Source organism: Kitasatospora sp. NPDC093679, from assembly GCF_040683455.1.
GTDB classification, from domain to species: domain Bacteria; phylum Actinomycetota; class Actinomycetes; order Streptomycetales; family Streptomycetaceae; genus Kitasatospora; species Kitasatospora arboriphila.
In genome coordinates this window covers 1-54592 of record NZ_JBFBDW010000021.1, presented here as the reverse complement: position 1 = coordinate 54592, position 54592 = coordinate 1, and the positions used below count along the sequence as shown (strand labels likewise).

Below are 54592 nucleotides of genomic sequence, written 5' to 3'. Positions count from 1 at the left end.
GACGCCGTTCCGAGTGGTCGGCACCCACACCGACTCGCCCAACCTCCGGGTCAAGCCGATCCCGGACACCGGCTCCTCCGGCTGGCGCCAGGTCGCCGTGGAGATCTACGGCGGCGTCCCGCTGAACACCTGGCTCGACCGGGACCTCGGCATCTCCGGCCGCCTCGCGCTGCGCGACGGCACCGCCCGGCTGGTGCAGATCGACGAGCCGCTGCTGCGCGTCCCGCAGCTCGCGATCCACCTGGACCGCGCCGTCAACGAGGGCCTGAAGCTCGACAAGCAGCGCCACCTCACCCCGATCTGGGGGATCGGCGAGGTGACCGAGGGCGCGCTCCTCGAGTACGTCGCGGGCAGGGCCGGCGTGGCCGCCGCCGACGTGGCCGGCTGGGACCTCATGACCCACGACGTGCAGCCCGCCTCCTACCTCGGCCGCGACCGCGAACTGCTGGCCGGCCCCCGGCTGGACAACCTGCTCTCGGTGCACGCCGGCACCGCCGCGCTGGCCGCCGCCGCCACCGGCGAAGCCCCGCTCGCGTACATCCCGGTGCTCGCCGCCTTCGACCACGAGGAGACCGGCAGCGAGTCCGACACCGGCGCGCAGAGCCCGCTGCTCGGCAACGTGCTGGAGCGCACCGTGTACGCCCGCGGCGGCACCACCGAGGACCGCGCCCGGGCGCTGGCCGGCACCGTCTGCCTCTCCTCCGACATGGGGCACGCCGTGCACCCCAACTACAGCGAGCGGCACGAGCCGGGCCACCACCCGATGCCCAACGGCGGCCCGATCCTGAAGGTCAACGTCAACAACCGGTACGCCACCGACGGCGTCGGCCGGGCCGTGTTCGCCGCCGCCTGCGAGAAGGCCGGCGTGCCGTGGCAGACCTTCGTCTCCAACAACGCCATGCCCTGCGGCACCACCATCGGCCCGATCACCGCGGCGCGGCTCGGTATCACCACCGTGGACTGCGGCATCGCCGCGCTCTCCATGCACTCCGCCCGCGAGCTCTGCGGCGCCGAGGACCCGTACCTGCTGGCGAGCGCCCTCAAGGCGTTCCTGGAGGGCTGAGCCGGGGCCCGGGGGCCGGTCCGCGGGCGGTGGGGGCCGCCGCGCGGACGGCCCCCGTTCACTCCGGGCCGGTCACTCCATGCCGGCGAGGACCAGCGGAAGTCGGCTCACGCCGTCGGCCACCAGCTTCACCGGCACGCCCCAGTCCTGCTGGTGCACGTGGCAGGCCGGGTACTCGATCTCCGGGCCGTCGTCGCAGGACGCCGCCATCGCCGACACGTGCAGCACGCCCTCGGCGAGCGCCCCGTTCAGCACCAGCTCGCGGGAGAGGTCGGTGTCCGCACCCTCGCCCGAGAGCAGCAGCTCCGGCGGGGTGGAGCTGACCAGCAGCCGGGTCGACGGGCCGTAGCGCTCGTCCAGCTTCTGCCCGGCCGGGGCCTGGAAGACCACGTCCAGCCGCAGGGCCCCGGGGGCGACCTCGGTGGCGGCGCGCTGCGTGCGGTGCGCCACCGACTCGACCCGGACGGCCTCCTCGGGCAGGCGCAGCCGGGTCAGCCGGTGCCGGGCCGACTCCACCACGACGATGTCGCCGTCCACGACCACGGCGCCGGAGGGCTCGCGGACGTCCGTGGCGAGGGTGGTCACCTCGCCGGTCTCCGGGTCGAAGCGGCGAAGCGCGTGGTTGTAGGTGTCGCTGATCGCGACCGAGCCGTCCGGCAGCACGGTGACGCCCAGGGGGTGCTGCAGCAGCGCCTGGTCGGCGGCGCCGTCACGGTGGCCGAAGTCGAACAGGCCGGTGCCGACCGCGGTGTGCACCGAGCCGGTTTCACGTGAAACCCAGCGCACCGCCGAGGTCTCCGAGTCGGCCACCCAGAGCCGCTCGCCGTCCGCGGACACCGCCAGGCCCGACGGCTGGGCGAACCAGGCCTCGGCCACCGGGCCGTCGACCAGGCCCTCGTTGGTGGTGCCGGCCGCGACGGCGACCGTGCCGGCCGCCGGGTCGAAGGCCCACAACTGGTGCACGCCCGCCATGGCGATCCACACCCGGCCGTCGAACCAGGCGACGTCCCAGGGCGAGGAGAGGTCGACCTCGCGGGCCGGGCCGGCGGTCGCCGACCCCTGCCACCACTGCCGGCCGGTGCCGGCCAGCGTGGTGACGCTGCCGTCGGCGAGCCGCAGGCCGCGCAGCGCGTGGTTCACGGTGTCCGCCACCACCACGTCGTAGCCGAGGCCGAGGCCCTCCGGGACGAGGGCGAGGCCCTGCGGCTCGCTGAACCGCGGCGCGGCACCGTCCACCAGGCCGCGCTCGCCGTCGCCGATCCGGCGCAGCACCGTCTCGCCGTCCTCGGCCAGCTCCACCAGCGAGTGGTGCCCGGAGTCGGCCACCAGGTAGTGGCCGTCCGGCAGCCGCACCGCCTTGCCCGGGAACTTCAGGTCGCCGGCCTGCGGCTCGGGCGCCACGTACGGGCCGTCGCCGCGGCGCAGCGTGCCCTTGGCGGCGTGCTCGGCCTCCAGCTCCTCGACCAGGGCGGCGATCGCGTGCGCGTGGCCCTCGCCCGCGTGCTGCGCGACGACGTACCCCTCGGGGTCGATCACCACCAGCGTCGGCCAGGCCCGCACCGCGTACTGCTTCCAGGTGGCGAGCTCCGGGTCGTCCAGCACCGGGTGGTGCACCTCGTACCGGGCCACCGCGTCGACCACCGCCCGGTGGTCGGCCTCGTGGACGAACTTCGGCGAGTGGACGCCGACGATCACCACCGTGTCGCGGTGCTTCTCCTCCAGCTCCCGGAGTTCGTCCAGGACGTGGAGGCAGTTGATGCAGCAGAAGGTCCAGAAGTCGGCGATGACGATCTTGCCGCGGAGGTCGGCCAGCGACAGGTCCTTGCCGCCGGTGTTGAGCCATCCGCCCTTGCCCACCAGTTCGGGGGCGCGTACGCGTGCACGAGAAGCCATGCCCCAATCAAACCCGATGCGCGTGAGAACCATTCCGGTCCCGGGCGGCGGGGGCGAGAATGATCCGGTGATCATCGCCAGTGCGCCCCCGGGGCCGGTCGAGGTGCCGTCGTCCGTCGCCGGGTTCGCGCGGGGCCGGCCGGTGCGGGCCGTGTGGCGCAACACGCTCGGCGGGCTGACCTTCCAGGTCGGCGCGGACGGCGGGCGGCAGTTCGTGAAGTGGCTGCCGGCCGGCCGCGGCACCTTCACGGCGGAGGCGGTGCGGCTGCGCTGGGCGGCCCGCCACGCCGCGGTGCCGCAGGTGCTCGACGAGGGCGCCGACGACGAGGGCTCCTGGCTGGTCACGGCCGGCCTGCCCGGCCGCTCGGCGGTGGACGGGCGCTGGCTGCGCGAGCCCGCCGCCGCGGTGCGGGCCGTCGGCGAGGGGCTGCGCGCCCTGCACGAGGCGCTGCCCGCCGCCGACTGCCCGTTCGACTGGTCCGCCGGGCCGCGGCTGGAGGCCGCCCGCGCCCGTGCCGCGGCCGGCCGGACCTCCCTGGCGGACTGGCCGGAGGAACTGCCGCGCTTCCGCACCGTCGACCGGGCGCTGGCCGCCCTCGCCGACGTCCCGCCGCCCGACGGGCCGGTGGTCTGCCACGGCGACGCCTGCGCGCCCAACACCCTGGTCGGCGAGGACGGCCGCCCGAGCGGCCACGTCGACCTGGGCGCGCTCGGCGTCGCCGACCGCTGGGCCGACCTCGCCGTCGCCACCTGGAGCACCGTGTGGAACTACGGCCCGAGCTGGGAGCGGCCGCTGCTGGACGCCTACGGCATCGCTCCGGACGCGGAGCGGACGGCCTACTACCGGCTGCTCTGGCACCTGACCGGCTGAGCCGGACCGCCCCGGCCGGTGACCGGATCGTTCCGGTGCGGGGCGTGATCATGTCTGGGGCGCGGGCCCGCCGGCGGCCACCATGGAGGACATGAAGAGCGCACTCGTCGTGATCGACGTCCAGGAGTCCTTCCGCCGCCTGCCCAACTGGGAGGCCGTCTCCGACCCGGGGATCGCCGACAAGGTCGGCCGGCTGGTCGCCGCCGCCCGGGAGAAGGGCGACCTCGTGGTGTGGATCCTGCACACCGAACCGGGCAGCGGCACCCCCTTCGACCCGGAGTCCGGCCACGTCCGGCTGATGGACGGCCTCAAGCCCGAGGACGGCGAGCCCGTCCTCACCAAGACCTCGCACAACGCCTTCACCACCACCAACCTGCAGCAGCAGCTCACCCGGCACGGCATCGGCGAGGTCGTGGTCGGCGGGATCCGCACCGAGCAGTGCTGCGAGACCACCGCCCGGGTCGCCTCCGACCTCGGCTACCAGGTCGTGTTCGTCACCGACGCCACCGCCACCCACCCGATCGAGCACCGGGACGCCCCGGCCGGCCGCAGCCTGGCGGAGGTCCTCGCCGACCCGCGTACCCTGTCCACCGACGAGATCATCGCGCGGACCGAGTACGCCCTCGCACGGCGCTTCGCCCGGATCGCCACCGTGGAGGAGCTGACCGGATCGTGACCAGGGCGGTCTTCCTGCTGGCGCCGCGGCTGCACCTGCTGGACCTCGCCGGTCCGGCCCAGGTGTTCTCCGCGGCGGCCGACCTCGGCCACCCCTGGGAGATCGGGTACGTGGCCGAGCAGGAGGACGTCACCACCGCGCAGGGCATCGGGCTGAAGGCCGCCACCCGGTGGCCCGAGCTGGCCGCCGGCGACCTGGTGGTCGTCCCCGGCTGGCGCTCGCCGAGCCTGCCGACCGGACCGGTGTTCACCCGGGAGACCCTGGAACGGGTGGTCGCCCACCACACCGCCGGCGGCACGGTGGCGAGCATCTGCTCCGGCGCGGACGCGCTCGGCCGGGCCGGCCTGCTGGACGGCCGCCGCTGCACCACCCACCACGACCTCCAGGACGAGCTCGCCCGCCGCTACCCGCGGGCCTCCGTCGTCCCCGACGTGCTGTTCGTCCAGGACGGCAGCGTCCTCACCTCCGCCGGGATCGCCAGCGGGATCGACCTGGCACTGCACCTGCTGGCCGTCCGCCACGGCCCGTACGTCGCCGCCCAGGTGGCCCGCACGATGGTCGTCCACACCCGCCGCAACGGGGACGAGCAGCAGGACAGCGCGATGCTGCGGCACCGCGCCCACCTCAGCGACGCCGTGCACCGGGTGCAGGACGTCATCGACGCCCGGTTCACCGACCCGCTGCTGCTCACGGGGCTCGCCGCCGGCGCCGGCGTCAGCGAACGGACCCTCACCCGGCGCTTCACCGAGGCGACCGGCCTCACCCCGCTGCGCTACCAGCAGCAGCTGCGGCTGGAGCACGCCGAGCACCTGATCGGCCAGGGTGCCACCGTCGAGTCGGCCGCCCGCGCGGTCGGCTTCCAGGACGCCCGGATGCTGCGCCGGCTGCGCGCCCGGCCCGCCGCGGACTGACGGCACCCGGACGGCCGGTCTCCGCGCCCCGCCGCGCGGCCGAGGGCTGACCTGCGCCCCGGCATCCGGCACGATGTGCTCGGCAGTCTCCGTCGAGGGAAGCAGGCAGGCATGAAGTACGTGGTCAAGGAGCGGCTGTTCGCGGTCGGCGACGACTACTGGATCGAGGACGGCGACGGCGAGAAGGCCTTCCTGGTGGACGGCAAGGTGCTGCGGCTGCGCGACACCTTCGAGCTGCAGGACCCGTCCGGCACCGTGGTCGCCGTGATCAAGGAGAAGGTGCTCACCGTCCGCGACGCGATGCGGATCGAGAACGCCGAGGGCGACACCGTCGCGACCGTCCGCAAGAAGCTCTTCACGCCGTTCCGCGACAAGTACCTGGTGGAGCTGGAGGCCGGCGGCGAGCTGGAGGTGCACGGCGACCTCATCGACAAGGAGTACAAGGTCGAGTCGGACGGCGGGACGGTCGCCGAGATTTCCCGCAAGTGGTTCCGGATCCGCGACACCTACGGCGTGGAGATCGCGGAGGGTGCGGACGTGCCGCTGCTGCTCGCCGTCGCCGTCTGCCTGGACCGGATGGTCGAGCACAACGCCTGACGCTCCGTCGGCCCGCGGCGATGCCCCCGCCGCGGGCCGGCCGGTGCTCAGACGATGACGTGCGGCAGGAAGCGCGCGCCGACGTGGGTGATCGGCGAGTCGTGCGTCTCGCGGATGCCGAGCCCGGCGGCCTCGCCGTCCACCACCCAGGCGCCCAGCACCGGCTGGTTGCCGTCGAACACCGGCAGCGGGCAGAGCTGCTGGTAGCAGAAGCCCTCGTCGCCGTAGCGGTCCGGGTCGCCGGCCCAGGCCGGCAGCAGGGTCTCGTCCCCGCCCGGCTCCACGATCCGAACGCCCGAACCCTCCCGGCCGAGCAGCGGCTTGGCCGCGTACCCGGTGGCGGCGAGCTCGCGCGGCCCGTCCAGGTAGGCCGGCAGCAGGTTGGGGTGACCGGGGTAGAGCTCCCACAGCACCGCCAGCAGTGCCTTGTTGGAGAGCAGCATCTTCCACGGCGGCTCGATCCACAGCGTGGAGCCGGTTGAGCCGCCGAGGTCGACGGTGGCCAGCAGCTGGGCGCCGAACTCGTCCTCCGCCAGCCACTCCCACGGGTACAGCTTGAACGCGGAGCGGATGTAGCGGTGCTGCAGGTCGACGAACCGGCCGGTCAGCCCGTCCAGGCCGATGTCCTCCACGGCGATCGACACCGTCTCCAGGCCGGCCTGCTCGGCGGTCTCCTGGAGGTAGAGGGTGGTCATCCAGTCCTCGCCCTCGAAGTCGCCGCGGGAGTGCGCGAAGTGCACCGGGCCGGGCGGCAGCAGTTCCCTCTGCCGGCTCCAGGCGGCGACCAGCCGCTCGTGCAGCGAGTTCCACTGGTCCGCCTCGGGGAAGCGCTCCTCCATCCAGAACCACTGCGGGCTGGCGGCCTCGATCAGCGAGGTCGGGGTGTCCGCGTTGTACTCGAACATCTTGGCCGGGCCGGTGCCGTTGTACGCCAGGTCGAACCGCCCGTACAGGGACGGCTGTTCCTCGCGCCGCCGCCAGGAGGTGGCGATCACCTCGGCGAGCCGCGGGTCGGTGATGCCGTAGTCGGCGAACCGGCCCGTCCGCACCACGTGGTCGGCGGCCTCCAGGCACATCCCGTGGAGTTCCTCGACCACCTCCTCCAGCGCCTCGACCTCCGGCAGCGAGAACTCGTAGTAGGCGCTCTCGTCCCAGTACGCGTACTCGGTGCCGGGGTTGCGCGGGTCCTCGCAGACGGCGTAGATCAGGCCCTGGGCCTCGACCGCGGCCTGCCAGCCCGGCCGCGGTTCGACGGTGCGACGGCGCATCGCGGTCAGCCCCCGCTCGAGCCGGAGCTGCCGCTCGGGCAGCCGAAGCCGCCGCGCTTGGTGGCGGCCTTGTCGAAGGTGCCGCCGGCGGCGGTCAGCGAGCCGGAGCCGCAGTAGTACCAGCGGCCGGCGGCCGCGGTGGTGCCCGCGGAGCAGGAGTGGTCGTCGAGCACCTTGAGGGTGCCGGGGTCGACGCAGCGCCGGGGTGCGCTGCCGCCGGACGACGAACAGCCGGTGAGGGCCAGTGCCAGCGTCCCCACCATGCCGAGGGCGACGACGCCCGAGCGGCGGCGGGCGGAGGAGGGGTCGGTCTGCGTCATGACGGGTGATGGTACTTAAGGCTCCCCAGCGCCGGAACCATGGGATATCTTTTGCCGGTCCTTGACACTTCGGGTGGCACCTGGCGTGGCACTCCGCCCTGGGGGAGCAGCATGAACGACATCGTCCACGGCCTCGGCGTGGCCGCCGCCTACGGCGCCGTGGGCCTGGTGCTGCTGCTGCTCGGCGTGGGCCTGGTCGACGCCCTGACGCCGGGCAAGCTCGGCCGGCAGATCTGGCTGGAGCGCAACCGCAACGCCGCCGTGGTGCTCAGCTCCGCGCTGATCGGCATCGGCGGCATCGTCTTCACCGCGATCATGTACACCTACGACGAGTTCGGGAAGGGCCTGGCCGCGACCGCGCTCTTCGGCCTGCTCGGCCTGGTGCTGATGGCCGCCGCGTTCTGGCTGGTGGACCTGCTGACCCCGGGCAAGCTCGGCGAGGTGCTGGTCGACCCCGAGCCGCACCCGGCGGTCTGGGTGACCGCCGCCTGCAACCTCTCGGTCGCCGCCATCGTCGCCGCGTCGATCGCCTGAGCCGGCCCGAGCGGCCCGCACGCGGCCGGCACCCCGACCACCGGGGTGCCGGCCGCTGCCGTTGCCGCGGGCGGCGGATCAGCCCTCGGCGAGGCGCTCCGTCAGCCGGGCCTTCGCCGCGGGCCACTCGTAGTGGAGCATCGAGAAGTAGACGCTGTCGCGCCAGCTGCCGTCCGGCCGGCGGCGGTGGCGGCGCAGGGTGCCCTCGTACCGGGCGCCGAGGCGGCGGATCGCGTTCTGCGAGCGCTCGTTGAGGTGGTCGGTCTTCCAGGTGACGCGGCCCATGCCGAGCTCCTCGAAGGCGTGGGTGAGCAGCAGCAGCTTGGACTCGGTGTTCACCGCGGTGCGCCAGACCCGCCGGGCGTACCAGGTGCCGCCGATCTCCACCAGCTCGTCGCGCGCACTGAAGTCGAGGTAGCAGGTGACGCCGACCGCCCGGCCGTCCGCGGTGGAGACCACGGCGAACGGGACGCAGCCGCCCGAGGCCGCGTCGGCGAGCCGGCCGGCGACGTTCGCGGCCATCGCCTCCTCGGTGGCCGGCGCCTCGTACGGCAGCCAGCGCCACACCTCCTCGTCGCCGCCGCTCGCGGCGAAGAGGTCCGGCACGTGTTCCGGGGTCAGCGGTTCCAGCCGGACGTGGCGGCCGGTCAGGACGGTCGGAGCGGGCAGCTTCGCGGTCATGCCGCCGACCATAGACCCGTTGTGCACTAGGAGCAATCCACTTCTGCACTAGTGCAACGACCCCCGGACATGCGGAAGGGCCCCGCACCGAGCTCGGTGCGGGGCCCTCCGGCGGTGTCCCCGAGGCGTCCCGGACGGGTCCGGGCGCGAGTCCTACAGGAAGGAGTTGATCTGGATGGTCTCGGTGCGGCCGGGGCCGACGCCGATCGCCGAGATCGGCGCCCCGGACATCTCCTCCAGGGCCTTCACGTAAGCCTGCGCGTTCTTCGGCAGGTCGGCGAAGGTCTGGGCCTTCGAGATGTCCTCGCTCCAGCCCGGGAGGGTCTCGTAGACCGGCTTCGCGTGGTGGAAGTCCGACTGGTTGTAGGGGAGCTCCTCGACCCGGCGGCCGTCGATCTCGTACGCCACGCAGACCGGGATCTGCTCCCAGCCGGTGAGCACGTCCAGCTTGGTCAGGAAGAAGTCGGTGAGGCCGTTGACGCGGGTGGCGTAGCGGGCGATCACCGCGTCGAACCAGCCGCAGCGGCGGTCGCGGCCGGTGGTGACGCCGCGCTCGCCGCCGATCCGGCGCAGCGCCTCGCCGTCCTCGTCGAGCAGCTCGGTCGGGAAGGGGCCGGAGCCGACGCGGGTGGTGTACGCCTTGAGGATGCCGATGACCCGGTCGATCTTGGTCGGGCCGATGCCGGAACCGGTGCAGGCGCCGCCGGAGGTCGGGTTCGACGAGGTCACGAAGGGGTACGTGCCGTGGTCGACGTCCAGCAGGGTGCCCTGGCCGCCCTCCAGCAGGACGACCTTGCCGGCCTTCAGCGCCTCGTCCAGGACGAGGGTGGTGTCGGCCAGGAACGGGCGGATCTTCTCGGCGTAGCCGAGGTACTCCTCCAGCACCAGCTCGGCCGGGACGGCGCGGCGGTTGTAGAGCTTGACCAGGATCTGGTTCTTGTCGTGCAGCGCCGCCTCGATCTTCTGCTGGAGGATCGACTCGTCGAAGAGGTCCTGCACCCGGATGCCGACGCGGTTGATCTTGTCCGCGTAGGTCGGGCCGATGCCGCGGCCGGTGGTGCCGATCCGGCGCTTGCCGAGGAAGCGCTCGGTGACCTTGTCCAGGGTGCGGTGGTACGGCGTGATCAGGTGGGCGTTGCCCGAGATCAGCAGCTTGGAGGTGTCGATGCCGCGCTCGTTCAGGCCCTGCAGCTCGGAGAGCAGCACGCCCGGGTCGATCACGACGCCGTTGCCGATGACCGGGGTCACGTTCGGGCTGAGGATGCCGGAAGGCAGCAGGTGGAGGGCATACTTCTGGTCGCCGATGACCACCGTGTGACCGGCGTTGTTGCCGCCCTGGTAGCGGACGACGTAGTCGACGGAGCCACCGAGGAGGTCAGTAGCCTTCCCCTTGCCCTCGTCTCCCCACTGGGCGCCAACGAGCACGAGTGCCGGCACAGGCGTACACCCCTTCCGGTTGGGGCATCCTGCCGAAGACCGCAGTCTGCCCCGAGATAGACGAAGCCCCTGGCGCAATAGCGCAAGGGGCTCTTGCACCGAGAGATTACCTGAGGAAGGACCGGTCGTGTCGTCCCTGTCCACGCCCGCATCCCGCCCCGACGGACGCGGTGCGGGGGAGCCGCTGCTGGTACTGGTCGACCCGGCGGCCGGACGGGCCGACGGCGAGTCGGTGCGGATCGCCCGGGACGTGCTGTGCGGAGGCGCCGACGCGAAGGTCGTGCTGCCCGAGAGCCGGTCCGAACTCGACCGCGTGCTCTCCCACCGGGGCCGTCGCAGACCGGTCGTGATCGGCTCCGACCAGGCCGTGCACAAGGTGCTGCAGGCCCTCCACCGGCAGCGTGACCTGGGCACGGATCCGGTGGGGGTGGTTCCGGTCGGCCCGGCCGGCACCGTCCTCGCCTGCCGCGCGCTCGGGGTGCCGGAGCAGCCGGTGGCCGCCGCCCGGGCGGTGCTCGGGGGCGCCCCGCGCAAGCTCGACCTGGTGGTGGACGACGGCGGCGGGGTGGTGATCACCGAGTTGCGGATCGGCGCGGAGCCCCGCCGGGCCCTGCCGTCACTGCGTTCGCTATGGGCGAAACAGGCTGCGCCCGACCAGGCGACCGTCCCCGACCCGGAGTCCACCCCGATGCGGGTCGAGGCGGACGGACGGCTGCTCGCCGACGTCCACGAGCGGATCCGGCTGCTGGAGGCCAGGCCGGCCGGCGGCGAGCTGGAGCTGGTCATCCGCACCGCGGGGGCGGAGCGCCGGCTGCGCGTCGCCGCGCTCAGCGTGGCCGGCCGGAGCTTCGGCTACAGCGCCGACGGCTGCCCCGTCGGGCCGGTCCGGCATCGGACGTGGACGGTGCATCCGGGGGCCTGGGCACTGCTGCTGCCCGCCGGGTGAGCAGGATCACGCCGGACCCCGCCGGCCGACGCCCCGTCAGGCGGGTCCGCGCCCCGAAGAGCGCGCGTGACAAGGGAGTGCGCCGATCGCCGGAAAACGCGCCGGAGAAATGGCGCGCGGTGTAAGGGGTTTTGTCTACGCGCGTTGCCGTCGGTTCGGCCAATAATCCGCGGCTCCCCTGTTCGGGAAGGCGTACGGAACTGTCCTAGACTCGAAGGCGTGCCACGTGGTGACGGACGACTCAACCACGATCTTCTTCCCGGCGAGAAAGGCCCCCAGGACGCTTGCGGCGTCTTCGGTGTCTGGGCTCCCGGCGAGGAGGTCGCCAAGCTCACGTACTTCGGCCTCTATGCCCTGCAGCACCGCGGTCAGGAATCCGCGGGCATCGCAGTGAGCAACGGCTCCCAGATTCTCGTCTTCAAGGACATGGGACTCGTCTCCCAGGTCTTCGACGAGACCTCCCTGGGGTCGTTGCACGGGCACATCGCCGTCGGACATGCCCGCTACTCGACAACAGGTTCGTCGGTCTGGGAGAACGCCCAGCCGACCTTCCGGGCGACCGTTCACGGGTCGCTGGCCCTCGGCCACAACGGAAACCTGGTGAACACCGCCGAACTGGCGGCGATGGTCGCCGAGCTGCCCGGCGAGGAGCACGTCTCCCGCTCCGGGCGGACGGCCGCGACCAACGACACCGACCTGGTGACCGCGCTGCTCGCCGGCCACCCGGACCTCTCCATCGAGGAGACCGCCCGGAAGGTCCTGCCCCAGGTCAAGGGCGCCTTCTCGCTCGTCTTCATGGACGAGCACACGCTCTACGCCGCCCGCGACCCGCAGGGCATCCGCCCGCTGGTGCTCGGCCGGCTGGAGCGCGGATGGGTGGTCGCCTCCGAGACGGCGGCCCTCGACATCGTCGGCGCCTCGTTCATCCGCGAGGTCGAGCCCGGCGAGCTCATCGCCGTCGACGAGCAGGGGATGCGCACCTCGCGCTTCGCCGAGGCCAAGCCCAAGGGCTGCGTCTTCGAGTACGTCTACCTGGCCCGCCCCGACACCACCATCGCCGGTCGCAACGTGCACCTCTCCCGCGTGGAGATGGGGCGCAAGCTGGCCGCCGAGGCGCCCGTCGAGGCCGACCTGGTGATAGCGACCCCGGAGTCAGGCACGCCGGCCGCCATCGGCTACGCCGAGGCCAGCGGCATCCCCTACGGCTCCGGCCTGGTGAAGAACGCCTACGTGGGCCGCACCTTCATCCAGCCCAGCCAGACCATCCGCCAGCTCGGCATCCGGCTCAAGCTCAACCCGCTCAAGGAGGTCATCCGGGGCAAGCGCCTGGTGGTCGTGGACGACTCCATCGTCCGCGGCAACACCCAGCGCGCCCTGGTCAAGATGCTCCGCGAGGCGGGCGCCGCCGAGGTCCACATCCGGATCTCCTCGCCGCCGGTCAAGTGGCCGTGCTTCTTCGGCATCGACTTCGCCACCCGCGCGGAGCTGATCGCCAACGGCATGACCATCGAGGAGATCGGCCGCACGCTCGGCGCCGACTCGCTGGCGTACATCTCGATCGACGGCATGATCGAGGCCACCAAGCAGCCCAAGGACAGGCTCTGCCGGGCCTGCTTCGACGGCGAGTACCCGATGGAGCTGCCGGACCCGGCCCTGCTCGGCAAGCTGCTCCTGGAGGCCGAGATCGCCGGCAGCCAGCAGCCGCCGGCCGTCCGCGGCAAGCCGACCAGTGACCTGGACGGCGTCCAGTCCCTGATCGGCGGGCACGGCGCGGCGGACGCGCTCCGCCGGCCGTAGCACGATGTACCACCCGGGGCGCGGGGCACTGCGCGGCCGGGCGCTCCACGGAGCCGCCCGGCCGACCGCGCAGACCCCGCGCCCCCACGGGTTTAACCGTTTCTGAAAGGGCCACACCAAGGTGACCAGCAACGAGGGCGGCGCGACCTACGCCGCCGCAGGTGTCGACATCGAGGCCGGCGACCGCGCCGTCGAGCTCATGAAGCAGTGGGTGAAGAAGGCCAACCGCCCCGAGGTGGTCGGTGGCCTCGGCGGCTTCGCCGGGCTCTTCGACGCCTCCGCCTTCAAGCGCTACGAGCGCCCGCTGCTGGCCACCGCCACCGACGGCGTCGGCACCAAGGTCGCCCTCGCCTCGGCCATGGACAAGCACGACACCATCGGCCACGACCTGGTCGGCATGGTCGTCGACGACCTGGTGGTCTGCGGCGCCGAGCCGCTGTTCATGACCGACTACATCTGCGTCGGCAAGGTCGTCCCGGAGCGGGTCGCCCAGATCGTCAAGGGCATCGCCGAGGGCTGCGCCCTGGCAGGCTGCGCGCTCATCGGCGGCGAGACCGCCGAGCACCCGGGCCTGCTCGGCCCGGACGAGTACGACGTCGCGGGCGCCGGCACCGGTGTCGTCGAGGCGGACGCCCTGCTCGGCGCCGAGCGCGTCCGGGCCGGCGACGTGGTCATCGCGATGGCCGCCTCGGGCCTGCACTCCAACGGCTACTCGCTGGTCCGCCACGTGCTGCTCAACCAGGCCGGCTGGAAGCTCGACCGCCAGGTCGAGGAGTTCGGCCGCACCCTCGGCGAGGAGCTGCTGGAGCCCACCCGGATCTACTCGCTGGACTGCCTGGCGCTGGCCCGCGCCACCGAGATCCACGCCTTCTCGCACGTCACCGGCGGCGGCCTGGCGGCCAACCTGGCCCGGGTGATCCCGGACGGCCTGCACGCCCGCCTGGACCGCGGCACCTGGACGCCGATGCCGGTCTTCCAGACCGTGGCCAAGGTCGGCGGCATGAAGGCGCTGGAGATCGAGAAGACCCTCAACATGGGCGTCGGCATGGTCGCCGTCGTCCCGCCGTCCTCGGTGGACGTCGTCCTCGCGCTGCTGGAGGACCGCGGCGTCGAGGCCTGGCTGCTGGGCGACGTCGTCGAGCGCACCGACGAGCACGACGGCGGCGCCGCGCTCTACAACTCCTACGAGGGCTTCACCCTCGCCTGAGCCCGTCCGGTGGGCCCGCCCGGCACGGGCGGGCCCACCGGGGCCCGGGAGGGCCCTGCAGCCCCCGTACGGCCGCGGACATGCCGAAGACCGGCCCGGCGCTCGATGAGCGCCGGGCCGGTCTCGTGCGTGCTGTCAGGCTCGGCGGCGGGAGTGTCCGTTGTCGGCGGAGTCCTCGTCGTCCTCGTCCTCGTCGGCGTAGAGATCCGCGTACGCCGCGTAGGGGTCGTCCTCGTCGTCCTCGATCGGCTCAGGCTCGATCGCGGTGGACGGAGATACGCCCAGCTCATGAGACAGACGGTTCGCGTCGAACCCGCCGCTGTTGTACTTCAGCTCGCGGGCGACCTTCGTCTGCTTGGCCTTGGCCCGGCCGCGCCCCATGGGTCGACCCCCTCAACGATGGGGCTCACGGCCCCGAGTCTGACACGTGTTCATGATCAGGAGCGGCCTGCCCGGAGTGGGAGAGCCGTCCCTTGGAGCATTAACGGTACCTGTTTCCGCCGCCGGACGGTACGTCGCGCGTGTGACGTGGCGCGCACGGCCAACCTCCGAAACCGGGTCTTTCCAGGTCACAGGAGGTTTCTCGGGCTTCTGCAGGCTGCCCGGAGCGTACCCGGGCCCGTCCTTACGGTTCCGATTATCCCTCGCCAGAGGGTTCGGTATCGCCCGATCGGGCTACGAAGTGAGAATCCGGTTCCACATTGTGATCCGGAGGGGGGCGAAGCCGCTCCGCCCCCCTCCGGACCACCGTACGCGGACGATCAGGACCGGCGGGCACCCGGGAGCAGGATCGAGCGCAGGGCACTCACCTCGCGCATCCGCTTCTCCGCGAGCCGGTCGGCGGCGACCGCCGGCGGCACGCCGTCCGCGGCGGCGCGGGTGAAGATCTCCAGGGTGGTGTCGAAGATCTTGGTCGCCTTGTTCTTGGCGCGCTCGAAGTTGAAGCCCTCGATCTCGTCGGCGACCTGGATGACGCCGCCCGAGTTCACCAGGTAGTCCGGCGCGTAGAGGATGCCGCGGTCGGCCAGGTCCTTCTCCACGCCGGCGTGCGCCAGCTGGTTGTTGGCCGCGCCGCAGACGACCGCGGTGCCGGCCGCACCGAGCACCGCGACGGTCGCGTCGTCCAGCGCGCCGCCCAGGGCGCAGGGCGCGTAGACGTCCAGGCCGGACTGCAGCAGCGCGGCGGTGTCGGCGGCGACCTCGACCTCCGGGTGGGCCGCGCGCACCCGGTTCACGGCCGCCTCGGAGACGTCCGTGACCACCACCGTGGCGCCGTCCGCGACCAGGTGGCCGACGAGGTAGTGGCCGACCTTGCCGACGCCGGCGACGCCGACTCGCTTGCCGCGCAGGGTCGGCTGGCCCCAGCGGGCCTTGGCCGAGGCGCGCATGCCCTGGAAGACGCCGAAGGCGGTCAGCACGGAGGAGTCGCCCGCGCCGCCGTACTCGGGGGAGCGGCCGGTGACGAAGCGGGTCTCGCGGGCCACCACGTCCATGTCCTGGACGTAGGTGCCCACGTCGCACGCGGTGACGTAGCGGCCCTGCAGGGACTCGACGAAGCGGCCGTACGCGCGGAGCATCGCCTCGTTCTTGTCACCGCCCTCCGCGCTGGGGGCCGGGTTGCCGATGATCACGGCCTTGCCGCCGCCGAGGTCCAGGCCGGCCAGCGCGTTCTTGTAGCTCATGCCGCGGGACAGCCGCAGCGCGTCCTCCAGCGCCTCCTCCTCGGAGTCGTACTGGTGGAAGCGGGTGCCGCCGAGCGCCGGGCCCAGGGCGGTGGAGTGGATGGCGATGACGGCCTTGAGACCGGTCGACCGGTCGTGGCAGAGGACGACCTGCTCGTGGCCGTCCCCGGGGGCAGCGTCCTGCCCGGTCGCGAAGATCCTGCTGAGCACTCCTGATGCGGGGTGCGCGGCGGACGCGGTGTGTACGTCGGTCACTGTGGTGACTCCAGTATTCGTGGGCCCGCGGCGGTGGTGCGGGCGTCTGGTCGAAGCCTAGCCCCGGGGCCGTCGCACGATCTGCCCCCTGACGGTCCCATGGACATAACGACCGGGGGAGCCGGACGGCACCCTCCCCGGCGGCCCCCGGGCCGTGCGACGATGCCGGGTGTGACCGCCGTGCGCACTTCGGTGCTCCCGCCCTACGCCGCCCAGCTGCGGGTGTACGAGCCGCTGGCCGCCTATCCGGAGCCGGAGAGGTCCCGCTGGCAGGCGTACGCGGCGGAGCACGGCCCGGACGCCGACGGGGCCGCCGAACCGGTCGCCGCGGCCGCCCTGGCCGAGCAGCGGCAGGCCCTGGCGGAGCTGGCCGGACGGACCCCGGGCGCGCTGCCCGACCGGGAGAGCGGGCGTGCGCTGGTGCGGGTCGTCGACCGGGTCACCTACATCTGCCCGTGGACGACCCGGCTGCGCAGCTGGCAGGCGATGGACGAGCTCCGCGCGGCGCTGCCGGCCTTCCTGCTGGACACCGTGCTGCCGCCCGCCGTCCGGGCCGAGGCGGAGGCCGACCAGGCGCGCTGGCGGACGGCGCACCCGGACGCCCGGCCGTGGATCCTCACCTCCCGCTGGGAGGTGCCGGTGCGCTGGTGCCTGCCGTTCGGCGAGGAGGACCGGCACTTCGTCCCGGCCGGGCCGGGAGGGGCGGCCGGGGACCGGCCGGTGCCGGCCTCCCTCTTCTACCTGACGCCGATGGCGCAGGCGCGCCGGCGGGTGGCCCGCGGCTACCGGGCGCTGCGGACGGCGGTGCCGGGCTCGCGGAGCGGGCCCGGTGGCGAGCTGGTGCTGGGCGTGGAGCAGGTCGGCCGGTGGCTGGAGGAGTTCCACCCGCGCTCGCTGGTGGAACTCGACTACGGGGGCCTGGTGCACCTGCTCGGTGCCGAGGGGCTGGCGGCGGAGCGCTCGGTGGCCGAGGTCGAGGCCGGGATCGGCGCGCTCCGGGCCGGGGACACCGAGGCGGCGGCGCGGGCGTACGAGGCGGTGACGGCCCGTTGGCGCCGGGTGCTGGCCCTGCGGTACGCCAGCTGACACCGGGTCACCGGGGCCGGGTAGCCGGAGGTCGGACGGGGGTAGGGGAAGGGGGGACCTTCGGCCCTTGCGCCGTGGGGCCGAGGTCCCGAGCCGGTCAATCCCCCAGGAACGTGACACTACTCACCGTTGACGCGAACTTACCCCTATATGCAAAAATGGGACAACCAGCCCAAGTTCAACCTGGTGTGTCCACTTCTGGGTCGATCTGACGGTGGTGCGTACTTTGTGGGGAAGCGGAGGGTCTGGTCGTCTCGTCACCGGATGTCACAGAATCGTGACTGTCCGTTATGAGATGGTCCATGGCCATCCGTCTCGCTTGAACCCCTGAGGGGCCAATTTAGGCGGTTTGGCCGATGGGGCTGGACGGATGGTGTAGTTGTAGACATCAGGACAAGCCGTTCGTCCTATAACCGACTCGGTCCGTGTGTGCCATTTCGGGCATCGCGGGTCAAGGTGCAGAATTTGAAGGATAGAACCGCCCTGGTTCGGTTCTCCCGAGGAGGCCGCTCATGACCGCTCGTACCCCTGACGCTGAACCTCTGCTCACGCCGGCGGAGGTTGCCACCATGTTCCGCGTTGACCCCAAGACGGTCACTCGCTGGGCCAAGGCAGGCAAGCTCACGTCCATTCGCACGCTGGGCGGCCACCGCCGCTACCGCGAGGCCGAGGTGCGCGCCCTGCTGGCCGGGATTCCGGCTCAGCGAACCGAGGCCTGACAGGTCTCAGGGGTTTTCCCGAAGGGCCGTGTCCCCGACTCCGCCGGGTCGGGGGGACGGCCCTTCGGCATGCCGGAATCGGCCATTCCCGATGGGGCCGATGGGGGTGGGGGGAATTACCGGGAATGCATGTGCAATTTTACATATTAAATCCCCTCCTGTCGGGAGGGGGTGCCGGGTGTCCGATCTCAAGAACGGATAAGTGACGACTGTCACGCCGCCGTTATCTTGAGGTCTAGACCTGGACCGGTGTAGGGAGCTGACCCGCCGTCAGCGATCCGTCCGCGCGAACGCCAGAGGCCCGGAACCTTACGGCTCCGGGCCTCTGCCTGTACTGCGATCCCGACGGGACTTGAACCCGCGACCTCCACCTTGACAGGGTGGCGAGCTAACCAACTGCTCCACGGGACCAGAGATTTCTGATCCGTTCGTCTGCTCTCGCTCGCGAACAAGACAGATCGTACTGCATGGCAGGGCCCCAGGTCGAACCGGCCGCGGCGGGCCCCGTCCGGGAGGTGCCGGACGGGGCCCGCCGCGGTCAGAGGGTGGCCGCCGCGGCCTCCATCGCCTTGAGGATGCGCTTCTCCGAGACGGGCGCCGGCGTGCCCAGCCCCTGGGCGAAGAAGCTCACCCGCAGCTCCTCGATCATCCAGCGGATCGCCCGGACCTCCGGCGAGGGCCGGCGGCCCTCCGGCACCCGGGCCAGCAGCTCCCCGTACGCCTGCTGGACGGCCTGCACCTTCAGCAGGTTCTGGGCGTCCCGCTGCGGGTGGTCCGGCAGCGCCTCCAGCCGGCGGTCCACCGCCAGCAGATAGCGCTTCAGGTCCGGCAGCCGCTGCCAGCCCGTGTCGGTCACGAAGCCCGGGTACACCAGCGAGGCCAGGTGCAGCCGGACGTCGTTCACCGCGTTCAGCAGCACCGGGCTGGAGACCGACTTCAGCCGGGTCGACGCCCGGTGGAAGGCGATCAGCGCCGTCGCCGTCTTCAGCGTGGTGTCCGCCGACAGGTCGTACAGGTCCGCCCGGACCTTGTCGAACAGCGCGGTGAACGCCGCCTCGTCCCAGGCCGGGCCGCCGTTCAGCTCCATCAGCCGGTCGACCGCCGCCCCGACCACGTCCTCGAACAGCGCCGGGATCGACCCGTGCGGGTTGTACGAGAGGGCGAGCTTCGCCTGGTTGCCCAGCCGGCCCTGGATCGACTTCGCCGGGGAGTTCACCCGGAGCGCCAGCAGCCGGCGGGTGCCCGCCCACATCGCCTGCTCCTGGGCCTCCGGGGTGTCGAACAGCCGCACCGCCACCGAGGTGCCCTCGTCCACCAGCGCCGGGTAGGCCCGCACCGAGTGGCCGCGGGTGCGCTGCTCGAAGGTCCGCTGCAGCACCGGCAGGCCGTCCGGCCAGGCGGTCAGCCCGCTCTGCTCGATGCCCCGGCCGGAGGCGGCGCTGGACAGCGTCGCCGACAGCTTCGGCTGCAGCGTCCGGCGCAGCTCCTCCAGGTCCTTGGACTCGGCGAGCTTCTTGCGGCCGTCCACCACCCGGAAGGTGACCTTGAGGTGGTCCGGCACCCGCTCGTCGTCCCAGGCCTCCGGCGGGACCACCACCCCGCCCATCCGGTGCAGGATCCGCTCCAGGGTCGGCAGCAGCGGCTCCTGCCGGTCCTTCACCTGCCGCAGCGCGGCCGCCGCGAAGTCCGGCGCCGGCACGAAGTTGCGCCGGATCGCCTTCGGCAGCGAGCGGATGTACGCGGTGACCAGCTCGGCCCGCAGACCCGGGATCTGCCAGTCGAAGCCCTCGTCGGTGACCTGGTTGAGCACCGGCAGCGGGATGTGCACCGTGACGCCGTCCGCGTCGCTGCCCGGCTCGAACTGGTAGGTCAGCCGGAAGCGCAGCGCGCCCTGGTGCCAGTGGTCCGGGTAGTCGGCCTCGGTGACGCCGTCGGCCGACTCGTTGATGAGCATCGACTTCTCGAAGTTCAGCAGGTCCGGCTGCTCGTGCCGGGCCTTCTTCCACCAGGAGTCGAAGTGCCGGGTGGAGACGACCTCCTCCGGCAGCCGGGCGTCGTAGAAGTCGAACAGGGTCTGGTCGTCCACCAGGATGTCCCGGCGGCGGGCCCGGTTCTCCAGCTCCTCGACCTCGCCGAGCAGCTTGCGGTTCTCCGCGAAGAACCGGTGGTGGGTCTCCCAGTCGCCCTCGACCAGGGCGTTGCGGATGAACAGCTCGCGGCACAGCCCCGGGTCGATCCGGCCGTAGTTCACCTTGCGCTGGGCGACGACCGGCATCCCGTACAGGGTCACCTTCTCGTACGCCAGCACCGCACCGGCCTTCTTCTCCCAGTGCGGCTCGCTGTACGACCGCTTGATCAGGTGGCCGGCCAGCGGCTCCACCCACTCGGGCTCGATCTTCGCGTTGATCCGCGCCCACAGCCGCGAGGTCTCCACCAGCTCGGCGGACATCACCCAGCGCGGCGGCTTCTTGAACAGCCCCGACCCGGGGAAGACCGCGAACCGGGCGCCGCGGGCGCCGCCGTACTCGCGCTTCTCCACGTCGAACAGGCCGATGTGCGAGAGCAGGCCGGACAGCAGGGCCTGGTGGATCCGGTCCGCGTCCGGCTCGGCATCCTCGTGGGGCTCGTCGATCGTCACGCCGAGCTGCTTGGCGACCGTCCGCAGCTGGACGTAGACGTCCTGCCACTCGCGTATCCGCAGGTAGTTCAGGAACTCCGTCTTGCACATCCGGCGGAAGGCCGAGGAGGAGAGCTCCCTCTGCTGCTCCCTGACGTAGCGCCACATCGCCAGGTAGGAGAGGAAGTCCGAGGTCTCCGAGTTGAACCGGCGGTGCCGGTCGTCGGCGGCCTGGCGCTTCTCGGCGGGCCGCTCGCGCGGGTCCTGGATGGACAGCGCGGCGGCGATCACCATGACGTCCCGGACGCAGCCGAGCCGGTCCGCCTCCAGCACCATCCGGGCCATCCTCGGGTCCACCGGCAGCTGGGCCAGCTTGCGGCCGAGCGGGGTGAGCCGCTTGCGGTGGTCCTTCTCCGCCGGGTCGAGCGCGCCCAGCTCGTACAGCAGGTTGACGCCGTCCTTGATGTTCCGCGAGTCCGGCGGGTCCAGGAACGGGAAGGCCGCGATGTCGCCCAGGCCCGCCGCCGTCATCTGCAGGATGACCGAGGCCAGGTTGGTGCGGAGGATCTCCGCGTCGGTGAACTCCGGCCGGGAGAGGAAGTCCTCCTCCGAGTACAGCCGGATGCAGATGCCGTCCGAGGTGCGGCCGCAGCGGCCCTTGCGCTGGTTGGCGCTGGCCTGGCTGACCGCCTCGATCGGCAGCCGCTGCACCTTGGTGCGGTGGCTGTAGCGGGAGATCCGGGCGGTGCCCGGGTCGACCACGTACTTGATGCCCGGCACGGTCAGCGAGGTCTCGGCGACGTTGGTGGCGAGCACCACGCGCCGGCTGTTCGACCGCTGGAAGACCCTGTGCTGCTCGGCCGAGGAGAGCCGGGCGTAGAGCGGCAGCACCTCGGTGGACTTCAGTTTCATCCGGTTCAGCGCGTCCGCGGTGTCGCGGATCTCGCGCTCGCCGGAGAGGAAGACCAGGACGTCGCCCGGGCCCTCCGCCTGGAGCTCCTCCACCGCGTCGCAGATCGCCTGCACCTGGTCGCGGTCCCGGTCGACCTCGTCCTCCTCGGCGCCCTCCTCCAGCATCGGGCGGTAGCGCACCTCGACCGGGTAGGTGCGGCCGGACACCTCGACGATCGGGGCGTCGCCGAAGTGGGCGGCGAAGCGCTCCGGGTCGATCGTCGCCGAGGTGATCACGACCTTGAGGTCGGGGCGGCGCGGCAGCAGCTGCTTGAGGTAGCCGAGCAGGAAGTCGATGTTGAGGCTGCGCTCGTGCGCCTCGTCGATGATCAGCGTGTCGTACTGGCGCAGCTCGCGGTCGGTCTGGATCTCCGCGAGCAGGATGCCGTCGGTCATCAGCTTGACCAGGGTGTCCTGGCCGACCTGGTCGGTGAAGCGCACCTTCCAGCCGACCGCCTCGCCCAGCGGCGTCGCCAGCTCCTCGGCGACCCGCTCGGCGACCGTGCGGGCCGCGATCCGGCGCGGCTGGGTATGGCCGACCAGGCCCTTCACCCCGCGGCCCAGCTCCAGGCAGATCTTCGGGATCTGGGTGGTCTTGCCGGAGCCGGTCTCGCCCGCGACGATCACCACCTGGTGGTCCCGGATCGCCGCCAGGATCTCGTCCTTCTTCTGGCTGACCGGCAGCTCCTGCGGGTAGCTGATCTCCGGGACGGCGCTGCGGCGCTGTTCGACCCGGAGCTCGGCCTTCGCGATCTCGGCGGCCAGCTCGTCGGCGATCTTCTGCCGGGCCTCCGGACTGCGCACCCGCCGGGTGCCGTCCAGCCGCCGGCCGATCCGCTGCTGGTCGCGGAGCATCAGCTCGGGCAGCCGGGCGGCCAGCTCCGCGATGGTGGAGGCATCGGCGGACCGGGCTACGGGAGAACTCACTGCGGGCATCCCTCTAGATTCGCAAGGAGGCACGGGGCGGCGCACCTCGGTTTTCGAGCCCCTCCAGTGTCACAGCCCCGGCCCGTGATCTGCGAACGGCCCGGCGGCCCGGCGCCCGGCGGCCTCACCCCGGTGGCGCACACCGCGGCGCGCGGGCCGAGTCGGGCAACCGTTCGGGCCCGTTCGAGCGGCCAGTAGGGTGCTCGGGCCAGTCGTGACGATCGAGGGGGAGACGATGGCCGGTGAGTTCGACGCGCACGAGCGACGGATGTGGGCGGGCAAGGCCGTCCCGTACGGACGGACCTTCGCGGCGCTCTGCGGGGCCACGGTGCCGGAGCTGGTGGCCGCGGCCGGTGTCGGTGCGGGCACGGCGGTGCTGGACGTCGGCACCGGGCCGGGGACGGCCGCCGCGGCCGCGGTGCGGCTCGGCGCCCGGGTGACGGCCGTGGACGCCGAACCCGGCATGGTGGAGCTGGCCGCGGAGAACGTGCCCGGGGCGGACGTCCGGCACGCCGTGCTGCCCGAACTGCCCTTCCCGGACGCCTCCTTCGACGCGGTGGTGGCCAACTTCGTGATCAACCACGTGGAGGACCCCTCGGCCGCGCTGGCCGAGCTGCGGCGGGTCACCCGGCCCGGCGGACGGGTCGCCGTCACGGTGTGGGCGGCGACCGGCAACACCGCGATGGGCCTGTTCACCGAGGCGCTGGACGCCGCGGAGGTCGGGCGCCCGGTCTTCCCGACCCTGCCGGTCGACTTCGAGCGGACCCCGCAGGGCCTGGCAGGGCTGCTGGCCGGTGCCGGGTGGCAGGACCCGGAGGGCCGGCAGCTGGCCTGGACCCACCGGGTCTCCCCCGAGGAGTTCTGGCAGGGGCCGGCCTCGGGCATCGCCAACCTCGGGCTGGTGATCACCGGACTGCCGGCCGCGACGGCCGCACTGGTCAAGGAGCACTACGACCGGATCGCCGGCGGCCACACCGGTGCGGACGGACTGCTGGCCCTGCCGGCGGCGGCCGTTCTGGCCGTCGCCCGCCGCTGACCGGGTCCGTCCGGTCGGCTAGCCTTTTGACCGACTATCAGCCTGTAGTGCAAGAGAAGCATGGGGGAACGGCTGTGGGACTGTGGGACGACGTCAAGGACCTCGGAAGCGCGGCGGTCAACGTCGTCGAGGACGTGTTCTGGGCACCGACCAAGATTGCCAAGTGGGTGCTCGGCGAGATGTTCGGCGATCCTGACGCCGAACTGGAGAAGTACGCCGCCGAGTTGCAGCAGATGGGCAAGGACGTCGAGGCGTTCGGCAAGGAGATCAGCACCGCGCTGAGCCACCTCACCTGGCACGGACCGGCCTCCGACGCCTTCGTCGCGCACGCGCAGAGCAGGGTGAAGGAGCTCAACACCGTCGCCGACGAGCTCGACGAGCTCGGCAAGGCGATCAAGGGTCTCGCCGACGCCTTCTGACCGGCCGTCGCACCACCCATCCTGTCCCAAGCACGTATCAGCAGGCACGAGGAGACACCGCGCCATGGCCGATCAGTTCGGCGTCCAGCTGCAGGAGCTGGCGAAGATCCAGAGCGACTTCCAGAAGATCAACGCCAAGATGACGGAGATGAGCCAGCGCGTCGGGGCCATCAAGAACGCCGTCGCCAAGGCCGCCGCGACCGACCTGAGCGCCGGCGGGCTGCTCGGCGTCGCCAACTTCTTCGCCGTCGCCGCCCAGGTGGCCTCCAAGGTCAAGGACATCTCCGACCGGGCCGACGCCCTGGAGAAGACCAAGAAGAAGCTCACCGAGGAGCTCGGCCAGGACGCCGAGAAGATCAAGCAGGTCCTGACCGAGTACAAGGAGATCGAGCGCAAGATCCAGGAGGCGCTCAAGAAGCCCCACGTGGGCCAGGAGCAGCCCAAGGGCCCGCACACCGGCATCGACGGCACGGGTGGCGGCAACGGCGGCGGGAACCACGGGGGCGGCGGCCAGACGGGCGGCGGGGGCCACACCGGCGGCGGCGGGCACACCGGCGGTGGCGGCCACACCGGGGGCGGCGGCAACCACGGCGGCACCGACGACTCGGGCAGCGACGGCAGCGGCATCAGCACCCGCCCCGGCGGCCGCCACGACGGCCCGAAGATCAAGGACCGCAGCCGCGGCGACTGGCAGACCCACATCATCAACGGCTCCGGCTGGGACTCCTGGAGCGACCACTGGCACCGCCACAACGGCCAGGGCGTCGGCCCCAAGGACCAGCCGATCCTCGACGGTGCCTCCGACGAGCGGAAGGCCATGGTCGAACGCGCGATGGAGCGGGTGAACCGCAAGCTCGGCTACAGCCAGGGCGCCGAGACCAACGGCTACCGCGTCGACTGCTCCGGCTTCGTCTCCGCGGCGTGGGGCCTGCCCGGCCCCGGCACCACCACCGGCCCGCTGATCAGCGAGAGCGGCGGCATCGCCCACCACATCTCCAAGAGCTCGATGCTGCCCGGCGACGCCATGGTCGTCCACCAGGCCCACGGCGAGCAGCACGTCGTCCTGTTCGGCGGGTGGGCGGACAAGGCGCACACCCGGATGGTCATCCTCGAGGACAACGGCAGTCTCGGCTGCGTCTCCCGCGAGGTCCCGCTCTCCAAGTACTCGGAGTACACCGCCGTCCGCAAGAACGGCATGTGACCCGTCCCGGCGGGCTCCCGGCGGTGCACCACCGCCGGGAGCCCGCCGGCTCCGGTCAGGAGCTCCAGGTCTCCTTCAGCGAGGTGATGGCGCCCTTCGCGTCCACGGTGTACTCGTACGTGTCCTGGTAGCAGAACCAGCCCTTGGGCAGGCTGTCCGGGTCGGTCACGTGGTTGCTCTCGGCGCAGGTCTTCACGTGCGCCAGGCCGTCGCCCGCGGTGCCCGACCGCACGGTGACCGTCTTCGTCCGCAGGCTCTCGTCCGTGTAGACGGTGATCTTCGCGTCGGGCGCGACGGTGTAGGGCTTCGGCTTCTCGTCCGGGTTGAAGAAGAGGCCGTTGGGGCTGCAGTTCGCCTCGACGGACTCCGCCGTCAGCTTGCCGAGGCCCTTGTCGACCGTGCGGACCCGGACGACCTTGTGGGTCTTGAAGTACTCCTTGCAGTTCGGCCCGCGCCCGCCGTTGTCGGCGTCCGCGGCGCCGGTGGCGGCTCCGGTGGCCTTGCCGGCCGGGGCGGAGGAGGCCGGGTCGGCCGCGCCCGCCGACGGCCCGTCCGCCGCGGCGGAGGGCGCGGCGGACGCCTTGCCCGGTGCGGCGACCGCGCCGCCGCCGGTGGAATCCTCCGGGCCGCAGGCGGCGGCGCCGAACGCGGTCGCGACGAGCAGAGCGGCAACGGCCGCGGGACGGATGCGCATGACGGACTTCCCCCTGGATGACTCGCGTGCGGCCCGCCGGTCACGCCGGCCGACCGCCCCCCGGGCCGCGGCGGTCTGCACGCGGCCGTTCCTGCGGAGCCTACTGGCTGCCACCGACCCCACCGCGCCCGGCCGGTGGGGCTCCTGTCACACCGTCGGCTGACGCCGGGTCACTCCGGGACGTCGGTCCGCAGGCGGTCGCGCAGCTCGCGCAGCCGGTCCGCGGGGGCACCCAGGCCGTTGATCCGCTCCCGGGCGGCCTCGCTGCGCGGGCGGTGGTGGCCCGCGAACGCCAGGTTGGCCGACTGGTGCAGCATCCACTGGTGGTACGCCACCAGCCGGATCGCCAGGTCGCGGACGCCCGCCAGGTCGCCGTCCGCCGGCAGCGCCCGCAGCCAGCCCGCCAGCCTCCCGTACCGGACCGCCTGCCGCGACAGCAGCTCCGCCAGCCCCGGCGCCACCGGTCCCGGCTCCCCGCACGTGGCGAGGGCGCGGTCCGCCGCGGCCTGCTCGGCCACCGCCGCGTCCAGCACCGCCAGCAGGGCGGCGGCCTGCGCCTCGCGGTCCGGCGGGCGGTCACCGGGCTCGGCGGGCGGTCGGCCGGGGCCCCGGCCGAGCCCGACCGCCCACCTGCGCAGCACGGCCGACGGACCGCGCCGGGGGGCTGCCGGGGCTGAGGACACGGGCACCTCCGGGCCGGGGGCGGGCGGCGGACCGCCGACCGCGGTGCTGCGGCCGGTCCCCTCCACCGCGCCGGAGCGCCCGGCGTGCACCTCCAGTGTGCGCCCGGCCCGGCCGCCGCGGGCGGCCGTCCGGTGCCGGCCGGTTCTCGCCCCGTTCTCGCGGTCGGGCGGTGCCGTCCCGGGTCAGGCCGCCCGGCGGGCCCGTCCGGCGCGCAGACGCAGGGCGGCGTCGACCGCGGTGCGGACGAGGGCGGGCGGTCGGGGTGCGCCGAGCGCGGTCCGCAGGGGCTCGTCCAACAGGGCGGCGGCCAGGACGGGGGCGAGCGGGGCCAGCGGCCCGGGTAGCCGGGAGGCGAGCAGGCCGCGGGCGGAGGCCCACAGCTCCCGGGCCTGCGGGGAGGGCGCGAAGCGGCGGCGCTCGACCTCGCGCATCCAGGCCTCGGTGCCCGCGAGGCCGTCGCCGGGCGGCACGGGCAGGCCGAGCGCCCCGGCGAGCTCCAGGTGGAAGGCGTAGGCGGCGTCCCGTTCCGGCGGAGCCGGCCGCCGCGGGCCGTGCTCGTCCATGAACCGCAGCGGGCAGACGGTGAAGCAGGCCAGCACGTAGTGCATCAGCTCGGGCGTGATGCCGGGCCGGTCGTGGACCCGGCGCAGCCCCTCCACCACCCGGCGGCCCTCGGCGCTGCCCGGGCCGTGCCCGATCAGGGTGAACATCGCCGCCCCGGTCGCCTTGGCCCGGGTCTTCGGCTGCCCGGTCACCTGCCCGGTGGCGTGCAGCACGGCGGCGATCTCCGGAATCCCGAAGGTCCGGACGAAGCCCAGGGTCAGCCCGACCCGGGACTCCTCCGGCATCACCTCCAGCACCAGCCGCGCGTACGGGTCGCGGGCATCGTCGGGCGGCCGTGCGCCGCTCATGCCGGGCCCGCGGCGGCGAGCGCCTCGGCGATCAGCGGGCCGTCGAGGCCGCGGGACACCCGGACGAGGTGGGCCCGTTCCTCCGCCGGGTCCGCGTCGAGTCCGGGCAGTACGGCCTGCTCCTCGCGGGGCCGCGGCGGCCGTCCGGCGTCCAGTGCGGCGACGGCGGAGCGCAGTGCGGCGGCGACCACGAGGGCGGCCCGCTCGGGGCCGTCCAGCCCGGCCCGCTCGGCGATCCGGGCGCTGCCGGCGACCACGGCCGGGTCCACCCATGGCCGCAGGGTGAGCTGGCCGTCCCGGATCTCCAGGCCGCGCCGGGTGGTGCGCCACTCCAGGTCGCGCAGGGCCAGGCGCTCCGTCCAGCGGGCGGGCGGCGCCTCCAGGGCGAGCCGCCGGTCGGCGCGGTAGACGAGGTCCCAGAGCGGGCGCAGCGCCCGGTAGTCGCGTCGGCGCCGGGCCCAGTTGGCGCCCGCCGGGCCGGCGAAGCCCGCGGTGATCAGCAGGGCGCCGACGGCGGCGAAGGCCGGCCCGGCGGCGGTGCTCAGCCACTCGGCGCCGCCGATCCCGGCGGCGGCCGCCCCGATCGCGACGATCTTGCAGAGCACGTAGAGGCAGGCGGTGGCCGAGCCGAGGGCGATCAACCGGATGCCGCCGCGCAGCCAGCCGGCCGGCAGCCGGGCGGCGTGGCCCCGGCAGACCCGGGCGATGTCGATCAGCGCGAAGGCGAAGGCGCCCTGGTACAGCACCAGGAAGCAGGCGATCGCGGGCACCGTCGCGAAGGTGGTGTCGAAGGTGAGCGGCGTCTCCGGCGCGCCCGCCCGGCCGGCGGCGAACAGCACCGCCATCAGCGCGGCCAGCACGGCGAACAGCGTCAGCCGGGCCCGGATCCGCCGCCGGGTGCCGGACGAGGAGACGTCCCAGATCCGGTCGCCGTCCCGGTCCCCCGGCGGGGTCCAGATCAGCGCCAGCACCACGGCGGCCGCGGAGAAGCCGGTGATGCCCAGGTACACCAGCAAGGTGGCCAGGTTGCCGGTGTGCGCGAGCCGGTCGATCGCCCGGTAGAGGACGGGCGAGGCCATCAGGAAGGAGCTCGCCGGCGAGGCGATCGCCAGCGCCACCACCAGCAGGCCGGGCGAGGGGTCGCGCCGCCAGGCCCTGAACTTGAGGGCGGCGACCACCCAGGCCGCCGCGCCGATCGCCAGGTAGACGGCGTTGAACGGCGCCTCGGACACCGCCGGGGCCGCGAGCTGCTCAGACATGCTGGCCCTTGCGGTGCTCCAGGGCGGGCGCCAGCTGCGAGGTCGTCCCGGCGCCCGGCGCGAGCACCAGGATCCGCAGCAGCTCCGCGCCGAGCACCTCCGCCTCCTCCTCCGCCGCGTCGTCGTAGTGCGAGCGGCCGAGGACCAGGCGCAGGACGTCCGGGTCGATGGTGGGCAGCTCCACCGCGGCGGTCTCCGCGTCCGGCGGGGCGGCCTCCGGCAGGTGCCCGCAGAGCAGGTGGGCGAGCTCGTGGCAGACGATGTGGGCCTGGTGCAGGCCCGAGGTCTCCTGCTCGAAGTGGACGACGTCCTCGCCGGGCAGCCGCTCGACGAAGCCGGAGGGCTCCCCCACCCGCATCCGGCGCGGTGCCAGCCGGACGGGGCGGCCCGTCCGTTCGGCGACCGCCGTGCACAGCTCCTCCACCGTGCTCAGCGGAGGCAGCCCCAGCTGCCTGGCCACGGCCCGCATCCGGCGGCGGGTACGTCCCACACCTCGCACGTGCTCCCCTTCGGGAAGCCGCCAGTGGCCCAGCGGCGTCTCCTGCTGCCCGGTCACGTCACTCCGCCGGGCCACCGTCGTCGGGCAGTCCGACCGCCCTGCGCAACTGTTCCACGACCGTGAGGGCGGCGTCCTGCATCTCCGGCGGAAGGCCGGCCGCCCGCATCGCGATCCGCTCCACCCGGGCGTCGCGGAGCGCCTCGATCCGCTGCAGGTCGCGCTCGACGGCCTGTGCGGTCGCGGAGTCGCTGAAGTAGTCCAGGGGCACGCCGAAGAACTTGGCGATCTTCACCGCGTTCTCCAGGCTCGGCTTCTGGGTGCCCTTGCGCAGGTTCCCGATGTACGTCCCGCTGAGGCCGGTGCCGAGGGCGATCTCGGTGTCCCGCCAGGGGCGGCCGAGGTCCTTCGGGTAGATCACCTTGATCAGGCGCCGGAAGCGGGCCGCGAAGTCGGGGGAGCCCGTGTCGGGCCCGGCCCCCTCACCGGACGGCCCGGCGGAGCCCTCCGGTCGCGCAGATTCGGTGGACATGCGCGGATCATAGAACGATCTGACGCTACGCCAGAATCCCCCGACCGGCCCATCTTGCACGATCGTTGAGGAAGAAGTGCCGTTCCGGTGCGCGAGCCGTGCCGGAATCCGGGAGTCCCTCAGAGTGCGATCCACGATAGTTGACAGTCAGTCACGCATTGAGCAGGATCGATCGCACCGGCCCCGCCCAGCGCGGCCGCCCGGCCGCATCCCCGGCCCACACGCTCCGGCGCGCCGCTGCCCCACGGGGGTGGGCAACGGCGCCCGGTCCCGCCCCCGGCAGGCCCCGCCGCCGCCGCGCGTCCGCGCCCCCTGCGCAGTTCCCCCGGAACGCCCCGGTCGTTTGCACACCTGTACTACTGTGCGTCGGACGCCCGTGAACGGTGTGTGCGGGGTGGCCGAGCGGAGAAGGTGCGTGCGATGAGTCTGCTGTCCCCTCCCGGACCACTGGTGCCGGCCGACTGGCTGGCGGAGCACCTGGGCCGGCCCGGGCTGGTCGTGCTCGACGCCAGCGTCGGGGCGTACCGGGGGATCCGGCGGCCGATCCCCGGTTCGCGGACCTTCGACATCGACGGCGCGCTCTCCGACCCGGCGGACCCGCTGCCGCACACCATGCCCGGCCCCGAGCAGTTCGAGCGCGAGCTGCGCGCCCTCGGGGTGGACGACGACAGCGTCGTGGTGGCCTACGACAACGCCGGCATCTACTCCAGCGCCCGGGCCTGGTGGATGCTGCGGGCGATGGGCTTCGACCGGGCGGCCGTGCTGGACGGCGGACTGCCGGTCTGGGAGGCCGCCGGGCTGCCGCTGGCCGGGGCCGGCGTCGAGCAGGGGCCCGTCGAGCCCGGTACCTTCACCGCCAGGCCCCGCGCCGGGCTCCTGGTGGACCGCCGCGCGGTGGACGCCGCGCTCGCCGACCCCGCCGCCACCGTGCTCGACGCCCGCAGCCGGGACCGCTACGCCGGCCGGGTCGAGGAACCCCGCCCGGGCCTGCGCCGCGGCCACATCCCCGGCGCGGTGAACCTGCCCTACCTCGACCTCCAGGTGGACGGCCGGATGCGGCCCGCCGACGAACTGAGGACCCGGTTCGCGGCCGTCGCCGACGGGCGGGAGCGGCTGGTGGTCAGCTGCGGCTCCGGGGTGACCGCCTGCGTACTGGCCCTCGGCGCCGAGCTGGCCGGCTACCGCGACCTCGCCGTGTACGACGGCTCCTGGAGCGAGTGGGGCCGCCCCGGCGACCTCCCCGTCGCCCAGGGGCCCGACCCGGAGTGACGGCCCAGGCGGGGGCGCGCCCGCCCCCGCCGCCCGTACCCGGGGAACACGAAGGAGCCCCCGCAGCGATCAACGCTGCGGGGGCTCCGATTGTGGCCAGGGCCGGGGTCGAACCGGCGACCTTCCGCTTTTCAGGCGGACGCTCGTACCAACTGAGCTACCTGGCCGTACTGCAACGTCTCTTGCGAGACGAGCGATCCCGACGGGACTTGAACCCGCGACCTCCACCTTGACAGGGTGGCGAGCTAACCAACTGCTCCACGGGACCTGGTGCGGAAGATCCGCTCAGGCCTTGCGGCACTGCACTGTACTACGGTAACGCGTGCCCCCAACGGGATTCGAACCCGTGCTACCGCCTTGAAAGGGCGGCGTCCTGGGCCACTAGACGATGAGGGCTTGCGGCCCCCCTCTGCTGTTATCCAGCGTTCGGGGACGTCGAGAAGCATATGGGATGCCGGGCGGGAACACCAAAACGGTTTCCGGCCGTGATGTCGGGTGTCGCGCGCAGGGGGTCAGGACCAGCCCAGCTCGTGGAGCTCGTGGTCGTCGAAGCCGAAGTGGTGCGCGACCTCGTGGATCACCGTCGTCCGGACCTCGTCGGTGATCTGCTCGTACGTCTCGCAGTACCGCAGGGTCGGGCCCATGTAGATGATGATCCGGTCCGGCAGCACCCCGGCGTACCACTCGCCGCGCTCGGTCAGCGGGGTCCCCTCGTACAGGCCGAGGAGGTCGGGGGAGGCGGGATCCGGTTCGTCCTCGACGAAGATCGCGACGTTGTCCATCATCGCCGCGAGCTTCGGGGGGATCTGGTCGAGGGCATCGGCGACCAGCGTCTCGAACTCGTCCCGGGTCATCTCCACCGCCTCATTGTCGGGTGTGCGGTGACGGTGTGCCAGGTGATCCACGCGGGTGATTCACTGGAGTGTGCGCTCGGACCGGACAAGCGGGGTCGCGGCGCCGCCGCGGGAGGCCGCCGGCGGCGGGCCGCCGGTGCTGCGCGGCCAGGGGCCGACCGTCGCCGTGGTGGCGCTCGGCGGCGCGCTGGGGGCGTGTGCCCGGTACGGCGCGGCCCTCGCCTGGCCGACCGGCCCCGACGCCTTCCCGTGGACGACGCTGCTGGTCAACACCCTCGGCTGCGCGGTGATCGGGGTCTTCCTGGTGCTGGTCACCGAGGTCTGGGCGCCCCACCCGCTGCTCCGGCCGTTCTTCGGGACGGGAGTGCTGGGCGGGTTCACGACCTTCTCCACGGCCACCGTGGAGGTCCAGCGCCTGATCGACCACGGGGCGCCCGCCCGCGGCCTGGCCTACCTGGCCGCCACCGTGCTGGCCGCCCTGGCCTCGGTCTGGATCGCGGCCGGCCTGACCCGGCGGCTGCTCGGCCGGCGGGTCGGATGACCGCGGAGCGCGGCGGCCGGCCGCACCGCAAGGACGACCGCAAGGACGACCGCGACGACGGACGTGACGGCAGGAGGACGGGATGAGCCGACTCAGGGGCACGGCCCTGCGCCTGACCGTGCTGGTCGGCGAGAGCCGGATGTACCGCTCCCGCCCGCTGTACACCGAGGTGGTGCACCGCGCGCACGCCGCCGGCCTGGCCGGGGCGAGCGTCTTCCGCGGCATCGAGGGCTTCGGCGCCTCCTCGGTGATCCACACCGCCCGGCTGCTCTCGCTCGGCGAGGACCTGCCGGTGGCGGTCGTGGTGGTGGACACCGCGGAGCGGATCCGGGCCTTCCTGCCCCGCCTGGAGGAGCTCTCCGGGCTCGGGCCGGTGCTGCTGGAGGAGTGCGAGGCCATCCGGTTCGGTGCCGCGGAGGCGGACGGCGGCCCGGCGGGGGGCGCCGGGCGGGAGGAGGGCCGGTGACCTGGCTGCTGGTGATCGCCGGTGCGGCGGTCGGCGCTCCGCTGCGCTACCTGACCGACCGGGCCGTCCAGGCGCGGCACGACTCGGTGTTCCCCTGGGGCACCTTCACCGTGAACGTCTCCGGCTGCCTGGTGCTCGGCCTGCTGACCGGTGCGGCGGCGCGCGGCGCGGCCTCCTCCGACCTCCAACTGCTCATCGGCACCGGCCTGTGCGGGGCGCTGACGACCTACTCCACGTTCTCGTACGAGACGCTGCGGCTGGCGCAGAGCGGCGCGCGGTTCATGGCGTTCGCGAACGTCGCGGGCAGCCTGCTGGCGGGCCTCGGCGCGGCGTACGCGGGAACGGCGCTGGCGCACGCGTTCTGGGGATGACGCCCCGTCCGGACTCCCGGCGCGAGCCCTCCGGGCACGGCCGCGCGCAGGCCCGCGCGGAGGGCCGTCCGGGGGCGCGGGGAGGGCCGCCCGCCCGGACGGGGGCGCCGGCCGTGTCCGACGGGGCCCGCCGCGCGTTGGGCACCGGAGGGCGGTGGGCCCGGGTGGGCGGTGCGAGAGGTGGCTCGGGAGATGGCTGGGGTGATGGCCGGGGTGACGGCCGCGGTGCGGCCGGGCGGGTCGAGGCGGCGGCGCGCGGTCGCGGGCGCGGCACTGGCGGCGCTGGCGGGGCTGGGGCTGAGCGGGTGCATGGCGGTGGGGGCGGGGTCGGCCGAACTGCAGGGCAGCGACCGGAACACCGGCCAGGGCGACCTGCCCGGGGACTCCGGGGCGCCGGGGGCGCGGGGGGCGGGCGGCAAGCACGCCGGGCACGGAGCGGTGGTGCCCGCGGCGGCCGTGCGGCCGGGGGCGAAGCCGTCCGGTTCGACGACCGCGAGCGCCCCGCCGCAGACCCCGCCCCCGGCCGGGCCGTCGCCCGCCCCGTCGGCCTCGCTGCCGGCCAACCGGAGCGTGGAGACGCCCGAGCCGCATCCGACCGCCGGGCCCACCGGCTCCACCCCCTCGGCCACCCCGGCGCCGGAACCGAGCGCCAGCGCGCAGCCCACGCCCTCCGACTCCGGCTCGCTGCCGAGCCTCCCCGGTTCCTCGGGTTCCGGCGGCGGTTCGGGCTGATCATCAACGGGTTGGCCAGCAGGTTTGCCTCTGATCCCCAGGTTCCTCTATGGTGGTAGATCGTTCGTTTGATCCATTTGACTGGCGCCCTGATTCCCTTGAAACGGCGCCCTTGGCGCGTTCCGGCGATCCGTGGCTGACCGCATAGAGGCGGTTGTGAAACAGAACCCCGGACTTTGGCGCGTGCCACTTCCGGAAGGTTTTGCATGTCTCTCGTTGACGACGCCCGCTTCGCCATGCCCGCGAACGGTCTCGACGCCGCCGACACCATCGACACCACCGACTCCGCCGAGCTGCTCGACACCGTCGAGGACGCCGGGACGGAGGTCGACACCGCGGACGCCGCGGACACCGAGCCCACCGTGACCTTCGGCGACCTGGGCCTGCCGGACGAGGTCGTCCGCGCCCTCGCCAAGCGGGACGTCACCACCCCGTTCCCGATCCAGGCCGCGACCATCCCGGACGCCCTGGCCGGCAAGGACGTGCTGGGCCGCGGCCGCACCGGCTCCGGCAAGACCCTGAGCTTCGGCCTGCCGCTGCTCACCCGCCTCGCCGACGGCGAGCGCACCCGCCCCAAGCACCCGCGCGGCCTGATCCTGGTGCCGACCCGTGAGCTGGCCATGCAGGTCGCCGACGCCCTGGAGCCCTTCGGCTCGGTGCTCGGCCTGCGCCTCAAGGTCGTCTGCGGCGGCACCTCGATGTCCAACCAGATCTACGCCCTGGAGCGCGGCGTCGACGTCCTCGTCGCCACCCCGGGCCGCCTGCGCGACCTGATCAACCGCGGCTCCGCCAAGATGGACGACGTGCAGGTCGCCGTCCTCGACGAGGCCGACCAGATGGCCGACATGGGCTTCCTGCCCGAGGTCACCGAGATCCTCGACCTGGTGCCGGCCGGCGGTCAGCGCCTGCTCTTCTCCGCCACGCTGGAGAACGAGATCGACACCCTGGTCAAGCGCTACCTGAACAACCCGGTCACCCACGAGGTCGACCCGTCCGCCGGCGCGGTCACCACCATGACCCACCACATCCTCGTGGTGAAGCCCAAGGACAAGGCGCCGATCACCAACGCGATCGCCGCCCGCAAGGGCCGCACCATCATCTTCGTCCGCACCCAGATGGGCGCCGACCGCGTCGCCGAGCAGCTGGTCGAGGCCGGCGTGAAGGCCGACGCGCTGCACGGCGGCATGACCCAGGGCGCCCGGACCCGCGTCCTCGGCGACTTCAAGGACGGCTACGTCAACGTGGTCGTCGCCACCGACGTCGCCGCCCGCGGCATCCACGTCGACGGCATCGACCTGGTGCTCAACGTCGACCCGGCCGGCGACCACAAGGACTACCTGCACCGCTCGGGCCGCACCGCCCGCGCCGGCCGCTCCGGCACCGTCGTCACCCTGGTGCTGCCGCACCAGCGCCGCTCCGTCTTCCGCCTGATGGAGGACGCCGGCGTCGAGGCCTCGCGCCACATCCTCGACCACGCCTTCGACGCCGAGGTCGCCAAGATCACCGGCGCCCGCTCGCTCGTCGAGGTGCAGGCCGAGTCCGCGGCCGGCATCGCCGGTGCCGCCGAGCGCGAGGTCGCCGAGATGACCCGCCAGCTGGAGCGCGCGCAGCGCCGGGCGACCGAGCTGCGCGAGGAGGCCGACCGCCTCGCCTCCCGTGCGGCGCGCGAGCGTGCCGCGCTGGGCATCGAGGACGAGCCCGCCACCGAGACCGCCGAGACCATCGAGGGTGCGGCCGCCGCCGAGGCGCCCGCCGTCGAGGCCGCTGCCGCCCCGGTCGAGGCCGAGCGTGCTCCGTCGTACCGCGAGGCCCGCAGCGAGCGCCCGGCGTTCACCCGGGACCGCGACCGCGAGCGCCCCTCCTTCGGCCGCGACCGCGACCGCGACCGTGACGACCGCGGTGGCCGTTCCTTCAACCGTGACGACCGCGGTGGCCGTTCGTTCGGCGACCGTGACCGCGGTGAGCGCGGCGGCTTCAACCGTGACGACCGTGGCGGCCGTTCCTTCAACCGTGACGACCGCGGTGGCCGTTCGTTCGGCGACCGTGACCGCGGTGAGCGCGGCGGCTTCAACCGTGACGACCGCGGTGGCCGTTCCTTCAACCGTGACGACCGCGGTGGCCGTTCGTTCGGCGACCGCGACCGCGGTGAGCGCGGCGGCTTCAACCGTGACGACCGCGGTGGCTTCAACCGCGACGACCGCGGCGGCCGTTCGTTCGGCGACCGTCCGGCCCGCTCCTTCGGCGACCGCCCGTCCTTCGGTGACCGCGACCGCGGCAACAGCAGCAGCCGTCCGTTCGCCCGCCGCGACGACCACCGCTCCGGCGGCCGTCCGCAGGGCTTCGGCCGTGACGACCGCGGTGGCCGTTCCTTCGGTGACCGCGACCGCGGTGAGCGCGGCGGCTTCAACCGCGACGACCGCAAGCCGCGCTGGAAGAACTGACGCCTCACGCGCCCCGGTACGGGCCCGCTCCACTTCGGTGGGGCGGGCCCGTCCGCGTTCCCGGGCGGCCGGGCGCGGTGTTGTTCTCGGGATGAGAATAATCGGTGGCGGACTCCCCTGGGGGGCGCGTAGCGTCGCCGCCATGAGTCGAATGCACCAGGTGGCGGTCGAGAACGAGGAGATCGCCGAGCGGGGGAACTACCGGACGCGGGCCGGTGCGGTGGTGGAGATCGGGCCGGTCCTGGCCGCGGCCCGGGCCGGCACGGTCTCGTACGGGCCGGACGAGCCGGCGGGCCCCGGGGCGGGGCCGTTCACGGGGGCGGTCGAGGTCACCGCCGAGGGCAGCATCCAGGCCGGCGCACGGCTGGTCGCGGCGGGCGGCGAGCACGTCGCGGTGCTGAACTTCGCCTCGGCGCGGAACCCGGGCGGCGGCTACCTGCGCGGTGCCAAGGCCCAGGAGGAGGACCTCTGCCGCAGCGCGCTGCTCTACCGGTGCCTGCTGGAGGCCCCGGACTACTACGAGGCGCACCGGGCCTCCGGTGACCTGCGGTACAGCCACCGGGTGATCTGGTCGCCCCACGTGCCGGTGGTCCGCGGGCCGGGCGGGCTGCTCGCCGAGCCCTACGCGCTGTCCTTCCTGACCTCGCCCGCGCCCAACGCGGGCCAGCTGGCGCTGCGCTCCGGCGGCCGGCCGGTGGACGTGGCCGGGGTGCTCGCCGAGCGGGCCGTCCGGGTGCTCGCCGCGGCGGCCCGGCACGGCGTCCGCGAGCTGGTGCTGGGGGCCTGGGGCTGCGGGGTGTTCCGCAACGACCCGGCGGTGGTGGCGGACGCCTTCGCCGCCGCCCTGGCGACCCACGGCGCCGCCTTCGACCGGGTGGTCTTCGCGGTCTGGGACCGCTCACCGGTGTCGGCGAACCGGGCGGCCTTCGAGGCGCGCTTCCCGGCGGCCTGAGCGGCACCCGGGCCGACCCGCGGCCGGGCGGGGCGCCTGCCCCTCGGGGCCTCCGGGTCAGTTGCTGCGGCGGGTGGCCAGGGCCGAGGCGGTGGCCACCACGGCGGTCACCGCGAGGACGGAGGGCCAGGCGCCGATCTTCTTCGCCAGCGGGTGCGAGCCGCCGAACGCCGCCACGTAGAGCCCGGTCAGCGCCGCCGCGGTGGCCGGGCCGGCCTGGCGGTTCCACCGGACGGCCGCGGTGGCACCGGCGGCGGCGAGCACCGCCCCGCCGAGCTCCCGGCGCCCGCTCCACCGGGCGGTGCCGTACCCGCCGATCAGACCGGCCGCCGCCACCGCCGTGCTCGGGACACCCGCCATTGCCGTACTCCTCGCTCCGGGACTCTCCTGCGACCCTAACCCGCCCGGCCCGGTGCCCGGGGCGGGGCACGGCACCGGGCGGGCACCGGTGCGGCCGAAATCCCGCCCGCAGGCGGCCGAGTTGATCCATACTCGCGCCCGTGACCACTGCCACCGGGACCACCGCCGTCGAGGGCGAGGGCGAACTGCGGGTCGGCCCGCTGGAGCTCTTCTTCGACCTCGTCTTCGTCTTCACCATCACCCAGCTGACCGCCAGCCTGGTGCACCACCTGACCCCGGGCGGGCTGGTGCGGGTGCTGGTGATGCTCGCCGTGATCTGGTGGATGTACGACGCGTTCATCTGGCTCACCAACGCGATGCCGCCGTCGACGCACCCGCGCCGGGCCTTCCTGCTGCTCGGCATGACGGGCTTCCTGATCGTCTCGCTCGCCGTGCCGCACGCCTTCGACGGCAGCGGGGCCGCGTTCGGCTGGGCGTACCTGCTGGTGATCGCCGTGCACACCGGGATGTTCGCGGCGGCCGGGGTGGCCCGCGGGTCGGTGCTGCGGATGGGCGGACTGAACCTGGTCATCGCCGTCCTGGTGGTGGTCGGCGGCTACCTGGAGGGTTCCGTCCAACTCGCCCTGTGGACGGCCTCGCTGGCGTTGCAGATCGCCAACCCGTACCTGGTCGACCTGCCGCAGTTCCACCTGCGGGCGGACCACTTCGTGGAGCGGCACGGGCTGGTGGTGATCGTGGCCTTCGGCGAGTCGGTGGTCGCGCTGGGCGCCGGCGCCGCGGGCCACGAGGAGCTCACCGCCGGGCCGGTGGGTGCGGCGGTCTGCGCGCTCGCGGTCTGCATCGGTCTGTGGTGGGCCTACTTCGGCCACGACGACGACGAGCGGACGGTCGCCGTGATGGCGGTGCTGGACGACGCCCGGCGCAACCGCGTGGCGATCCGCGTCCACAACCTCGGCCACTACGCCCTGCTGCTCGCGGTGATCCTCTTCGCGGCGGGCGCCGAGTCGGCCGTCGCGCACCCCACGGCGGTGCTCTCCACCGCCCGGGCCGCGGTGCTGGCCGCCGGCCCGGCGCTGTTCCTGGTCGCCAACGCCGGGATCCGCCGCACCTTCGGCCTGCACCCGCTGCTGCCCCGGCTGGTGGCGGCCGCCCTGGTCGCGGCGACCGTCCCGCTCGGCACGGGGAGGTCGGCGCTCGTCCAGCTCGGGGCGATCGCCGTCCTGATGGCCGCGGCCTTCGCCTGGGAGGAGCGGCACCGGCCCGCCCGTGGCTGAGCCGGTGCCGCGCACCGCCGGCCCGGGCCCTCAGACCAACTTGGCGCGCAGGGCCGCCAGTTCCTCCGCGGTGACACCGTGGGCGAGCAGGTAGCCCTCGATCGAGCCGTGCAGCTCGCGCATCCGGGCGAGCGCCGCGAGCAGGCTGTCCGCCTCCACCGGGTGCGAGAGCTGCTCCTCGCCGTTCTCGTCGAGGTAGGGCACCGGCCCCTTGTCCAGGCCGAGGTGCACGTTCGAGCGCAGGAAGTCCTCGACGATCTCCTCCTCGGACAGCCCGGCCAGGTGGTGCACCACGGCGACGGTCAGACCGGTGCGGTCCTTGCCGACGGCGCAGTGGACGACCGCGGGCGTCCCGTCCGGTGCGGCCAGCCGGCGGACGGTGCCGGCGATCGCGGCCCCGCCGGTCTCGGCCATGAAGAGGTAGACCGGGAGCGACCCGGACGGCCACTCGACGCCCGTCTCCGAGCGGTCCGGCAGCAGCGGCAGGTGGTGGTCCAGGTAGTCCAGCCCGTGCCGCTCGTCCGGCCAGCGGCTGCGCTCGGTCGACGTGCGCAGGTCGACGACGACCCGGATGCCGAGCGCCTCCAGCGCCCGGGCGCCCTGCGGGGTCAGCAGGGCGAGGGTGCCGGAGCGGAACAGCACGCCGGGGCGGACGGTGCCCACCCCGGCGTCCCGGAAGTTCGGCACGTCCGGGACGGTGCCGTGCGGCCGGGACCGCTGGTAGTCGAGGCGTGCTGGGATGTCGGCGACCGCCCCGGACGTCGCACCGGTGGTGACGGTGGAGGCGGTGGCGGTAACAGCGGCGTCGGTGTCGACGGCGTCGTCGAACTCGCTCTCGGTCATGGGGCCAACGGTAGGCCGCCCGGCCCGCCGGGCGGGCCCGATCGCGAAACCCGTGCCGCCGCGCCGCTCACCGCCCGCCGGCGATGTCCAGGAAGGCCCCGGTGCTGTACGAGGAGGCGGGCGACAGCAGGAAGAGGATGCTCTCGGCGACCTCCTCCGGCCGCCCGCCGCGGCCCATCGGGAGCCCCGGCGCGACCCGGTCGACCCGGCCGGGCTCGCCGCCCAGCGCGTGGATGCCGGTGTGGATCAGACCGGGGCGCACCGCGTTGACCCGGATGCCCTCGCCGGCGACCTCCAGAGCCAGGCCGCGGGTCATCGAGTCCAGCGCGCCCTTGGAGGCCGCGTAGTCCACGTACTCGTTGGGCGAGCCCAGCCGGGACGCGGCCGAGGACACGTTGACGATCGCCCCGCCGCGGCCGCCGTAGCGGGTGGACATCCGGCGGACGGCCTCCCCCGCGCACAGGAACGGTCCGGTGATGTTGGCCGCCCAGATCCGGGCCAGCCGGTCCTCGTCCAGCTCGTCGAGGCGGCACTGCTTCTCCAGCGTGCCGGCGTTGTTCACCAGGCCGGTCAGCGTGCCGAGGCGCTCGTCGACCGCCTCGAACAGCCGCCTCGCCCCGTCGGCCCGGCTCACGTCCGCCCGGACGGCGATCGCGGTGCCGCCCGCGGCGCGGATGCCGTCCACCACGGCCTGCGCCGAGACGCCGTCGTTGAGGTAGTTGATGCAGACGCGGTGGCCGCGGGCCGCGGCCAGCCGGGCGGTGGCGGCCCCGATCCCGCGTCCGCCGCCGGTGACCACAAGGACTTCGTCGCTCATGGCCCCGACCGTAGCCGAACCGGCCGTGCCCGAAGGGTGGAAATCCCGGTCGGCCCGCACCCCGGCCCCGCAGGATGGCCGCATGACCGCGCAACCCGCAGCCGCCGACGACCGGGCCCACCTGGCCGCCGACGCCACGATCGACCACGACCACCCCGCGATCCGTGCGCTCGCCCGCAGCCTGCGCGGGGCGAGCGCCGAGGAGACCGCGCGCGCCCTGTACCTGCACGTCCGCGACGAGGTGGCGCACTCCTACGACGTGGACCGGTGGAGCGCCGCCGTCCGCGCCTCCGACGTCCTCGCCGCGGGCGACGCCGTCTGCCACGGCAAGTCCCACCTGCTGGTCGCGCTGCTGCGGGCCGAGGGAATCCCGGCCGGCCTGTGCTACCAGCGGCTGGAGGTGCTGCACGCCCTCGCCGCGTACCGGCTGCCCGGGCGGTCGGAGTGGGTCCGGATCGACGCGCGCGGCAACCGGCCGGGCATGGACGCCCGGTTCGCCGTCACCCCGGCCGAGGAGCGGCTCGCCTACCCCGACGTCCCGCTGGAGCCCGGCGTGCACGCCGCCGTACCGCCCGTCCTGGCCGCCGGCCTCGCCCGGGGCGTGCCGGGCGTCGCCTCCTTCGACTACATCCCGACCGCGTTCTAGGACCGTCTTCGAGGGCGCTCGGGCGGTCAACCCCGGTGGCCCCGGCGCCCCTGCGGCAGCCCGAGCGCCTACGGAGCCGCCTCGCGGAGGGCGGCGATCCTGGGGGCACGGCTCTTCGGCGAGTCCAGGCCGAAGCCGCGGGCGTCCCCGAGCTCGTCGCGGACGAAGGCCTCCGTGCGGTCGATCGCCGCGCGCAGCGCCGCGTCCTCCGGTACGTACAGCCGGTGCACGATCTCCCGCTCCCCGGGGTCGTACTCCCACAGCCCGACGATCCGGCCGCGGTCCACCACGACGTGGGTCTGCGGGTCGGCCTCGGAGCCGAAGGTGCGCCCGGCCCGCCCGCCCGGCAGGGTCCGTCCGGCGTCGGCCGCGTCCAGCAGCCGGGGCAGGTCCCGGTGCAGCAGGTGGATGCCGTCGATCCCGGCGACCAGCGCGTACGAGGGTTCGGCCGGGGGCACGAAGGCCTCGAACTCCGCCACCAGGGAGGCCGGCAGCAGCAGGTCGGTGCCGGGCAGGGTGACCAGGTCGAGCGGGGCCAGCGCGGCCTTGGCGGTCGCCGCCGTGAACCCGGTGAACCACCTCAGGTGCCGGACGGCCGCCGGCGCGGCCCACGACAGGTACCGCTCGGCGAGCTCCGCGGCGGAGCCCTTCACCGGCTGGTCCCACCGGACGTAGCCGTAACGCTGCTGGTCCAGGCGGCCGTTGACCGGCACCCGGCGGGCCTGGCCGCGGGCCTGCAGCAGCCCCAGCGCCAGCGGCAGCGTGGTCGACACCCCGCGCTTGCGGCCCGCCTCGCCGAGCGGGCGGACGGCCCCGCCCGCCGCTTCGCGGATCGCCGCCGGCTCCAACGGGTCGTCGGGCGACAGGAGGTGGCCGAGGGTCAGGCAGAGCTTCTCGATCTCGTCCCGGGTCACGCCCAGATGCTTCACCGCGGAGGTGATCTCGCTCTCCGGGGCACCCGCGCCGGCGGCCAGGCCGAGTGCGTAGTCCGCCGCAGGCAGGACGTAGGTGCAGCCGCGGGCGGACGGCAGCTCGTGCACCTCCAGGGCGGCCACCGCCGCGTCCACCGCCGCCCTGCCCAGCCCGGCCCGGGCGAACAGGCCCAGGTAGGGGGCGGCGCCGCCGACCGACCGGGCCCAGCCGGCCGCGGTGAGCACCTCGGCCGGGGAGGCGCCCGCGTGCGCCGGTTCGGGGCCGCCCGTCAGCCACTGCCGGTGCGCCCACCAGGCCCTGAGCTTCGCCGCCGGGACCACGCCGTCCATCAGCCCGTTCGCCATGGGCCCAGTATCGGCGCGCCGGAGCACGGGCGGCCGGAGCGACCTACCGACAATTCGGTCGCGCCCGGCGGCGGCCGCACGGCAGACTGCCCGTTCAGCCCCCACCGGTTCTGCCGGCCCCCGACGGACGGAGACGCCCGTGCACGTCCTGCTCGCCGGCATCGTCGGCTCCACCGCGTACGGCCTGGCGCACGCCGGCTCGGACATCGACCGGCTCGGCCTGTTCGCCGCGCCCACCGTCGAGTTCCACGGCCTGCAGCGGCCCGCGGAGTCGCACGTCACCACCGCGCCCGACCGCACCCTGCACGAGGCGGCGAAGTGGTGCCGGCTCGCGCTGAACTGCAACCCCACCGCCTCCGAACTCGCCTGGCTGCCCGAGGACCTGTACGAGGTGCGCACCGCGCTGGGCGAGGAGCTGATCGGCATCCGCCGGTCCTTCCTCAGCGAGCACGCCGTCCGCCGTTCCTACCTCGGCTACGCCACCCAGCAGTTCAGGAAGCTGACGACCCGGGACACCACCGACCCGGCCGCGCGGGCCAGGGCCGCCAAGCACGCCCGGCACCTCGTCCGGCTGGTCGAACAGGGCCTCGCCCTGCACGAGACCGGCGAGGTCACCGTGCGGCTCGCCGACCCCGAGCGGGTCCGTGCGCTCGGCGAGCGCTACGCCGAGCGGCCCGCGGAGGCGGCCGGGCTGCTCGCCTCGGCGGAGGCCCGCTTCGACCGGCCCGGTGTGCTGCCGGCGGCGCCCGACGAGGCCCCGGCCGAGGCCTGGCTGCGCCGGGTCCGGGCCGTCCACCTGGACCCGGCGGCCTGACGCCCGTCCGCGCACCGGTTCGAGGCGCGGCGCGGCGCACAATCCCCTGGCGGCCCCCCGGGGATCACCGGGTAGGATCGGCCCCGGCGAGCGCTGTACCAGCACGGTCGTGCCCGCCGGCGGGCCGCTAGCTCAATTGGCAGAGCTGCGGACTTTTAATCCGTAGGTTCAGGGTTCGAGCCCCTGGCGGCCCACCGTCCCGCCGAAGTCCGGCACCGGCTCCCCGGTGCCGGACTTCGGCGTTCCGGGGCGGTTTCAGCCGTTGCCGCCCGTGCCGGTGAGGACGGGGCGGAGCAGGTCGAGGACGGCCGTCCAGCGGTAGGCGGCGCGGCCCTCGTCGGTGCGGGCCCGGTGCGGGACGGCGTCGCCGAACAGCACGCCCATCGACCGCAGCCGCTCCAGGCTCGCCCCGTAGGCGGGGTGGGCGGCCTGCGCCGCGTTGACGTACGGCTGGACGGCGGTCGGCGTGCCGAGGCCGTGGGCCTCGCAGAGGATGCCCAGGGCCAGGGTGTCGGAGATGCCGGCGGCCCACTTGTTGACGGTGTTGAAGGTGGCGGGGGCGACCGCGATCGCGTCGGCCCAGGGCAGCGGCTGCGGGCTGCCCGGGGTGCGCCAGGCCGAGCGGACGGCGTGGCCGGTCCGCGCCTCGACGGCCTCCCGGTCGATGAAGCCGAGTGCGGTCGGGGTGGCGATGACGCCGACGCCCCAGCCCTCGTCCTGGGCGGCGCCGATCAGGGTGCCCACGTCCGCCGCGATGCCCGCGGCGCAGACGACGACGTAGAGGAACGGCCGGTGCTGCTCGGTCAACTGCTCGCTCAAACCTGGACTCCCCGGTGCGGTCGACGGTGCGTGGCGGGTACCGGGACATCCTGCCCCGCCGGCCGCCCGCCGTCCCGGCCCGTGGCGGCGGACCGGAACGGACGTCGCATCAGGGCTTCAGCAGCACCGGCGGGAAGAACGGCCTGGACGTCTTCAGCCGGTAGGCCATCGAGACGTCGTCGATCAGGAACGGCACCTTGTTGGCGGCGTCGTCCACGGAGAAGAAGGAGATCACGGCCTTCTGCTCGGTGGAGGAGTAGAAGGCGCTCGGCAGGGTCACGGTGACCTGCTGGTAGCCGCTGCCGCTGTCCTTGTTCGTCCGGCTCGCCAGGGTGTACGGGGTGCCGTCCGGCGCGGTGGCCTCGACGGTGAGCTCGTGGTAGCCGAAGGTGGCCGGGGTCGGGGTGCCGATGTGCACCCAGAAGGTCAGCACCGGCACCCGCAGGGCCGGGATCGTCACCTGCTGGGTGATCCGGTCCATGCCGGGCCGGCCGTGGCCGCCGAGCTCGGCCTTCCAGGTGCCCGAGTGTGCGGGCAGCGCCGGGTCGTCGGTGATGATTCCGGTGCCGAACGGCAGCGAGAACGTGTTCCACCCGCTGGCTCCGGCCTCGAAGTCGGGGTTGGCGACGCCGGCCGGTGCGGCCTGCGCGGCCGGGGCGGCCAGCAGGCCGACGACGGCGGCTGCGGCGAGGGCGGAAGTGGCGATGCGCGCCTTCCGGAACATGGCCTTCATGACTCTCCTGATCGGGGTGGCCGCCCGCACCTGCTGCCGGTGCCCGGGGCGGCGGAGTTCCTGCTGCGGCCCGGGGCCGCAGCAGGAACGTACCGTCCACCACTGACACCACCGGGGTGGAACCGGTTCCCGATCTGACGCGCGGTCATGTTCGCGTCCAGGTGTGGGGGCGAACGGCCGGGCGGTGGCCGGGGCAGCGCTGCCCCGGCCACCTGGCCCGGTCAGTAGCGCGGCTTGCGGGTCAGGGCGATGCCGCCGAACAGGAAGGCCACACCGAGCACGCCGGCGATGACGGCGTCGGTGGTCTGCGCGGGCTTGTGGCTGGCGTCCATGACCGCGGTGACCAGACCGGCCACGGCGCTGATGTAGCAGAAGATCGTGATGAAGATCTTCAGGTTGGGGTTCATCCGATGCCTTTCGTCGAGCGGTGCGGGTGGTGGTGCGGGGCCCTCAGCGGGCGGCCCGCGGTCCGCGGCCCGCGGGTGCGGTCGCGGCGGCGGTGAGGCCGAGCAGCATCACCCAGGCGTCGGGGTCCGACCGGAAGCGGTTCCAGCGGTCCGCCGCGAGGGCGAGTTCGGCCAGCGAGAGGACGCCCCGGGCCACCAGCGGCTCCAGCCGCTGCGGGCCGAGCTGCGGGGCGAAGGCGTCCGTGGGGTGGTCGTCGTTGGTGGTGGCGAAGGGCCGCAGCACGACGTCCTCGAAACCGGCGGCGCGCAGCAGCCGGGGCAGCCGCCGGCCGATCGCGCGGTCGCCGCCCGCCGTCCGCTGGGCGGCGGCCATCTTGGCGTGCACGCCCGCGAGTTCGGGGTAGGACGGGTCGGCGGCGCCCCAGCAGGCGGAGTCGACCTCGGTGCAGGCGACCCGCCCGCCGGGCCGGAGCACCCGCCGGACCTCGGCGAGCACCGCCGCCGGGTCGGGCACGTGCTGGAGGACGTACCGGAGCAGCACGAAGTCCACGCTGCCGTCCTCCAGCGGCAGGTCGGCGCCGTCCGCGACGAGCAGGGTGACGCCGGGGCCGGCCGCCCGGGCCAGTAGCTCGGCGTCGATGTCGGCGGCGACCAGGGCGGTGTCGGCGGGCAGGGCGGCCCGCAGCCGGCGGGTGACCGCGCCGGGGCCGGCGCCGAGTTCGAGCACGGTGCCGCCGGGGACGGCGATGCCGAGCTCGCGCAGCAGGTGCAGCTCCTCGGTGAAGGAGAGCGCGGCCTGCGCCTCCAGCCGGTCGAGTTCGGCGGCCAGGCCGCCGCCGGTGGTGCGGGCCGGGTCGTAGGAGCCGCCGACCGGGCGGTCCGGGGCGGGCGCGTCGGAAGGAGCGGTGGGGGCGGTCATCGGGGCCTCGCGATCATCGTCATGCCGTTCTTCGGACGGAGCGTCACCAGGGCTTCCGGCTCGACCGCGAGGCCGTCGACGACCTCCAGGCGGACGGACTGCAGCAGGGTGGCCAGCACCAGGACGGCCTCCAGCAGCGCGAAGTGCTGGCCGACGCAGATCCGGTCGCCGCCGCCGAACGGCAGGTAGAGGTGGCTGGGGAAGGACGCGCCGTCGAAGCGGTCCGGGCGGAACTCCTCGGGCGCGTCCCAGTGGTCGGGGTGCCGGTGCAGCACCCACTGGCTGACGCAGACGAGCGTGCCGGGCTCCACCCGGTAGCCGCCGATCACGTCGGGGCCGATCGCACGCCGCGAGATCAGCCACACCGGCGGGTAGAGCCGCATCGCCTCCTGGACGGCCCGCCGGCAGGCCGGCAGGTCGGGCAGGTCGGCGGCGGTCGGCGGGCGGCCGCCGAGCACCCGGTCGATCTCCTCGCGGACCCTGGCCGCCTCCTCCGGGTGGCGGTCGAGGAGGTAGAGCGTCCAGCTGAGCGACTTGGCGGTGGTCTCGTGGCCGGCCATGACGATGGTCAGCACCTGGTCGCGGAGGTCCTCGTCGGAGACCAGGTGGTCGCCGGACATCATGGTGTCGAGCAGGTTCCCCGCCCCGCCGTCGGTGCCCCCGACGGCGTCGCCGCCGGAGACCGGGCAGCCGGCCGCCCGCCGGGAGGCGATCAGGGTACGGGTCACCGTGTTGAGGAAGACCCGCGCCCGGCTGAAGGCGGCGTAGCGCTGCGCGGTGTCGGCCGGGTCCGGGTCCGGGTCGGGCACGTAGTGGCCGATGCACCGGTTGACGGCGTCGACGGCGCGGCCGAAGCCCTCGCCGATCCCGTCGATGTCGGCGCCGAGGATCGCGTGCGTGAGGATGCCGAGGGTCAGCGCGGTGAGGTGGTCGTCCACGGCGATCGGGCTGCCCGCCTCGACGGACGGGCGCCAGCGCTCCAGCAGCGCCGTGGTGGCCTCGGTGACGATGCCGTCGAAGCTCCGCACCGAGCTGGGGCGGAAGGCGGGCGCGGTGAGCCGGCGCTGGCGGGCCCAGTCGGCGCCGTTGCTGGTGAGCAGGCCGTTGCCGAGCAGCGGACGCAGCATGGCGTCATCCGGGGTGTCCTGCTTGGTGTAGTTGGCGCCGTTGTCCTTGAGGACGTGCCGGGCGTACTCGGGCCGGTTCAGCAGGTAGACGGTGTCCCCGCCGGCCCGGTGGCGGGTGATGTCGCCGTAGGTACGGGCCAGGTCGGTGATGAAGGCGAGCGGTGCCTCGCGCATCACCGCCATGTCGATCTCCTCCGGCGGACCGGGCGGCAGCGGCAGCCCGGAGCGGTCGGAGCCCGGGGTGCGCGGGCCCGGGTGCGTAGGCGCGGTTCGGACCACGTCCGTGTGTCCCTTCGGGTCGGCTGCGGCGGCGTACGCGGATGCGTAGGCCCGGCGCGATACGCAGAAGGAATTCGCCGAATGCGTACGCATCCTGCCGCCGTACGTATTCGGATGCGTATTCCGATGCGTATTCCCATACGCATTCCTGCCATCTCGCCGCCCGAAATCTACCGCACGCCCCCGACGTGCTCAATACTTACTCTCGGCACCGGAACTGACGTCTTGGCAGGCCATTTCCCGGCATGTCATCGTTCATTTGTCGGCAGCGCAGCAAGGCGCCGCCGGTGAAGTCCGGAACCGAGAAAAGGAAAAGTCTTATGGCTTTGGACCAGCGGAAGCGGGCCGAGTTCGTCAACGGCTACACCCGCGCCCTGATCAGCGCCTGGTCGAGCGAGGAGTACGCGGCCCGTCTTCGGACGGACGCCCGTGCCGCGCTCGCCGAGGCCGGCCTGGAGCTCCCGGCCGACGCCGAGATCGTGATCGTCAACACCGCCGCCGAGGGCGAGCAGGAGGGCAACCTGGAGGTCCAGGTCGAGCTCTTCGAGATCGGCCTCGCGACCGGTCGTTACGAGTTCCACATCCCGGAGACCCCGCAGATCGACACCGCCGAGCTCAGCGAGGGCGACCTGTCGGACATCGCGGCCGGCGGCAACTCCTGCTGCTGCCCGTGCTGCTGCACCTGATCCCACCGATCAACCTGATCACCACCTAGGAGCGATCCAAGTGGCTACCGCCGTCGGGGAGAACCCCGTCTCCGTCCGCGGCCTTCGCAAGAGTTACGGCGACTGGCACGCGGTACAGGGTCTGGATTTGGACATTCACGCAGGCGAGGTCTTCGCCCTGCTCGGGCCGAACGGCGCGGGCAAGACGACGACCGTCGAGATCCTGGAGGGTGTCCGGCAGCGAACCGGCGGTGACGTGCGGGTCCTCGGCCACGACCCGGCCGAGGACCGGCGCGAGTGGCGCGCCAGGATCGGGGTCGTCCCCCAGACCACCGGCGCGTACAACGACCTGACGGTGCGCGAGGTCGTGGAGCACTTCGCGGCGTTCTACCCGGCGCCGCTCCCGGTCGGCCAGGTCATCGACATGGTCGGACTGGGCAAGCACGAGAAGAAGCAGAGCACCGACCTCTCCGGAGGCCAGGCCCGCCGGCTCGACGTCGCCGTCGGCATCGTCGGCGACCCCGACCTGATCTTCCTGGACGAACCCACCACCGGGTTGGACCCGGTGGCCCGCCGGGAGGCCTGGGACCTGGTCCGCTGGTTCTCCGAGCGCGGCCGCACCACCGTGCTCACCACGCACTACCTCGACGAGGCCGAGACGCTCGCCCAGCGCGCCGCGGTGATCGTCGCCGGACGGGTGGTCCAGTACGGGCCGCTCGCCGACTTCGGCGACCGCGCGAAGACTCCGACCACGGTCTCCTTCCGGACACCGCCGGAGCTCGCGCACCGCCTGCTGCCGCACCTGCCGCACGGCGCCGAGGCCGAACCGGCCACCGCCGACGGCCTGCTGCGGATCCGCACCCACACCCCCACCGCACTGCTGTCGGTGCTGGTGCCGTGGGCCCGCGAGGCGGGCGTCGCCGAACTGCCCGAACTGCGGGTGCACCGCCCCACCCTGGAGGACGTCTACCTGGACCTCATCCGGCAGAACATCGGCGGCACCGACCGCGGTACCGACCCCGTCGACGGCGCCGAGGAGGGCACCCGATGACTCTCGCAGAGGCCTCCCCGAACTCCCCGGCCCGGACCGGCCAGGCCGCCCCGGCCGACGGTGCGGCCCGCGAGCCGCGCCGCACCGCGCCGATGCCGGGCGTCTGGCGGGCCGGCGCGGCCCGCTCCCGGGTCGAACTGCGGGCGTTCTTCCGCAACAAGCAGTCCCTGGTCTTCACCCTGATGTTCCCGGTGATCCTGCTGGTCGTCTTCGGCTCGATCTTCTCCGGCAAGGTGGCCGGCACCGACACCGACCTCAAGCAGGTGTTCATGGCCGGCATCATCGCCGCCGGCGTGATGAGCACCTCCTTCTCGGGCCTCGCCATCAACGTCGCCATCGAGCGGGACACCGGCACCGTCCGCCGGCTCGCCATGACCCCGATGCCCAAGTCCGCGTACTTCGTCGGCAAGCTCGTACGGGTCGTGGTCACCACCGTGCTGGAGACGGCGCTGCTGCTCGGCATCGCGCTCACCCTGTTCGGGCTGCCGCTGCCGAGCACCGCCGAGCGCTGGGCCACCCTCGGCTGGGACCTCGCCCTGGGCACGGTCGCCTGCGCGATGGCCGGCGCCGCCTACTCCGCGGCCATCCCCAACAGCCGCTCCGCGGCGGCCGTGGTCACCCCGGTCTTCATGGTGCTGCAGTTCATCTCCGGCGTGTTCTTCCCGTTCGGCCAGCTGCCGCACTGGATGCAGACCACCGCCGCGTTCTTCCCCGTCAAGTGGATGGCGCAGGGCTTCCGTTCGGTGTTCCTGCCGGACTCCTTCCAAGCCGTCGAACCCGCCGGGAACTGGGAACTCGGGCACATCGCCCTCGTCCTCGCGCTGTGGACGCTGGGCGGCCTCGTCCTCACCGCCATGACCTTCCGCTGGCGCGGTCCCCGGGTCCGCTGACGGCACGCCGGCCGGGTCCCGCGGGACCCGGCCGCGCAGCACCGAGCACGCCCACCGACAGTCAGGAGTCGCCCCGATGACCACGGCGCCGGTGCGGCTGCCCGAGCACCTGATCCACCCGTTCGCCCCCGCCGGGCGTCCCGACCCGTACCCGGCCTACCGGTGGCTGCGGGCCAACGACCCGGTGCACCACGACACCGCCTCCGACTTCTGGCTGGTCACCGGGCACGCCGACTGCGCGACCGTGCTCCGCGACCCCCGGCTGTCCGCCGCCCGCGGACAGCGGGAACGCGCCCGCGAGGACGCCCTCCCGCCGTCGATGCTCACCACCGACCCGCCCGACCACCACCGGCTGCGGGCCCCCGGCGCGCTGCTGCTCGGCCCGGCCGCCGTCCGCTCCGTCGCCGACGGCATCGCCGCCGACACCGACGCCCTGCTCGACCGGCTCGCGACGGCCTCCGGCCGGCCGGACGCCGTCGCCGACATCGGCCGCCCGCTCGCCACCGCCGTCTTCGCCCGGCTCTTCGGCCTGCCCGACGGCGAGCTCACCCGCTTCGAGACGCTCGCCCGGGCCGCCTCCGCCAACCTCGACCCGATGGCCCCGCCCGCGCGGGCCGCCCTCGGCCGCACCGCCGCCACCGCCCTCGGCCGCTACCTCGACGCCCACACCGTCCGGCTGACCGCCCAGGGCGCCGACGTGCCGCTCGCCGCCCTCGCCGCGGACACCCGGCTCACCCGGCCCGAGATGCTCGGCATCCTCAACCTCGCGGTGGTCGGCGGCTGGCAGCCGCTCGCCGAGTTCGTCGGCAACGCGCTGCACTCGCTTCTGCCCGACCGGGCGGCCGTCCGCCGCCTCGCCGCCGCCGACGACGACCTCGCCCGCCTCGCCGTGGACGAGCTGCTCCGGCTGGAGGCGCCGATCCCGTTCACCGCCCGGGTCGCCACCGCACCCGTGCCGCTGACCGGCGGCACCCTGCCCGCCGGCGCCCGGGTGCTCGCCGTCATCGCCGCCGCCAACCGCGACCCGGACGTCTTCGAGGACCCCGACACCCTGCGGCTCGACCGCCACCCCAACCCGCACCTCGCCTTCGGCGGCGGCCCGCACTTCTGCCTCGCCGCCCAGCTGGTCCGCCAGGCCGGCGCACTGCTGCTGCCCCGGCTGGTCCGCCGCTTCCCCGCGCTGCGCGGCCCCGACGGTCCCGCCGCCTGGGACCTCACCCTGGTGCCGCGCCGGCTGCGCGCCTACCCGGTCGACCTCTGCCCCGCCGGGGAGGCCCGATGAGCACCGACGTCGTCGTGGTCGGCGCCGGTGCCGCCGGCCTGGCCGCCGCCCGCCGACTGCACCGGGCCGGGCTCACCGTCACCGTCCACGAGGCCCGCGACCGGGTCGGCGGCCGCATCCGCACCCATCGGCCCGCCGACGGCGGCCCCCCGCTGGAGCTCGGCGCCCAGGTGGTGCACGGCGACCGCAACCCCGTGCACACCCTCGTCGGCACCGGCAACACCGCCGCCGTCCCGCGCCGGATCACCGCCCGGATCGTCGAGGACGGCACCGACCGCCCGATGGACGTCCTCGGCCGCGGCCGCCGCGCCCCCTGGCTGCTCGAAGCCGCCCTGCACACCGACCCCGGCCCGGCCGGCCTGTCCGTCGACGGCTGGCTCACCGCCCGCGGCAGCACCGGCGCCGAACGCCGCGCCGCCGAGGAGTGGTTCCGGCAGAACTGGGCCGCCGACCCCGCCCTCATCGGCACCCGCGGCATCGCCGCCGCCCACCGCGGCGAGCACGTCGGCGACGGCGAGTACGCCGTCCGCGGCGGCTTCGACCGGCTGCCCCGGCTGCTCGCCGAAGGCCTGGACGTCCGGCTCGGCGACCCCGTCCACGAACTCCACTGCGCCGACGGCCGGGTGACCGCCCGCACCGCCGCCGGCCACGCCACCGCCGCCGCTGCCGCCGTCGTCACCGTGCCCCCGGCCGTCCTCACCGCCGGCGGACTCCGCCTCACCGGCCTGCCCGCCGAGGAACTCGCCGCCAGGACCGCGGCCGCCGCCCGGCTGCCGCTCGGCGACGGCTACTGCCTGGTCGCCGTGCTGGACCGGCCCGCGCCCGCCACCGCGATCGTCCTCGACACCGACGGCACCGGCGGCTTCCTCCGCTGCGCCGAGGGCCGCCCCGAGGTGCTGTTCGTCGCCAAGGCCGCCGCCGCCGACCGGCTGCGCACCGCCGCCGCCGACCCCGCCGCACTCACCGCCCTGCTCGCCACCGCCCTGCCCTGGACGGCCGGCGCCGCGGTGTCGGACACCGAGACGGCCGACTGGGGCCGCGACCCCTACGCCGGCGGCGCGTTCACCGCCCCCTCGGCCACCGCCGGCGACGCCGCCCGGCAGTGGGCCGAACCCCTCGCCGGGGCGATCTTCTTCGCCGGCGAGGCCACCGTCACCGGCCACCGGCTGCCCTGGGTCCAGGGCGCCCTGGCGAGCGGCGAACGGGCCGCCGAGGAACTGATCGAGGCACTGGCGAAACGATGACCATGGAACAGACGACCGCGCACCACGGCTGGTACCTGCTGGCCTTCCGCTCCGAACTCACCGACGACATCACCCCGCTCGCCGTCGGCGGCCACCGCCTCATCGCCGTCAAGGAGGGCGACCGCGTCCGCGTCCTGGACGCCACCTGCCCGCACCGCGGCGCCCACCTGGGCTTCGGCGGCCGGCGCGAGGGCGACTGCGTGGTCTGCCCCTTCCACGGCAAGCGGATCGCCCTCGGCGACCCCGACAAGCACTGGTCGGTCGCCGAGCACACCGTCCTCGCCTGGGGCGACGCCCTCTTCGTCCGGCTCTCCGACGATCCCGACGGCGACCGCGGCTTCGAACAGGCCGTCAAGGGCTGGGCCGACACCCACCCGCTCGTCGAGGCCGTCGGCCTGCAGGTCGACGTCCACCCCGCGTACGTCGTCGAGAACGCCTTCGACCCCGACCACTTCAAGGCCGTGCACGGCGTGCCCGGCACCCGCGGCATGGCCGCCCGCACCGGCGACAGCGGCGAACTCGTCATCGAGGGCGAGTTCCTCATGCAGACCTCGCCCTGGCAGGACGCCCGCCGGCTCGAAGAGATCCGCTGGCAGGCGATCCGCACCCGCACCGTCCGCTGGGACTACCGGCCCCGCTTCCTCGCCCGCGCCTTCAGCCCCTCCGTCGTCGTCACCGAATTCGGCCCGCCGGAAGAACTCCACGTCATCGTCACCGGCTCCGTCCCCGCCCCCGGCGGCGGCTGCACCGCCCGCGTCGCCATCGGCGTCCGCACGGACCAGCAGGCCGCCCTGCCCGCCCTCGTCGGCGGCAGCCGCAAGGCCCTCGAAGAGGACAAGGTCGTCTGGGAGAACCTCGACCCGCACGCCGTGCCCCGGTACGACGCCCGCGACGAACCCGTCCTCGCCTTCCGCGCCTTCTGCGCCGACTTCGCCACCCGCACGGCCCCGGGCGGTGCCCGATGACCGGCCCGCACGGCCTCCACCTGCACACCGAGGGCAGCGGACCCGCCGTGCTCTGGCTGCACGGCTACACCATGGACTCCACCGTCTGGCAGCCGCTCTGGCAGCTGCTGCCCGGCCACACCCACATCGGCGTCGACCTGCCCGGACACGGCCGCTCCGCACCGCTCACCCCCGGCCTCACCCTGCCCGAACTCGCCGCACGGCTCGCCGACATCGCCCGGGAGACCGGCGCCCGACGCGTCGTGGCACTCTCCTTCGGCTCCACCTCGGCCCTGCAACTCGCCCTCCAGGAGCCCGACCTCGTCGAACGGCTGGTGCTCGCCGCACCCACCCTCGCCGGCACCCCCAACGAGGACTCCGCCCGGCTGCGGTACCGCCAGCTGATGATGCTGCACCGGCTCACCGGCCCCGGCGAACAACTCGCCGACCTGTGGATGCAGTCCCCGCCCGACATCTTCACCGGCACCCTGCGGCACCCCGCCCTCCGGGCGTCCCTGCGGGCCGTCGTCGCCCGCCACGGCTGGGCCGAACTCGGCAACCGGGCCATGGACGCCCTCACCGCGCACCGGCACACCCCGGACGACCTGCGGCGGATCACCGCCCGCACCCTGGTCGTCGTCGGCGACGAGGACATGCCGGCGTTCGTCCGCAACGGCGAGCTCCTCCGGGACACCCTCACGGACGCCCGCCTCCTCACCCTCCCCGAAACCGGCCACCTCCCCCTCCTCGAACGCCCCGAGACCCTCGCCCCCACCCTCGCCCAGCACCTCGCCTGAGGACAGAACCACGCAGGGGCGCGGGGAACTGCGCAGTCCGGGATCGGGCATCGTGACGAATCCGGGCCGAGCCCTGGTTCGTACGGTGAGCCCCATCCGGACCGCGCA

Annotated in this window: 55 protein-coding genes and 5 tRNA genes (1 of these 60 cut by a window edge); 32 read left to right on the top strand and 28 right to left on the bottom strand. The window is 73.9% G+C overall.

Annotated features, from left to right (window positions below):
* Window positions 1-1063 carry the 3' portion of a M18 family aminopeptidase gene (locus AB0O09_RS19140; protein WP_363542812.1) on the top strand. It extends 239 nt beyond the left edge of the window, so 1063 of the gene's 1302 nt are visible here — the last part of the coding sequence; its start codon lies beyond the left edge, outside the window; its stop codon occupies window positions 1061-1063.
* Window positions 1064-1135: 72 nt separating this feature from the next.
* Here the strand turns inward: AB0O09_RS19140 and AB0O09_RS19135 are convergent, their stop codons facing one another.
* Window positions 1136-2956 (bottom strand): NHL domain-containing thioredoxin family protein, encoded by a 1821-nt coding sequence (locus AB0O09_RS19135; protein WP_363542811.1) that lies wholly within the window; start codon window positions 2954-2956, stop codon window positions 1136-1138.
* Window positions 2957-3023: 67 nt separating this feature from the next.
* Here AB0O09_RS19135 and AB0O09_RS19130 point away from each other — a divergent pair, with 67 nt between their 5' ends.
* From AB0O09_RS19130 to AB0O09_RS19115, 4 genes are all read left to right on the top strand, one after another.
* Entirely contained in the window at window positions 3024-3827 is an 804-nt protein-coding gene (locus AB0O09_RS19130; protein WP_363542810.1) for an aminoglycoside 3'-phosphotransferase, read from the top strand.
* 91 nt (window positions 3828-3918) lie between these two features.
* Window positions 3919-4503 carry an isochorismatase family protein gene (locus AB0O09_RS19125; RefSeq protein ID WP_363542809.1) on the top strand — a complete coding sequence of 195 codons (585 nt, stop codon included), beginning with the start codon at window positions 3919-3921 and terminating at the stop codon, window positions 4501-4503.
* Complete coding sequence (locus AB0O09_RS19120; RefSeq protein ID WP_363542808.1) at window positions 4500-5414, top strand: DJ-1/PfpI family protein; 915 nt, start codon at window positions 4500-4502, stop codon at window positions 5412-5414. Before AB0O09_RS19125 ends, AB0O09_RS19120 begins: the two co-directional genes overlap by 4 nt.
* A gap of 111 nt (window positions 5415-5525) precedes the next feature.
* Entirely contained in the window at window positions 5526-6011 is a 486-nt protein-coding gene (locus tag AB0O09_RS19115) for an LURP-one-related family protein (RefSeq protein ID WP_363542807.1), read from the top strand.
* 47 nt (window positions 6012-6058) lie between these two features.
* Here AB0O09_RS19115 and AB0O09_RS19110 read toward each other — a convergent pair whose 3' ends face one another.
* The gene (locus AB0O09_RS19110; RefSeq protein ID WP_363542806.1) at window positions 6059-7279 is read right to left on the bottom strand and encodes a glutathionylspermidine synthase family protein; all 1221 of its coding nucleotides are present in this window, start codon (window positions 7277-7279) and stop codon (window positions 6059-6061) included.
* 5 nt (window positions 7280-7284) lie between these two features.
* Window positions 7285-7599: a hypothetical protein gene (locus AB0O09_RS19105; protein ID WP_363542805.1), complete on the bottom strand. Its 315-nt coding sequence runs from the start codon at window positions 7597-7599 to the stop codon at window positions 7285-7287.
* 111 nt (window positions 7600-7710) lie between these two features.
* On the opposite strand from AB0O09_RS19105, the gene AB0O09_RS19100 reads away from it, so the two are divergent.
* Window positions 7711-8133, top strand: a complete 423-nt coding sequence (locus AB0O09_RS19100; protein WP_344624396.1) for a DUF350 domain-containing protein — start codon at window positions 7711-7713, stop codon at window positions 8131-8133.
* Between the two features lie 78 nt (window positions 8134-8211).
* Here the strand turns inward: AB0O09_RS19100 and AB0O09_RS19095 are convergent, their stop codons facing one another.
* Together AB0O09_RS19095 and AB0O09_RS19090 are read right to left on the bottom strand one after the other, a co-directional pair.
* On the bottom strand, window positions 8212-8814 hold the full coding sequence (locus tag AB0O09_RS19095) for a GNAT family protein (RefSeq protein ID WP_363542804.1): 603 nt from the start codon (window positions 8812-8814) through the stop codon (window positions 8212-8214).
* 153 nt (window positions 8815-8967) lie between these two features.
* Entirely contained in the window at window positions 8968-10251 is a 1284-nt protein-coding gene (locus tag AB0O09_RS19090) for an adenylosuccinate synthase (RefSeq protein ID WP_363542803.1), read from the bottom strand.
* 127 nt (window positions 10252-10378) lie between these two features.
* Here AB0O09_RS19090 and AB0O09_RS19085 point away from each other — a divergent pair, with 127 nt between their 5' ends.
* The 3 genes from AB0O09_RS19085 to purM all read left to right on the top strand — a co-directional run bounded on the left by AB0O09_RS19085 (window position 10379) and on the right by purM (window position 14201).
* The gene (locus AB0O09_RS19085) at window positions 10379-11197 is read left to right on the top strand and encodes a diacylglycerol kinase family protein (RefSeq protein ID WP_363542802.1); all 819 of its coding nucleotides are present in this window, start codon (window positions 10379-10381) and stop codon (window positions 11195-11197) included.
* A gap of 219 nt (window positions 11198-11416) precedes the next feature.
* Window positions 11417-12994, top strand: a complete 1578-nt coding sequence (gene purF / locus AB0O09_RS19080; RefSeq protein WP_344624400.1) for an amidophosphoribosyltransferase — start codon at window positions 11417-11419, stop codon at window positions 12992-12994.
* 121 nt (window positions 12995-13115) lie between these two features.
* Window positions 13116-14201 (top strand): phosphoribosylformylglycinamidine cyclo-ligase, encoded by a 1086-nt coding sequence (gene purM, locus AB0O09_RS19075; protein ID WP_344624401.1) that lies wholly within the window; start codon window positions 13116-13118, stop codon window positions 14199-14201.
* Window positions 14202-14336: 135 nt separating this feature from the next.
* Here purM and AB0O09_RS19070 read toward each other — a convergent pair whose 3' ends face one another.
* Together AB0O09_RS19070 and AB0O09_RS19065 are read right to left on the bottom strand one after the other, a co-directional pair.
* Window positions 14337-14582, bottom strand: a complete 246-nt coding sequence (locus tag AB0O09_RS19070) for a DUF3073 domain-containing protein (protein WP_263104251.1) — start codon at window positions 14580-14582, stop codon at window positions 14337-14339.
* Between the two features lie 380 nt (window positions 14583-14962).
* A complete protein-coding gene (locus AB0O09_RS19065; RefSeq protein ID WP_363542862.1) occupies window positions 14963-16093 on the bottom strand; it encodes a Glu/Leu/Phe/Val dehydrogenase dimerization domain-containing protein in 1131 nt (376 codons plus the stop codon).
* 207 nt (window positions 16094-16300) lie between these two features.
* Here AB0O09_RS19065 and AB0O09_RS19060 point away from each other — a divergent pair, with 207 nt between their 5' ends.
* Window positions 16301-17224, top strand: a complete 924-nt coding sequence (locus AB0O09_RS19060; RefSeq protein ID WP_363542801.1) for a hypothetical protein — start codon at window positions 16301-16303, stop codon at window positions 17222-17224.
* Between the two features lie 512 nt (window positions 17225-17736).
* Window positions 17737-17943: a developmental transcriptional regulator BldC gene (gene bldC / locus AB0O09_RS19055; protein WP_014137253.1), complete on the top strand. Its 207-nt coding sequence runs from the start codon at window positions 17737-17739 to the stop codon at window positions 17941-17943.
* Window positions 17944-18280: 337 nt separating this feature from the next.
* Here bldC and AB0O09_RS19050 read toward each other — a convergent pair.
* Both AB0O09_RS19050 and hrpA read right to left on the bottom strand, forming a co-directional pair.
* Window positions 18281-18354 (bottom strand) — tRNA-Asp (locus tag AB0O09_RS19050).
* Window positions 18355-18481: 127 nt separating this feature from the next.
* Window positions 18482-22447: an ATP-dependent RNA helicase HrpA gene (gene hrpA, locus AB0O09_RS19045; protein WP_363542800.1), complete on the bottom strand. Its 3966-nt coding sequence runs from the start codon at window positions 22445-22447 to the stop codon at window positions 18482-18484.
* A 205-nt stretch (window positions 22448-22652) separates the two neighbouring features.
* On the opposite strand from hrpA, the gene AB0O09_RS19040 reads away from it, so the two are divergent.
* From AB0O09_RS19040 to AB0O09_RS19030, 3 genes are all read left to right on the top strand, one after another.
* A complete protein-coding gene (locus AB0O09_RS19040) occupies window positions 22653-23474 on the top strand; it encodes a class I SAM-dependent methyltransferase (protein WP_363542799.1) in 822 nt (273 codons plus the stop codon).
* Between the two features lie 74 nt (window positions 23475-23548).
* A complete protein-coding gene (locus AB0O09_RS19035; RefSeq protein ID WP_263104247.1) occupies window positions 23549-23893 on the top strand; it encodes a WXG100 family type VII secretion target in 345 nt (114 codons plus the stop codon).
* Window positions 23894-23957: 64 nt separating this feature from the next.
* Complete coding sequence (locus tag AB0O09_RS19030; protein ID WP_363542798.1) at window positions 23958-25094, top strand: hypothetical protein; 1137 nt, start codon at window positions 23958-23960, stop codon at window positions 25092-25094.
* A gap of 55 nt (window positions 25095-25149) precedes the next feature.
* Here AB0O09_RS19030 and AB0O09_RS19025 read toward each other — a convergent pair whose 3' ends face one another.
* From AB0O09_RS19025 to AB0O09_RS19000, 6 genes are all read right to left on the bottom strand, one after another.
* On the bottom strand, window positions 25150-25788 hold the full coding sequence (locus tag AB0O09_RS19025; protein ID WP_363542797.1) for a hypothetical protein: 639 nt from the start codon (window positions 25786-25788) through the stop codon (window positions 25150-25152).
* A 170-nt stretch (window positions 25789-25958) separates the two neighbouring features.
* Complete coding sequence (locus AB0O09_RS19020) at window positions 25959-26471, bottom strand: hypothetical protein (RefSeq protein WP_363542796.1); 513 nt, start codon at window positions 26469-26471, stop codon at window positions 25959-25961.
* Window positions 26472-26654: 183 nt separating this feature from the next.
* Window positions 26655-27383, bottom strand: a complete 729-nt coding sequence (locus tag AB0O09_RS19015; protein ID WP_363542795.1) for an oxygenase MpaB family protein — start codon at window positions 27381-27383, stop codon at window positions 26655-26657.
* Window positions 27380-28642 carry an MAB_1171c family putative transporter gene (locus AB0O09_RS19010; RefSeq protein ID WP_363542794.1) on the bottom strand — a complete coding sequence of 421 codons (1263 nt, stop codon included), beginning with the start codon at window positions 28640-28642 and terminating at the stop codon, window positions 27380-27382. The genes AB0O09_RS19015 and AB0O09_RS19010 overlap by 4 nt, the downstream gene beginning before the upstream one ends.
* Window positions 28635-29102, bottom strand: coding sequence for a hypothetical protein (locus AB0O09_RS19005; protein ID WP_363542793.1), 468 nt, complete (start codon window positions 29100-29102; stop codon window positions 28635-28637). Before AB0O09_RS19005 ends, AB0O09_RS19010 begins: the two co-directional genes overlap by 8 nt.
* 97 nt (window positions 29103-29199) lie before the next feature.
* Window positions 29200-29670 carry a helix-turn-helix domain-containing protein gene (locus AB0O09_RS19000; protein WP_344627802.1) on the bottom strand — a complete coding sequence of 157 codons (471 nt, stop codon included), beginning with the start codon at window positions 29668-29670 and terminating at the stop codon, window positions 29200-29202.
* 420 nt (window positions 29671-30090) lie between these two features.
* Between AB0O09_RS19000 and AB0O09_RS18995 the strand changes: the two genes are divergently transcribed.
* Complete coding sequence (locus AB0O09_RS18995; protein WP_363542792.1) at window positions 30091-30939, top strand: sulfurtransferase; 849 nt, start codon at window positions 30091-30093, stop codon at window positions 30937-30939.
* A 93-nt stretch (window positions 30940-31032) separates the two neighbouring features.
* On the opposite strand, the gene AB0O09_RS18990 is transcribed toward AB0O09_RS18995, so the two are convergent.
* The 4 genes from AB0O09_RS18990 to AB0O09_RS18975 all read right to left on the bottom strand — a co-directional run bounded on the left by AB0O09_RS18990 (window position 31033) and on the right by AB0O09_RS18975 (window position 31793).
* Window positions 31033-31106, bottom strand: a tRNA-Phe gene (locus AB0O09_RS18990).
* A gap of 27 nt (window positions 31107-31133) precedes the next feature.
* A tRNA-Asp gene (locus AB0O09_RS18985) sits at window positions 31134-31207 on the bottom strand.
* Between the two features lie 55 nt (window positions 31208-31262).
* A tRNA-Glu gene (locus AB0O09_RS18980) sits at window positions 31263-31335 on the bottom strand.
* 116 nt (window positions 31336-31451) lie between these two features.
* Window positions 31452-31793 carry a metallopeptidase family protein gene (locus AB0O09_RS18975; protein ID WP_095873704.1) on the bottom strand — a complete coding sequence of 114 codons (342 nt, stop codon included), beginning with the start codon at window positions 31791-31793 and terminating at the stop codon, window positions 31452-31454.
* A gap of 136 nt (window positions 31794-31929) precedes the next feature.
* Here AB0O09_RS18975 and AB0O09_RS18970 point away from each other — a divergent pair, with 136 nt between their 5' ends.
* From AB0O09_RS18970 to AB0O09_RS18945, 6 genes are all read left to right on the top strand, one after another.
* Entirely contained in the window at window positions 31930-32334 is a 405-nt protein-coding gene (locus tag AB0O09_RS18970; protein ID WP_363542861.1) for a CrcB family protein, read from the top strand.
* An 82-nt stretch (window positions 32335-32416) separates the two neighbouring features.
* Complete coding sequence (locus AB0O09_RS18965; RefSeq protein WP_363542791.1) at window positions 32417-32800, top strand: DUF190 domain-containing protein; 384 nt, start codon at window positions 32417-32419, stop codon at window positions 32798-32800.
* Window positions 32797-33171, top strand: a complete 375-nt coding sequence (gene crcB, locus AB0O09_RS18960; RefSeq protein WP_344627805.1) for a fluoride efflux transporter CrcB — start codon at window positions 32797-32799, stop codon at window positions 33169-33171. Before AB0O09_RS18965 ends, crcB begins: the two co-directional genes overlap by 4 nt.
* A 192-nt stretch (window positions 33172-33363) precedes the next feature.
* A complete protein-coding gene (locus tag AB0O09_RS18955; protein ID WP_363542790.1) occupies window positions 33364-33903 on the top strand; it encodes a hypothetical protein in 540 nt (179 codons plus the stop codon).
* Window positions 33904-34109: 206 nt separating this feature from the next.
* Window positions 34110-36344, top strand: a complete 2235-nt coding sequence (locus tag AB0O09_RS18950; RefSeq protein ID WP_363542789.1) for a DEAD/DEAH box helicase — start codon at window positions 34110-34112, stop codon at window positions 36342-36344.
* 142 nt (window positions 36345-36486) lie between these two features.
* Window positions 36487-37296, top strand: a complete 810-nt coding sequence (locus AB0O09_RS18945; RefSeq protein WP_344627809.1) for a TIGR02452 family protein — start codon at window positions 36487-36489, stop codon at window positions 37294-37296.
* 57 nt (window positions 37297-37353) lie between these two features.
* Here AB0O09_RS18945 and AB0O09_RS18940 read toward each other — a convergent pair whose 3' ends face one another.
* On the bottom strand, window positions 37354-37656 hold the full coding sequence (locus AB0O09_RS18940) for a hypothetical protein (RefSeq protein ID WP_363542788.1): 303 nt from the start codon (window positions 37654-37656) through the stop codon (window positions 37354-37356).
* Between the two features lie 140 nt (window positions 37657-37796).
* Between AB0O09_RS18940 and AB0O09_RS18935 the strand changes: the two genes are divergently transcribed.
* Window positions 37797-38930 carry a low temperature requirement protein A gene (locus AB0O09_RS18935; RefSeq protein ID WP_363542787.1) on the top strand — a complete coding sequence of 378 codons (1134 nt, stop codon included), beginning with the start codon at window positions 37797-37799 and terminating at the stop codon, window positions 38928-38930.
* A gap of 30 nt (window positions 38931-38960) precedes the next feature.
* Here the strand turns inward: AB0O09_RS18935 and AB0O09_RS18930 are convergent, their stop codons facing one another.
* Window positions 38961-39773 (bottom strand): tyrosine-protein phosphatase, encoded by an 813-nt coding sequence (locus tag AB0O09_RS18930; protein ID WP_363542786.1) that lies wholly within the window; start codon window positions 39771-39773, stop codon window positions 38961-38963.
* Between the two features lie 67 nt (window positions 39774-39840).
* Window positions 39841-40590 carry an SDR family oxidoreductase gene (locus tag AB0O09_RS18925; protein WP_363542785.1) on the bottom strand — a complete coding sequence of 250 codons (750 nt, stop codon included), beginning with the start codon at window positions 40588-40590 and terminating at the stop codon, window positions 39841-39843.
* Window positions 40591-40672: 82 nt separating this feature from the next.
* Here AB0O09_RS18925 and AB0O09_RS18920 point away from each other — a divergent pair, with 82 nt between their 5' ends.
* Window positions 40673-41236 (top strand): transglutaminase family protein, encoded by a 564-nt coding sequence (locus tag AB0O09_RS18920; RefSeq protein ID WP_363542784.1) that lies wholly within the window; start codon window positions 40673-40675, stop codon window positions 41234-41236.
* 68 nt (window positions 41237-41304) lie between these two features.
* Here AB0O09_RS18920 and AB0O09_RS18915 read toward each other — a convergent pair whose 3' ends face one another.
* Window positions 41305-42513 (bottom strand): crosslink repair DNA glycosylase YcaQ family protein, encoded by a 1209-nt coding sequence (locus AB0O09_RS18915; RefSeq protein ID WP_363542783.1) that lies wholly within the window; start codon window positions 42511-42513, stop codon window positions 41305-41307.
* A 139-nt stretch (window positions 42514-42652) separates the two neighbouring features.
* Between AB0O09_RS18915 and AB0O09_RS18910 the strand changes: the two genes are divergently transcribed.
* Window positions 42653-43327 (top strand): nucleotidyltransferase domain-containing protein, encoded by a 675-nt coding sequence (locus tag AB0O09_RS18910; RefSeq protein WP_363542782.1) that lies wholly within the window; start codon window positions 42653-42655, stop codon window positions 43325-43327.
* Window positions 43328-43448: 121 nt separating this feature from the next.
* Window positions 43449-43521: transfer RNA gene (locus AB0O09_RS18905), tRNA-Lys, on the top strand.
* 61 nt (window positions 43522-43582) lie between these two features.
* On the opposite strand, the gene AB0O09_RS18900 is transcribed toward AB0O09_RS18905, so the two are convergent.
* From AB0O09_RS18900 to AB0O09_RS18880, 5 genes are all read right to left on the bottom strand, one after another.
* Window positions 43583-44146: a flavoprotein gene (locus AB0O09_RS18900; protein WP_363542781.1), complete on the bottom strand. Its 564-nt coding sequence runs from the start codon at window positions 44144-44146 to the stop codon at window positions 43583-43585.
* Between the two features lie 109 nt (window positions 44147-44255).
* Window positions 44256-44879 carry a hypothetical protein gene (locus tag AB0O09_RS18895; protein ID WP_363542780.1) on the bottom strand — a complete coding sequence of 208 codons (624 nt, stop codon included), beginning with the start codon at window positions 44877-44879 and terminating at the stop codon, window positions 44256-44258.
* A 221-nt stretch (window positions 44880-45100) separates the two neighbouring features.
* A complete protein-coding gene (locus AB0O09_RS18890; protein ID WP_363542779.1) occupies window positions 45101-45286 on the bottom strand; it encodes a hypothetical protein in 186 nt (61 codons plus the stop codon).
* A 43-nt stretch (window positions 45287-45329) separates the two neighbouring features.
* Window positions 45330-46205 carry a methyltransferase domain-containing protein gene (locus AB0O09_RS18885; RefSeq protein ID WP_363542778.1) on the bottom strand — a complete coding sequence of 292 codons (876 nt, stop codon included), beginning with the start codon at window positions 46203-46205 and terminating at the stop codon, window positions 45330-45332.
* The gene (locus tag AB0O09_RS18880; protein WP_363542777.1) at window positions 46202-47515 is read right to left on the bottom strand and encodes a cytochrome P450; all 1314 of its coding nucleotides are present in this window, start codon (window positions 47513-47515) and stop codon (window positions 46202-46204) included. Before AB0O09_RS18880 ends, AB0O09_RS18885 begins: the two co-directional genes overlap by 4 nt.
* Before the next feature lie 416 nt (window positions 47516-47931).
* Between AB0O09_RS18880 and AB0O09_RS18875 the strand changes: the two genes are divergently transcribed.
* The 7 genes from AB0O09_RS18875 to AB0O09_RS18845 all read left to right on the top strand — a co-directional run bounded on the left by AB0O09_RS18875 (window position 47932) and on the right by AB0O09_RS18845 (window position 54484).
* A complete protein-coding gene (locus AB0O09_RS18875) occupies window positions 47932-48297 on the top strand; it encodes a hypothetical protein (RefSeq protein WP_363542776.1) in 366 nt (121 codons plus the stop codon).
* Window positions 48298-48424: 127 nt separating this feature from the next.
* A complete protein-coding gene (locus AB0O09_RS18870; RefSeq protein WP_363542775.1) occupies window positions 48425-49327 on the top strand; it encodes an ABC transporter ATP-binding protein in 903 nt (300 codons plus the stop codon).
* Window positions 49324-50217, top strand: coding sequence for an ABC transporter permease (locus tag AB0O09_RS18865; protein ID WP_363542774.1), 894 nt, complete (start codon window positions 49324-49326; stop codon window positions 50215-50217). The genes AB0O09_RS18870 and AB0O09_RS18865 overlap by 4 nt, the downstream gene beginning before the upstream one ends.
* 76 nt (window positions 50218-50293) lie before the next feature.
* Window positions 50294-51499: a cytochrome P450 gene (locus AB0O09_RS18860; RefSeq protein ID WP_363542773.1), complete on the top strand. Its 1206-nt coding sequence runs from the start codon at window positions 50294-50296 to the stop codon at window positions 51497-51499.
* The gene (locus tag AB0O09_RS18855) at window positions 51496-52743 is read left to right on the top strand and encodes an FAD-dependent oxidoreductase (RefSeq protein WP_363542772.1); all 1248 of its coding nucleotides are present in this window, start codon (window positions 51496-51498) and stop codon (window positions 52741-52743) included. Before AB0O09_RS18860 ends, AB0O09_RS18855 begins: the two co-directional genes overlap by 4 nt.
* Before the next feature lie 2 nt (window positions 52744-52745).
* Window positions 52746-53708, top strand: a complete 963-nt coding sequence (locus AB0O09_RS18850; protein ID WP_363542771.1) for a Rieske 2Fe-2S domain-containing protein — start codon at window positions 52746-52748, stop codon at window positions 53706-53708.
* Window positions 53705-54484: an alpha/beta hydrolase gene (locus AB0O09_RS18845; RefSeq protein WP_363542770.1), complete on the top strand. Its 780-nt coding sequence runs from the start codon at window positions 53705-53707 to the stop codon at window positions 54482-54484. The genes AB0O09_RS18850 and AB0O09_RS18845 overlap by 4 nt, the downstream gene beginning before the upstream one ends.
* The last annotated feature ends 108 nt before the right edge of the window (window positions 54485-54592 follow it).

Coding starts and splice junctions, on each gene's coding strand:
- AB0O09_RS19135 (WP_363542811.1), bottom strand. CDS start 2,956: ATGGCTTCTCGTGCACGCGTACGCGCCCCCGAACTGGTGGGCAAGGGC.
- AB0O09_RS19125 (WP_363542809.1), top strand. CDS start 3,919: ATGAAGAGCGCACTCGTCGTGATCGACGTCCAGGAGTCCTTCCGCCGC.
- AB0O09_RS19115 (WP_363542807.1), top strand. CDS start 5,526: ATGAAGTACGTGGTCAAGGAGCGGCTGTTCGCGGTCGGCGACGACTAC.
- AB0O09_RS19110 (WP_363542806.1), bottom strand. CDS start 7,279: ATGCGCCGTCGCACCGTCGAACCGCGGCCGGGCTGGCAGGCCGCGGTC.
- AB0O09_RS19105 (WP_363542805.1), bottom strand. CDS start 7,599: ATGACGCAGACCGACCCCTCCTCCGCCCGCCGCCGCTCGGGCGTCGTC.
- AB0O09_RS19100 (WP_344624396.1), top strand. CDS start 7,711: ATGAACGACATCGTCCACGGCCTCGGCGTGGCCGCCGCCTACGGCGCC.
- AB0O09_RS19095 (WP_363542804.1), bottom strand. CDS start 8,814: ATGACCGCGAAGCTGCCCGCTCCGACCGTCCTGACCGGCCGCCACGTC.
- AB0O09_RS19070 (WP_263104251.1), bottom strand. CDS start 14,582: ATGGGGCGCGGCCGGGCCAAGGCCAAGCAGACGAAGGTCGCCCGCGAG.
- AB0O09_RS19060 (WP_363542801.1), top strand. CDS start 16,301: ATGCCGGGTGTGACCGCCGTGCGCACTTCGGTGCTCCCGCCCTACGCC.
- bldC (WP_014137253.1), top strand. CDS start 17,737: ATGACCGCTCGTACCCCTGACGCTGAACCTCTGCTCACGCCGGCGGAG.
- hrpA (WP_363542800.1), bottom strand. CDS start 22,447: ATGCCCGCAGTGAGTTCTCCCGTAGCCCGGTCCGCCGATGCCTCCACC.
- AB0O09_RS19030 (WP_363542798.1), top strand. CDS start 23,958: ATGGCCGATCAGTTCGGCGTCCAGCTGCAGGAGCTGGCGAAGATCCAG.
- AB0O09_RS19025 (WP_363542797.1), bottom strand. CDS start 25,788: ATGCGCATCCGTCCCGCGGCCGTTGCCGCTCTGCTCGTCGCGACCGCG.
- AB0O09_RS19015 (WP_363542795.1), bottom strand. CDS start 27,383: ATGAGCGGCGCACGGCCGCCCGACGATGCCCGCGACCCGTACGCGCGG.
- AB0O09_RS19010 (WP_363542794.1), bottom strand. CDS start 28,642: ATGTCTGAGCAGCTCGCGGCCCCGGCGGTGTCCGAGGCGCCGTTCAAC.
- AB0O09_RS19000 (WP_344627802.1), bottom strand. CDS start 29,670: ATGTCCACCGAATCTGCGCGACCGGAGGGCTCCGCCGGGCCGTCCGGT.
- AB0O09_RS18995 (WP_363542792.1), top strand. CDS start 30,091: ATGAGTCTGCTGTCCCCTCCCGGACCACTGGTGCCGGCCGACTGGCTG.
- AB0O09_RS18975 (WP_095873704.1), bottom strand. CDS start 31,793: ATGACCCGGGACGAGTTCGAGACGCTGGTCGCCGATGCCCTCGACCAG.
- AB0O09_RS18965 (WP_363542791.1), top strand. CDS start 32,417: ATGAGCCGACTCAGGGGCACGGCCCTGCGCCTGACCGTGCTGGTCGGC.
- AB0O09_RS18955 (WP_363542790.1), top strand. CDS start 33,364: ATGGCTGGGGTGATGGCCGGGGTGACGGCCGCGGTGCGGCCGGGCGGG.
- AB0O09_RS18950 (WP_363542789.1), top strand. CDS start 34,110: ATGTCTCTCGTTGACGACGCCCGCTTCGCCATGCCCGCGAACGGTCTC.
- AB0O09_RS18945 (WP_344627809.1), top strand. CDS start 36,487: ATGAGTCGAATGCACCAGGTGGCGGTCGAGAACGAGGAGATCGCCGAG.
- AB0O09_RS18940 (WP_363542788.1), bottom strand. CDS start 37,656: ATGGCGGGTGTCCCGAGCACGGCGGTGGCGGCGGCCGGTCTGATCGGC.
- AB0O09_RS18930 (WP_363542786.1), bottom strand. CDS start 39,773: ATGACCGAGAGCGAGTTCGACGACGCCGTCGACACCGACGCCGCTGTT.
- AB0O09_RS18925 (WP_363542785.1), bottom strand. CDS start 40,590: ATGAGCGACGAAGTCCTTGTGGTCACCGGCGGCGGACGCGGGATCGGG.
- AB0O09_RS18920 (WP_363542784.1), top strand. CDS start 40,673: ATGACCGCGCAACCCGCAGCCGCCGACGACCGGGCCCACCTGGCCGCC.
- AB0O09_RS18915 (WP_363542783.1), bottom strand. CDS start 42,513: ATGGCGAACGGGCTGATGGACGGCGTGGTCCCGGCGGCGAAGCTCAGG.
- AB0O09_RS18895 (WP_363542780.1), bottom strand. CDS start 44,879: ATGAAGGCCATGTTCCGGAAGGCGCGCATCGCCACTTCCGCCCTCGCC.
- AB0O09_RS18890 (WP_363542779.1), bottom strand. CDS start 45,286: ATGAACCCCAACCTGAAGATCTTCATCACGATCTTCTGCTACATCAGC.
- AB0O09_RS18885 (WP_363542778.1), bottom strand. CDS start 46,205: ATGACCGCCCCCACCGCTCCTTCCGACGCGCCCGCCCCGGACCGCCCG.
- AB0O09_RS18880 (WP_363542777.1), bottom strand. CDS start 47,515: ATGGCGGTGATGCGCGAGGCACCGCTCGCCTTCATCACCGACCTGGCC.
- AB0O09_RS18875 (WP_363542776.1), top strand. CDS start 47,932: ATGGCTTTGGACCAGCGGAAGCGGGCCGAGTTCGTCAACGGCTACACC.
- AB0O09_RS18865 (WP_363542774.1), top strand. CDS start 49,324: ATGACTCTCGCAGAGGCCTCCCCGAACTCCCCGGCCCGGACCGGCCAG.
- AB0O09_RS18860 (WP_363542773.1), top strand. CDS start 50,294: ATGACCACGGCGCCGGTGCGGCTGCCCGAGCACCTGATCCACCCGTTC.
- AB0O09_RS18855 (WP_363542772.1), top strand. CDS start 51,496: ATGAGCACCGACGTCGTCGTGGTCGGCGCCGGTGCCGCCGGCCTGGCC.
- AB0O09_RS18850 (WP_363542771.1), top strand. CDS start 52,746: ATGGAACAGACGACCGCGCACCACGGCTGGTACCTGCTGGCCTTCCGC.
- AB0O09_RS18845 (WP_363542770.1), top strand. CDS start 53,705: ATGACCGGCCCGCACGGCCTCCACCTGCACACCGAGGGCAGCGGACCC.